This window comes from Microcoleus pseudofavosus SVA1_A4, assembly GCF_036700565.1.
Classification (GTDB): domain Bacteria; phylum Cyanobacteriota; class Cyanobacteriia; order Cyanobacteriales; family Microcoleaceae; genus Microcoleus.
Map to the genome: position 1 here is coordinate 1 of NZ_JAUBPE010000037.1, position 57,671 is coordinate 57,671.

Sequence of the window (57,671 nt, forward strand, 5' to 3'; positions counted from 1 at the left end):
TTACGTGAGAGTAGCGGGTGTGAATCCGCTAGGGAAGACGGCTTCCCGTACTAAACGACCATTTCAGGTCGCGCTTCAATATAGGGTTTGATAGTTGATTCGATTCGATCGCGATACTTTTCTAGTTTGGGAGATAGCGGCACATCAAGTTTGTAGTTCATAAACCGATCGCAACTTATTTTAAATTCAAAACAAAACTTTGCAAGGCGGGCATTTGCCCGCCCAACAAATCATTAAGCGCCGACAGATTCCTTCGCTGCGTACAGCACCTCAACGGTAATCTTATCAATCCCCCGATCGCGCGCGAACTTCTCAGTATTTCGCTTCACCTTACCCCGCACAAAACCGGGGATTTTGTTCAATTCAGCCTGTCCATCCTTCGTCCAACCCATATCAGAATCAGCCGAAATCCCCTTAGTAATCACTTCCTTGGTATCGTGGCCGCCGAAGATTTCCAGCAAGTGGTCTTCCATTCCCAAAGTGAAGGAATTGTACACCAAATCTACGCACTGATTCGTCCCTTCATAACCCAAAAATGGCTTGTAGCCGATCGGGAAATTTTGGACGTGAATCGGTGCAGCAATTACGCCGCAGGGAATATCCAACCGCTTACCGACGTGGCGTTCCATTTGTGTACCGAAAATTGCCGAAGGTTCTGCTTTGGCGATCGCATCCCCGATCGCCCCGTGATCCTCCGTCACCAGCACTTCATCACAATACCCTTTTACCTCTTCCCGGAACCAGTCAGCATCGTGTTTGCAGTAGGTTCCAGCCCACACAACGTGGATTCCCATCTCGCGAGCCAAAATCTTCGTCATCGCCGCTGCGTGCGTATTATCGCCAAATACGACGGCTTTTTTGCCGGTTAAGTTTTGGCAGTCGATCGACCGCGAAAACCAAGCAGCCTGCGACACAAACCGCGTTTGTTGGTCAATGAAATTTTCGTAATCAACATCCGCACCTTGAGCGTTCAAAACTTGCTGAATCTTGCGGATACAGCGCGCAGTTTCTACCACACCCATCGGCGTAATATCCACCATCGGCGTGCCGAATTCTTTTTGCAAATACTCTCCGGACATCATTCCCAATTCCCGATAAGGCACTAGGTTAAACCAAGCGCGCGGCAATCTTTTTAAGTTGTGAACCGAAGCACCTTCGGGAATAACTTCGTTGACTTCTATTCCCAAATCTGCCATCAAACGCTTCAACTCGGTGCAGTCGTGCTGGTTGTGGAAACCCAGCGTAGACATACCGATGATGTTGACAGATGGTTTTTCGCTTTTGGCTTCTACTAAATCGCCTTTTTTGCGGGCTTTGTTGATGTAAAATTGGACGATTTGATCCAAAGTGCGATCGGCAGCTTGCAGTTCGTTGACGCGGTAATGGTTGACATCCGCCAGCATTACATCGCCTTTCGCATCCAATTGAGCTCGGTTAACAAAGTTTTCCAAGTCTTCTTGCAGAATGCTGGAGGTGCAAGTCGGGGTGAGCACGATTAAATCTGGGTGTTCTTCTCTGTCTTTGCGGGTGATATTGTCCACCACCCGTTCCTGCGAGCCCCGCGCCAGTACGTGTCTGTCAACGACGCTGGTAGTTACCGGGGTGAAGTCCCGTTCCCTCTCCAGCATGGAACGCATGACGTTGAAGTAGTCGTCTCCAATCGGTGCGTGCATGATCGCATGGACGTTTTTGAAGGAAGTTGCAACGCGCAAAGTGCCGATGTGGGCTGGCCCTGCGTACATCCAATAAGCCAATTTCATAGGTATTTTTCCTGTGCTGGTTGAGGTTTGCCCGATCGGGCGATTACTGCTAAATTTTAAGGTTGTTTCTGATTTTCTCACCAGATGAATCCTTTAGAAATAGTAACTTTCTGAGGATTTACAGATTTGGCAAATGCTCAAACGCTTTTGCTGCTTGGGATTTGACTTGCAATTCCCACAACTTTACCTTTGTTTTATGGCAATAATTCTTAATTTATTGTCAAGTTTCGTTAAGAAATCTGCAAATTTTATCAACGTAGGATACCCCTGGCGCAACTTACACCTAGATTGCTGCCAGAATTTTCGCAAAAATATATGTATTGACTTTTTAGCCAACTTAGGATAAACTATTAATTAATCGACTATTTTCCCGGCATCAAAAGTTGCAAAGCGGGGGAGATATTGACGTAAAATCAATCCTTGACAAATCCCATGAAACTATCCAAAATAGACTTGAGCAACGTATTAGCAGTAGGTCACTCTAACGGCCAGCTAGGACTGTTAATCGATCGGGGATCGGAAGTAGAGTTTATCGAAATTGTCGCTCCCGAAGCTGCAATGCAAGGGCTGCAAATGGTTGATTGCATCGCGAATACAGATTCAACCGAACTCAGTGCTGGTATAGAATTAAAAGAAATTGCTTCAAGCCCAGAACCAATTGCGATGATGTCGGTAGATTCCGAAATGGCTAGATCGATCGGATACGACGAAGAGGAGCAAGTTTTGCAAATAGAATTTAGCAGCGGGTCAGTCTATCAATACAGCGATGTGGAACCCCAAATGTGGGAATCTCTGCAAGATGCTGATTCTACAGGCAAATTTTTTAACTCCGAGATTAAAGGTTATTATTCGAGCCGGCGCGTTGATGACTAGCGTGTAGTTAGGAGTCGCACCTTTGGGCGGTTTGATTGAGGTGTGAGGCCTTCATTCCAGCAATCTCCTAAAAGCTGAGATTGTTTTTTTTCTCAGCCGTGCGATCGAGCCTCACAGTAAATCCTTGCACAAATCCTGTATTTGTGCTTTTCTTTACGTAACTGCTGAGGTGACGAAAGCCCGAGGGCGCTTTTGTCACCTCAGCAGTTCTTTGCTGTCAAGGCGTGTCTTCCCACACATCCCAAAAGATATCTCTTGAGCGATAATGAAGAATAACATAGGATTTACGAAAAGAAACCCGGTTTATACGAAAAAATCTTGGGTTGGTCAACGACTAGCAACGAAGAAACCCGGTTTCTAGCCCGCCGCGCGTAAGTCCTGTAACATTGACCAAGCACACCTAATTTGAGAGAACCCAACTATGATGGCAATTCCCGGCGTTGCAGTTCTCGCTCTCATTTATGAAAGCAGCACTTCCCTAGTTTACCGCGGCCGCAACGAGCAGGACAACCAACCTGTTATTATCAAACTTATCAAAGAAGAATATCCGACTCCTGAAGAACTGAATAGATACAAGCGCGAATATGAGATTACTGCCAACTTAAACCTGCTGGACGGAGTTGTTAAAGTTTACAAGTTGCAGCAGGTGAGAAATAGTCTGGCAATGATATTAGAAGATTTTGGGGGCGAATCTTTAAAAATCTTTATCGCTACCCAAAAATTTACCACTTTAGGATTTTTGACTACTGCAATCAAAGTTGCTGAAACTTTGGGAGAAATTCACGGCAAAAATGTAATTCATAAAGATATAAACCCCTCTAATATAGTTTTTAATCCAGCAACAGGACAAGTTAAGCTCATAGATTTTAGCATCTCCAGTTCATCAAATTCGGAAAACGTTCCGAATAAAAATTCAAATTTTTTAGAAGGCACTTTAGCCTATATGTCGCCAGAACAAACCGGCAGAATGAACCGGGTAATCGACTACCGCACGGACTTTTATTCCCTCGGCGTCACCTTCTATGAAACCCTGGCAGGACAGCTCCCTTTTACCACTACCGATCCGATGGAGTTAGTTCACTGTCACATCGCCAAACAGCCAGTACCTCTGGCTGAAGTTGCCCCAGAAATTCCTCAAGCTGTTTCAGATATTGTGATGAAATTGTTAGCAAAAACCGCTGAGGAGCGCTATCAAAGCGCTTGGGGACTCAAAGCCGATTTGGAATCCTGTCTGTTTCAGTTGCAAACATCTGGGGTTATTTCCGAGTTTGCTCTCGGCAGCCAAGATATTTCCGACAAATTTCAAATCCCTCAAAAACTTTACGGCAGACAGCGAGAAGTTGACACTCTTTTAGCGGCATTTGAACGGGTAGCAGCAACAAATAATCGAGCCTACCGCATCGAACAGTCCCACATTTCTGTAATCAAAAAAGACAGTACATCGAAAAAAGAAAGTCCCCTGTCAGTGCTCGCGAGAGGACAGCATAAATCCCGCAGCGAGATGATGCTGATTGCTGGTTATTCCGGCATTGGCAAATCTGCAATGGTAAAGATATTAGACAAACCTATTAACCGCAGGCGCGGCTATTTTATTTGGGGAAAATTTGACCAGTACAAGCGGACTATTCCTTACTCTGCCGTTGTCAGCGCTTTTTCGGAATTGGTGCGGCAACTGTTAACTGAAAGCGAAGCTCAATTAGCCGTTTGGCGCGAAAAACTCCGCACTTCCTTCGGTCAAAACGGGCAAATTATTATCGATGTAATTCCCGAAGTTGAACTAATTGTCGGGGCTCAGTCTCCTGTAGCTGAATTGGGGCCGACGGAATCTCTGAACCGCTTTAATTTAGTCTTTCAAAATTTCATTCGCGTATTTTGCCAGCCCGAACATCCGCTGGTAATTTTTCTCGACGATTTGCAGTGGGCTGATTCTGCTACTCTCAAGCTGATCGAATTGATGATGACAGATGAAGCTACGCAATATCTGTTTTTAATTGGCGCTTATCGGGATAATGAAGTCAGTCCCACTCATCCTTTAATGATGACTGTCGAGACGCTGCGAAATCACGAAGCCATCGTTAATCAAATTGCTTTGTCGCCGCTGGGGGTGGACAACATAACTCATTTGATTGCCGAGACTTTGCACAGCGATCGAGAATCTGTCAAACCGTTAGCTGAACTGGTGGTCAACAAAACAGACGGCAATCCTTTTTTTGTAAATCAATTCTTGCAAACATTGTATCAGGAAAACCTGCTAGTTTTTCACCCGCCGCAGTCGGGGAGCAAGGGCGGCTGGCATTGGGATATGACTGAAATTGAGCAGTGCGCTATCACTGACAATGTAGTAGATTTGATGGTGCAAAAATTGAGAAAACTGCCGAGTTCAACGCAGCAGGTTTTGCGTTTGGTAGCTTGTTTGGGCAACGAATTTGACTTAAATACTCTTTCTCTAATTAATGAAAAAGAAGCGTCGGAAACTTTTTCTCACCTGTTGCCGGCGATTAAGTCGGGACTGATCCTGCCAACTTCGGAATTGGAAAGTAAGTCATTAGATTACGTGCTGTTTCCGCTATTAATTCTCAATTATAAATTTTTGCACGATCGCGTACAGCAAGCAGCTTACGCTCTGATCGACGACTCGCAAAAAAAGGCAGTTCACCTGAAAATAGGCAGGCAAATCCTAGAAAACACTCCGGCTCAATATCGAGCTGACAGAATCTTTGAATTAGTCGATCACTTGAATGTAGCTCGATCGCTAATTAAAGACGATCGAGAATTAATTGAACTGGCAACGCTGAATTTAGACGCGGCCCGCAGAGCCAAAGATGCCACTGCTTATGTTGCCGCCTTGCAGTATTTGACCGCAGGCATGGACGGTTTGACCGCCGATATTTGGGATTCCCACTACGATTTAGCCTTTGCCTTGCACATGGAGCGGGCAAATGTTGAGTATTTAAACGGTTTTTTTGAGAACTCAGAAGAATTTATCAACATAACTTTGGAAAAAGCGCGATCGCCCTTAGAAAAGGTAGAAATTTACAACCTGCTGATCGTGCAGTACACCCTCCGGGCGAAGTACGAGGAAGCCGTTAAAGCCGGAATCAAAGCTTTGAACTTGCTGGGAATTGACTTGCCGCTAGACGGGCTGCAAAAAGTCATATCGGAAGAATTTGCAGCAGCCACAAACTTTTTAGCAGGTAGAGAAATAGCTTCCCTGATTGATGCCCCCGAAATGACTGTACCCGAAAAAAAAGTTGCAGTCAAATTAATTACAAACTTGCTCACATCGGCGTACCTCAAAAATCCCGACTTGTGGAAAGTCAGCGTTTTAAAAGGAGTCAATCTTTCTCTACAATACGGTTTAGTACCCGAAGCCTCTCTTTGCTATGCTGGCTACGGTATGTTCTTAAACGCAGTTTCGGGAGATTACAAAGCTGCGTATCAATTCGGCTTGCTCTCGCTGAATCTCAGCGAAAAATCTGGCAATATCGGCTTGAAGTGCAGAGCTTGTTCATCCCTGGTCAGTATTTTTTATTACTGGTTCAACCACATCAAAGATTCCCACGCGATCAGCAATGAAGGATATCAAGCAGCTTTAGAATCAGGAGATTTAGAGTATGCGGGTTATATCCTGTCCAACCGCATAGCTAACTCATTTTTTCAAGGTAAAGAAATCTCGCAAATTCTGGCCGACACGAGCAGGTATTTACAGTTCAGCCAAAAAACCAAAAATCAGCTCGTAACCGATATATTATTAGGGGTAGACTTAATTCTACGCAACTTGAGCAAACTCACTCCTGAAAAGTTTGTATTTGAAAGCGAAGATATCAGCGAAGCTGAATACGTACACAACTGTCAAGCTCATCAAAATTTGTACTCGCTGTGCCTTTATCAGATTCGCAAATGCCAGGTAATGTACTTGTACGGCAACTTCAACGAAGCCCTGCAACTAGCTTTGGAAGTAGAAAAACAGCTATCTTTTATTACCGGAGCGATACCAGCTACCGAATGGAATTTTTTCTTTTCTCTAGTTTTAGCTGCCGTTTTTCCAAATGTTTCAGAAGACAAGCAAAAGCAATACTTGGAAAAGTTAGAGGCCAATCAAAAACAGATGAAAATTTGGTCAGACAACTGTGCCGAGAATTTTCTGCACAAGTACCTTTTAGTACAAGCAGAAATAGCCAGAATTTCCAAGAAAGACTCAGAAGCTGTAGAATTGTATGACCTCTCCATAACTTTCGCTCAAGACAATGAGTTTGTCCAAAATGAAGCGCTGGCTAACGAACTAGCCGCCAAGTTTTGGTTGAGTAAAGGCAAATATCAATATGCCAAAATCCACTTGCGCGAAGCTCACTCGTGCTACTTGCGCTGGGGTGCAGTCCGCAAAGTTGAAGATTTAGAAGAGAAGTATCCGCAGTTGCGGGAAATGACGCCGCTCAACGGAAGTTTTAACAACAATCCAACTACAACAACTATTCATACTTCTACTGGAAGCGATGCGAGAGTGCTGGATTTAGCAACTGTAATGAAAGCATCTCTGGCGATTTCCAGCGAAATTGTTCTCGACAAATTGCTGGCTTCTTTGATGAGGATATCCCTGGAAAACGCGGGTGCACAATCGGGATTTTTAATTTTGCTGAGAGATGGAAAACTGTTAATTTCAGCTAAAGCGTCAGTAGTTGCTGAAGATGTAGCGGTGCTGCAATTTACGCCTGTGGAAGAATGTCAAGATTTACCTGTTACCGTGATTAATTATGTGGAAAGGACTCGCTCGGACTTGGTGTTGAGCAATGCGGCGGCTGAAGGGCGATTTACTGCCGATCCTTACGTCGCAAAACACCAGCTCAAATCTCTTTTGTGTACGCCGATTATCAATCAAGGCAAACTAATTGGGATTCTTTATTTAGAAAATAATTTAACGCTCGGGGCGTTTACTGCCCACAGATTGGAAGTTTTAAGGCTGCTTTCTTCCCAAGTTGCTATTTCTTTGGACAATGCTCTGCTTTACAACTCGGTGGAGCAGAAAGTGCAAGAGCGGACGCAGGAATTAAATGAAAAGAACGAGCGTTTAGAACAAACTTTGCGCGAACTAAAACTAACTCAAGCTCAATTAATTCAAACGGAAAAAATGTCGAGTTTGGGGCAAATGGTGGCTGGTGTAGCTCACGAAATTAATAATCCTGTAAGCTTCATCTACGGAAATCTCAATCCGGCTAGCGAATACGTTAAAGACTTGCTGAAATTGATTGAACTGTATCAGCAGCACTATCCAGAACCTGCTGATGAAATCATAGAGGAAATAGAAACAATCGAACTGGAATTTTTGATCGAAGATTTGCAAAAGCTGCTGGATTCTATGAAAGTGGGAGCGGAAAGAATCCGGGATATTGTGCTAAGCTTGCGGAATTTCTCGCGCCTCGACGAAGCGCAAATGAAGTCGGTAGATATTCATGAAGGCATCGACAGTACGGTAATGCTTCTGCAACCGCGCTTGAGGAAAGAGGGCGGGCGTTTGGGGATTGAGGTGGTTAAAAAGTACGCTAAACTGCCGCTGATTACTTGTTATGCGTCGCAGTTAAATCAGGTATTTATGAATATTTTGACAAATGCGATCGATGCTCTCCTCATAGCAAGAGATTGCCCGGAAAACTCTCAGAACCAGCCTGCTATTACAATTTCTACGGAGGTGACAGACAGGAATTCTGCTAGAATTAGAATTGCTGACAACGGCCCTGGGATGAGCACTGAAGTGCTGCACAAGATATTCGATCCGTTTTTTACAACTAAGCCAGTGGGTTCGGGAACTGGTTTGGGATTGTCTATTTCGCACTCGATTGTGGTTAGTTCTCACGGTGGGAATTTGACTTGCGTTTCTGCACCGGGAGAGGGTTCAGAGTTTGTTATTGAAATTCCGATCGCCCCCAGGCAAGTTTTGTAAGGAAATAAAGAAAAATGGCGAATATAAGGCGAATATAGGGCGAATTATAGGGCGAATAGAATTCGCTTCTACACAAACCAAGTCCGCCTTCGCGGACTAAGAAAAGTGCACTTGGCGGTATAAATCTGCGATCGCAATTTCTACATTCACCGATTCAAGTTGCAAAGAATCGCCCAAACCATACTCCGACAGCACCCATTGCCCCTGTTGATTGCGTCGAAACAACTCTACTCCCGGCTGTTCAACTTGCACCAAGACATACTCTTGTAAGGTTAAAAATTGGCGGTATTTAGCAAATTTGGTGCCGCGATCCACTGCTTCTGTGGAAGGTGATAAAACTTCGACAATCAAGCATGGAAATTGCACCAATTGCGGATCGTTATCGCGATCGTCGCAAGTTACCACAACATCAGGATAAAAATACTTTCGCCCTGGTTCCACTTGCACTTTTACATCCGCCATGTACATCTCGCAAGGGCGATCGACAAGGGCATCATCCAGTAGTTTTGAGAAGTTGAAGGTAATTCGACTGTGATTGCGGGTTCCGCCGGTCATGGCGACTACTTCGCCATCCCAATACTCGTAGCGTTCTTCTTGGGTGGATTCCCAAGCCAGATATTCCTCTGCGGTCATCAATGTGCGATCGGGTAAGGCAACCATAATGCGATCGGGAATGAAGTCTGTTTTTATAATAGCTCGAAGATGGCGATCGCCCTTTAATTAAACTCAGTTTTGCTAAGATGTAATAAATAAGCTAAAAAGCAAGCAGGCAGCCATGACAGCCACCCTGATTCAAACCCCACAACCGGGAGTTGTGCTGAAAAATATTAGTTGGCAGACTTACGAATCTTTGGTAAACGAGTTAGCCCAACATCGGGGAATTCGTTTGACTTACGATCGAGGTACTTTAGAAATTATGACTCCATCAGATCCACATGAAGGTAACAAACAAATCTTAGGACGTTTTGTAGAAACAGTAACCGAAGAATTAAATGTAGAAATTCGCAGCTTGGGTTCGAGAACTTGCAAGCGAGAGGATTTGGCTTGCGGATTAGAACCGGATCAGTGCTACTATATCGAGAATGAGCGACTTATTCGAGCTGTAAATCAAATTGACTTAAATGAAGATCCGCCACCTGATTTAGTAATCGAGATTGACATTACTAACATTTCTATCAACCGCCTGGAATTGTATGCGAGTTTGGGCGTGCCAGAGGTTTGGCGTTATGACGGTTCGCGTTTAATATTCTATCAGTTAGAAGGTCAGGAATATGTAGAACTGGAGGTTTCTCCTCACTTTCCTTTTTTGTCGCCATCTGAGATTATGGGATTTTTGGAAATGCAAAAAGATGTGGAGGAAACGTCGATGATTCGAGGGTTTAGGCAGTGGGTGAGGAGTAAAATTCAGTCAGGGGAATGAAAGGGCAATCGCTTTTAATTATTGCAGGTAAATTAATAGATCGATCGCCCTAACTGCAAAATCACACCGCTAACTTTTGCTTGCGCTTGCGCCAAGTACCGATCGCACCAACTCCTAACAATGTCGCCAATATCGAAGAAGGTTCCGGTACTGCTTCAGTCTCTCCGATCAGAGCCATAGCGTCATTGTTGCATTCAAGAATTAAAGTAGCAACATAACTGTCAACCGGTACCAAAGATTTATCAAACTTAAACCCAATAGTTTGGCTGCCGCGCGCTGGAAGTGCACCGAAAGCTAACCCGGCAGCCGCCAACTCTGCATCGTTAACCATCGTAATGTCGCCAACTTTCTTACCTGATGCAATTACATTGGGAATGTGAGTTTCAGGTCGATAATAACTTGCTTCATTGGTGTAGGGACTGTAATAAGGATCGTTCCAGGCTAAATCGCCCATTTGAGCCTCCAACCCAGTCTTCTGATGCAACCCATTGGCGTGATTGTGGAGATTCCACCAACCGGCATTTTCTGTAACAACGCTGGTGGCATTCACGCCACTGTAAACACCTGTTCCGGGTATTTTTGAATCATTATTGGGAGCAAAGCGAATACCAAATAAGCTATTAGTTTCGTTGGCAGCTTTATAGTTTTCCTTACCAGAGAAATCAAAGAACAAATCCCCCCAACCAATATTGCTATTGCTAACTGGCATATCCTCAAGGTAAGGCCCAGTATTGATTCCCGTTAAAGGCATATTCGCACTAATAGCCACCCAAATAGTATTGGCCGCTAAATCGTCTTTGACAGCCATACCGTAGATTTCATATTCGCTGCCTCCAAGACTGTCGTAGCTGGGGTCAATCGCATAATTCCAACCCAAATTTAAAGTTCCAGCAACAGCCGTTTGTTTGGCAGTAGCTGCGAAGAAAATTGTTGCTGTAGCAGCACCGAAAAGAATTGCTTTTTTGAAGATATTCATGGTAAATGCCCTCTCAAGTATACAGATAACTATCAGCTCAACAGAGAATGGAAGCGGGAAAGTCTGGTCAACCAGATTAGAAAGAGCAATGGGCGAGCCCTTCTCAATCCCACGCAGTTAACCGCCAACTCGCCAATGCCCGATCGCAAGTGTTCACTTATCTATCAGAGCTCTGTCTGACTTTTTATGCAGAGCGCGAGTTTTTGTAATGAAATTTAACAAATGATCTTTAGTTTGTGCCAGCATAACCAGATTCCTTATTAATTGAGCTAAGAATGCGATCGCTCTTCGTTATTCCACAATTTGCTTCCCACATTTCTAATATCTCAGATATAAATTGGCTTTAAGTCTCAGTTTTACTCATCTTTTTAGCTCAGTTTGACTCACTAAATGGCTCACTGATTTTCTTACTGAACCAAACTGAGCTAAAATTTTGATGGGGAAACCGTTGGGGGTAATAGTTAGCATGGCTAATACGCTGAGGGCATCACAACAGGGGCTAGACCAGGTTGAGAAAGCTATACACGCAAAAAAGCGCTGGAAGAGAAACAGTATCACGTGGCAGCAGGCTGCCGATACTTCTGAAGCGACACTGAAGCGGTTTTGGAGGAAAATACCTATTAAACGACAGTCCTTTATCAGAATTTGTGAAGCTGTAGGTGTTAACTGGAAAGAAGTTGCTGAACCCAGCGAAATTCAGGAAATAGAGTTACCTGTGGTATCTGTTGCAAGCACAACACCTTCACTGGAAGACCAAATTAACGTATTACCACTACAACCAACTGACGGTTACAGCAAAAACCAGCGTGGGGTATGGATTCCCAATTTACGATGCCGAAAGGTGTGGGGAAGAGAGAGTTTCAGCGAAGAAGTGTTACACCGGCTAAACGACCCGCAAGAAGCACCTATCCTCTCTCTATGCGGTAGTGCGGGGTACGGCAAGACAGAAGTAGCCTGTAAAGTTGCTATGGCAGCAGTGCGTAACAATCTCTTTGCTGATGTGCTATGGGTCAAAGCAAGAGACACCGAATTTTTAGATGGTAAAATCAGCCAGTCAGAACGAGATGAGGCGCTTAGTTGGAATCAGTTACTTCAAGAGATTGCCCATCAACTAGATGGCTGTTCGGTAAAGCGAGTTCACCAGCGCATTAAAGAAGAAAAGAGGCTGATTGTGCTAGACAATGCTGAAACCGCACAACTTGAGGAGATATTACCCAAACTTAATGAAATGCTTAACCCTAGTCGAGTATTACTAACCAGTCGCTTCCAAACCAATGCTTCTTATGTTGGACTGATTAATATTCCGCCCTTGGAAGAGAACTGCTCTTACCAGTTGTTGCAAGATGAAGCTAAATACAAAAATGTACCTGCACTACAGCAAGCAAACACAGATCGACTTCAACAAGTCTATCATTTATCTTGCGGTGCTCCGCTTGCATTACATTTCATCGTTGGGCGTGTCTTGGACGATGGGACATTGGAGCCAGTGTTGTCGGCACTAGAACAAGCTAGCGGAGATGTTGAAAAAATTTACGAGTTTTCCCTAAAGACAGCTTGGCAGCGAATTAGCGATGTAACTAAGAACGTACTCCGTTACATGGGGGACTCTGATGCAGGTGTGACTTGGGAGGAATTGTCTGGTGCTAGACAGGTACAGGAATCAGACTGGAGCATAACGCGGCGCGAACTGAGGCGATGGTATTTGATTGAAGACGAAACAGATGCCAAAGGTAAACTGCGATATAACTTGCATCCTTGGGTAAGACGCAGCCTGCGAGGAGGATTGGTAGATAAGTGGCAACTGTCACTTCAGGAATGGCAACAGATCGCAAAATGGAAGTACGATATTGACTAATCCAGACAATTAAAGGGAAAGGTAATTATGGCTATAGATTTAACATTACAAGAAGAGAGAGCCAATCTGTTTAGTGATTTGAGCTGGTTCGCCCAGATGTGTTTATCACAAAATAGTGAAAGTGAGGATTCATTCAAATTACTATTTAAGGTGTGGGAAAAAGTCAGTGAAAAACTCTGGTTTGAATGTTACTGGAACGATTATTTTCGCTGTGGCAATATCGTTCTTAAAGCTGCTAGACAGATAAATGATGTCAAGGTTCAAGCACAGTTATTAGGTGAACTAGGCTACGCTTACATGGAAAGCGAAGATTTTGTCCAGGCTCAGCAATGTTTCCAGGAATCGCTACAGAAGTATCAATTGCTTAAAGAATTTTCAAAAGAATGTAAGTTGCTACGCTATTTGGGAAATTTAGCAAATCAGCAAAAGCAGTATGAAATGGCTTTAGAGCATTATCATCAAGCTGGGCAAATTTTGAAGACCAAACGCAGTCAAATACCTATTGACGTTCAATTGGCTCTTCATGAAGCAGAGTTACCAAATGTTATTGGATGCGTGTATCTTGAGTTAAGAGATTTTTCGGCGAGTTATCAGCAGTTTAATCTATCTCTAAAAAACTATCAAATTTTGCTAGAAGATTATCCTAATATGAGAATTCGATATCGCTACTATCAAGCCGATCCACTAATGAATTTGGGAAAATGGCACTTTCTAGAAGGAGATTATCAGAAAGCTAGACGTTACTATAAAGACTGCCTCCTACTCAGTAAAGAAATTAGTCGCAATGATACAAGGGCTACTGTACTATTAAGTTTAGCTGAGTTAGCAGAGGTAGAGGGCAACAAGGAAGAGGCTATAAAACTAGCAACTGAATCTGAGCGTGTTGCTGGTACTGAAATTACCTCTGTACGGGAGCGAGCTGCTATTTTCAAGGAAAAATTGCTGTCAAAGACAATCTTTTGACCCTGGAATACTGAGACTATACCGGATTTACTCTATTTCTCAATATATCAGAAATTAGATTTACCTACTTAACCAAAGCCTGCCGCTGAGCCTCCAACAATTCTTGAATCCCAGTTTCTGCCAAATCCAAAATTTGATTTAACTGACTCCGGCTGAAACTTCCTTCCTCCGCAGTTCCCTGAACTTCGATGATATTCAAATCTCCATTCATTACCACATTACAATCAATTTCCGCCGCTACATCTTCCACATAATTCAAATCTAAAAACGGCTCGCCTTCCAAAAGTCCCACAGACACGGCCGCCACTTGACGAATAATGGGCGATCGCTCTAACTCACCTTTTTGCACCAACTTGTTCAAAGCATCAGCCACAGCCACAAACCCGCCAGTAATTGAAGTCGTGCGAGTCCCCGCGTCCGCTTGCAAAACATCCGCATCCACAAGTATGGTGCGTTCTCCCAATAGTTGCATATCCAAGCACGATCGCAAACTGCGTCCAATCAACCGCTGAATCTCTTGAGTGCGTCCCGATAATTTCATAAATTCCCGCTCTTGACGCTGCGGTGTAGATCCCGGTAACATTCGGTACTCCGCAGTCAGCCAACCTTGTCCGGTATTCTCCAAAAATCTCGGAACTCCAGGCTTGATTGTAACGCTGCAAAGTACCTGAGTATCGCCACTTTTTGCGAGCACGGAACCGCTAGCAAATTTGGTAAACTCTCGATCGAAACTAATCGGACGAAGTTGATTTGGTTGTCGGCCGTCGGCACGTTTTATAGACATAAGTTATTTGTTATTTGTTATTTGTTATTTGTTATTTGTTATTTGTTATTCGTGATTCGTGATTCGTTATTTGTTATTGGTAACAATCAACTGCCAACTGCCAACTGCCAACTGACTACTGCCAACTGCCAACTACCAACTGCCAACTGACTACTGACTACTGACAATTTTTAGAATATCCTGCTGCACTTGTTCTGGAGATCGATCGCCGTTGACAGTTAACAGCTTCTTGCGATAGTCGTAATAATCCAAAATCGGGATAGTTTGCTCGTGGTATAAATCGAGCCGGCGCTGCAAAATTTCTGGACTATCGTCCGATCGATCCCGTTCGATCGATCGACTCAACAACACCTCAGTCGGAACTTTCAACCAAATCGCCCAATCTAGCTCTTGTGCCAAATCGTCTAATAAAAAATCCAACTCTTCAGCTTGAGGGGCCGTTCGCGGATAGCCCTCCAACACCCAGCCATTAAAGACATCCCACAGCAGCAATCGGCGACGAAAGAATTGAATTATAGTTGTGTCGGGAACTAATTCCCCTCTTTCGACATAAGACACCGCTAACTTGCCCAAATCAGTTTCATCTGCGATCGCCTCCCGCAGAATGTCCCCCACAGCCAGCAAAGGAATGCTCAAATTGCTGCACAGTTGCTGTGCCTGAGTTCCCTTTCCTGCTCCCGGCCCTCCCAAAATCACCAATCTCACTGTGTCTTGCTCCTAGCGCCGCGACATTCAAAGTTTACCTGTTCTTGAGATCGATCGGGCAAAATAGCTGCGATCGCCACTACAGCTAGCTTTAGACAATTTGTATATCTAGCGTTCGATCGGATGTGCGATCGGCCCAGTACACTATATATTGTTAAGCAGGCTCCATCCCTGTCAAGGTCGGAGCTGCACTCAAGACTTAGTTGCTGATTAAATATTGCCCTATGGTTGCTCAGTTACAAACCCCTAAACTCAATTTAACCCACAGCTTGCCCTACACTGTTGAAGGGCTGGTGCAAGTCTTTACAGGCCCCCACCGCTGCTTTTTTACCAGTGTCATGGCTCAGGCCCTCAGAATTGCAGGACAGGGAGCTCCGGTGCTGGCCGTGCAGTTCCTCAAAGGGGGAATCAATCAAGGACACCAGCATCCAATGCGGCTGGGGCAAAATTTAGATTGGGTGCGGTGCGATTTGCCACGCTGCATTGAGAATGCCGATTTAGATGAGCTGGAGACGCGAGCGATCGAACAATTGTGGCAGTACGTTCAAAATACGGTGCGCGAAGGCCGTTACGCCTTAGTTATTCTCGATGAATTGAGTTTAGCGGTGAATTTAGGCTTGATTCCCGAAGCAGAAGTGATGGCATTGATTGACAGCAAGCCACATCATTTGGATCTGATTTTTACCGGGCCATCCATGCCGCAAAGAATTTTGGATGTTGCCGACCAAATTACTGAAATTCGCCGGAGTCAAGGACAATGATTCAAGTTGCGATCGCCCGTTTGGCGGTCGCAATTTTTATGTAAATTTTCATGTAAAAAAAGAGGCGATCGCTTAACTCACGCGAGCGATCGCACGATTATCAATTTAGCAGCGAGATCACGCTGGAACTACCGGATCGAAAACAACAGTCAATCGGTCAGCCGGAACCATCCGCTTGAGAATTTGCAAGTGACCGTCTGCATCAGACCAACTGCGAAACTGACCCACAACCACCTTTTCCACATTCGGAAGCGAGCGAACTACAGTCCACGGCTTGAGACGTTTTTCTTGCAACATAGTAAATATATCTCCTTGGTAAATTGGAGCCAAAGCCAGTCAACAATGCAAGGACTGGGGCAAGGACTGGCTTTTGACTTTGTAAACTTGCCCTTCTCTAAAAACATAGCACAAAAAAATGGTTTGTGATTATATCTTATTTTCCGCTTTTTTTCTACCTAATTTATACCTAACATATGATTAAACTCAAAACTTGTTAACTCTTTAATTCGCAACTCAAAACTATTTAATGACTAACACTTCGACTTCGCTTGGGGTACAGCTTGACTAATAACTTCTCTCGAATGCCGAATGACGAATGCCGAATGACGAATGCTTACAAATCTCGCCGCGACAGCAGAAACCACACCCCGCCCAAACCCAAAACACCGCACAAAACCCCGCCTTCCCACCCAAAAACAGTCCCCCCCGGCAAATGTCCAGGCTTTGCCTTAGAAGTAAAATTCAGTTCAGAATAGTATACCCACTCATTGTTAACCCGCCACCCCACTCGATCGCCAAACTTCTCCCAAACAGTAGCATCATAAACACCAGCCTTTCCCCCCGACTTTACCCACAAACCCTTTTGCACAGAAAAGCCGAACCTGCGGTGACTGTGCCGAACCCAAAGTCGATCGATAGTCTCCAAATCCTTAGCAGGAAACTTCCTAATATCTTCCTCGCTCAAATAACCCCGTGAAACCTGCTGCATCACCTCCAGCATTTTCACAGAAGTTTCCTCATCAGCCCCCCGCCAATTTTTAGCAGCCAGCAGCCTTTCCAACCCAGAATAATCAATACCTTTTTCCGACTCTAAGTTCGCAGAAACTAGCGGATTCTCAGTCACAGGTTGAGTCGGTACAGAAAAACTAAGAACAGTTGCCTGCTGCCAGTTTTCCGTCGCTGGGACAACAACAATAGGAGGTTTGAGAACCTCCAAAACTTCCACAGCAGACTTGTAGCGGTCTTTGACATATTCCTGAATCAACTTATCCAAAATCTGACCTAAATCCTGGTCGATCTTTGTTCCTTTCGGCAACGCCTCCCTCCAAAGCCAGCGACCTTCAAGCGGGTCGTAAAGGTCATCGTGAATGTCCCCGTAGATATCCAAATAAGGCATAACAGAAGTCAGCAAGCGAATGCAAGTAACCCCCAAACTGTAAAGGTCGCTAGCAGGAACAGCCCTACCGTGACGCTGTTCTAGAGCCGCATAACCGGGAGTTCCCAACTTCGTTCCAGTTTTGGTCGGAGCCTCAGCCACTACCTGTTTGGAAACCCCAAAATCTATCAGCACCAACTTGCGATCGCGATTGCGGCGGATCACATTCTCAGGCTTAATATCCCGGTGAATAACATTGCGCTCGTGAACAAAATTCAGCAAAGGCAACAAATCTAACAGCAGTTCCCTAGTTTTAATTTCGCTATAAGCACCGTACTTTTCTAACTCATCCTTTAAATTATTGCCATCAATAAACTCTTGCACCAAATACAAGCGCCCATCTTCCTCAAAATAAGAAATCAACTGAGGAATTTGCGGGTGTTTCAGTTCGTAAAGCCGTCGGGCTTCTTGTTCAAACAGCCGGACGTACTTTTTAAAATGAGCGGGCTTCCGCTGAAACTCCTGCGGCGGCGACAACTGTTTGATCACGCACAATTCCTCAAATTTTCCATGATTGACAGCTCGGAAAGTCCTGCCAAATCCTCCGTCGCGCAGCGGCTCAGTTGCTGCATAAAGGTCTTTTAGGAGCAGCTTTGAACCACAATTAAGACAATACTTTGTGCCTGGTGGGTTCTGACGCTTGTCTCTTGGGCAATCGAGATTAAGGCAGTATGTCATATATTAAAAAAATGCGAACAAAATTATACTGAGGGTGTCATTTTATTCAAGAGTCCGATCGCGAGCTGGTTGTTGAGGCGAGACCCCGAACCTTACGGAGGTGGCAGCCACCCTCCCGTTCTGAGGAGGCGCTCTCGCGCTCTGAGCCCCTGAGCAAGTATAACGCTCAAGAGGGTTTGACCTCAAACTCGAAGCCCAAATCTAACCTTAAACTCACCGAAGGCGCAATACATTTGATTTAGGGGTCAAATAGCCAGCAGATAGAACAAAAATAGTAATTTATTACCTGCCAAGTTAGCTCTGCAACGCCAAAAAAAAACTTAGGATTCCGCCTGAGATATAATTTTATTGCCAGAGAGAAGCAGACTAACGGGAGCTGCGGCTGCCAAAAGCAGTGCGATCGACATTAATATTTTACCTGTATAATTTTTAACCGAACACTGCCAAATCAACAATCAAAAACTCCCAACTTTCGGCACGTTAAAATCAATACTAGCTTGCTCGATCGCAATCCGAGCGCGACCCGACAAGCAGCCTGTTTTCGCTGTTTCCTTTTTTCAGCTATTACCAGTTACATTTATTTCGATCTGTCTACTTAATTAAGAACTGCCAGTGACACCAAAACTACAGCCCTCTAAAACTCCAAACTCCGCCAAAAAATCACCCAAAGTACCCTGGTTCGAGCGGTTCATGGCACTGGTCGCCCTCGGAAATTTCAGCCTAGTATTATTTGACATAAGTTACGTATCTTGGCGAGATTTCTACTTTCGGCAACTGCCAATTATCACCCAAGTATACGACCCATTTAAAGGAATTCAACCCCACCGAGACACCCAGAAATATCTAAAAACCTTAGAAGAATTAAAAATTCAAGTAGTGCAAACAGGCTTGCCCTCTCCCCAAGTAGCAGCAAAATTGCAGGAAATAAACAATCTAACCGCGAAAATGATCGACGAAGATCCGTTTCGAGTCGCATCAAAAAGCGGTAGCCTAGAAAAAATTAAAGACCGAATGCGCGATCGCATCCCGAATCCGCAAGACTCCGCCAAACAATCATTCCAAACATTCTGGAGCCCTGACTATTTAAACAAACAAGGCTGGCAACAAGAAATCAATTGGTTTGACGCCAAAATCAAGCCGTTAATCGCCATTAACTATTACCGCACGATCGGAGAAAACGGCGAATTTACCGACAACTTCTGGCAAATCGACCTGCCATTTATTGCCATATTCGCGATCGAATTTCTAGCCCGCACCTACTTCATCAGCCGCCGCCACCGCAGCGTCACTTGGCGAGCAGCCATGCTCTGGCGGTGGTACGACATCTTCCTGTTCCTCCCATTCTGGCGGCTGTTGCGAGTATTACCCGTCACAATTCGCATCCACCAAGCCAAAATGCCGGATCTGCAACCCATACGCACCCAAATCAGCCGAGGTTTCGTCGCCAACTTCGCCCAAGAATTGACCGAAGTAGTTGTAATTCAACTCATCAACCAGATGCAACAATCAGTTACCACAGGCGAACTAGCTCGTCAACTATTTCAATCCCCAAAACAGCGATATTTAGACATTAATAATATCAACGAAATAGAAGCGATCGCCACCCATCTAGTCCAGATAACCGTTTACAAAGTCCTCCCCCAACTCCAACCAGACCTAGAAGCCCTCCTCCGGTACAATATAGAGATATTTCTCAAACAATCCCCCCTCTATCAAGGATGGAAGCAAGTACCCGGACTGGGAAACCTCCCCGCACAGCTAGCAGAGCAATTAGTTGCAGAACTCTCCAAATTAGTCACTCTCGGCCCCCAAGATGCCTACGAAGCCTTTAAAATCGCCAGCGAAGACCCCGTAGGTACCAAACTCTCAAGTCAGCTAGTCCAACATTTCGGGCAAGCTTTAGGAGCCGAACTCCAACAGCAGCAAACCTGGAAAGAAATACAACTGCTGCTGTGCGACTTTCTAGAAGAGTTCAAAATCAACTACATCCAGCGGTTGAGCGAAGAAGACTTCGAGAAAATTTTAGAGCAAGCTAAAGAATTGCAACGCATAGCCCCGCGTTAGATGGTGAAGTAACCTCAGTTCACTCAGAAACAGTTGCTTAACTTTGAATAATTGGTATTGCACCAGTGGATATTCCTCGATTGAAATTTCAATTTTACGGACGCTGTAACACTTTAATTCTCGAATCCCTTGTAATTCCGGCTAATAGTTTGCCATCAGGACTGACAACCAAATGACTCATTTGTTCTGGCTGTCCATCCAGAACTGCTTCTAGTTCGGCTGTTTGCAGATTCCATACTGTCAGTCCCTGCGGGGTAATACCAATTAGAAAATTACTGCTGAGGGTCATATTAAATATTCTAAATATCTCACGGGAAAAGCCTTTTTTTGCCTTAATTTTTCCTGTTCTTAAATCTGATACTTCCACATCGAAAGATCTTTTTCCTGTTTTTTTGATACAAACCAGTGTCTGTCCATCTAAACTGATGCGTGCTCTGTCTGAAGAAGGGCTAAAAAAATTTTGGAGGACTTGTTGCTGGTTTGTTGTTACATCCCACGCTACAAGTTTACTACTCGGTAAAGTAAAAAGTACAGTTTTGCCATCTGGACTAATGTCATCAAAATGGGTATAGGGCAATGTTGCTTTTTGCTTACCCGTTGCGATATCCCAGACTTTGATTTCACGATCTATACCGTCAGCGACACTAATAACAGTCTTTCCATCAGAGGCTATATGAACATGAAGAACACTGCCAGAGTGACCTCTGAGTATCTGAGGAGGTCGATCTGAGGTAATATCCCAGATGCGAACTATGCGATCGCCACTACCAGTGACAACAGTTTTACCATCAGGAGCGATCGCCAGAGCATTAATTGCACCTGAATCACTCCGTAGAGTTTTTTTCAACTTTCCTGTGTGCAGTTCCCAGACTTTAATTGTTTTATCTCGATCCCCACTGACTAGAGTTTGGCCGTCCGCACCAATCGCAATGGCAGAGGCCCTAGGATTCCCCTCTAGGGTACGAAGGAGTGAAAAATTGCAATAGGGAGACTCGACTGCATCATGGGAACAGTACATCCGTCTGTATTGAACAAAAGGGAAAACTTCCCAAGGATCATTTCCAAGAAGAATTACAGTGATGGCTACCGGAATCCATAAGGCTTTGCGTTTCCAGTTCCCGGACTTTAAAATTTTCATCATAAAATTCGGTAGAAACCCCGTCCTGCAAGGACGGCTTTAATTTAACTTTACTCCTTCTCTCCAAATTCTTCCCCTCTCTCTCCAGAAATCGCCGAACTCCGAAGGCGGTTTGTCACCGAGCGGGCGATCGAGCTAAACTGGGAATTGAGATAAACTGCGATCGAACTCAAAGCTTGCACCTCTGTCATGAACAGGCTGTCCGGCCTGTTCCACAAAGAGTGAATCTTCTTGTGGGGTGGGCCCCAGATCCCGCCCCTGAAAAACTTTTTGACAATAGTGCAAAATGTGATATCGGAGGAAATTCTCAAACTTCTTGGAAAAAATTGTTTTACCTAGGAGTGGGTCAAGCCCACTTTTTTTGTTGCATTAGTCACAGGAAAAGAGCTCTGGGCATCAGATTTGCAAGTTTAGGACTTATCCAAGCCAGTGTTCGAGTTCAGGAGTTTTAACTTAAGTATTCGATATGACTCATCCCCTAATCCCACAAATCATTGACTTAGCTACCCCCGTTGCGGAAACACTGGGATTGGAAGTAGTGGGAGCAGTGTTTCACACCAACCAAAATCCTCCCGTCTTGCGGGTAGACATCCGCAACCTCCAGCAAGACACCGGTTTAGCCGACTGCCAGCGGATGAGTACAGCCCTGGAAGCCGAGTTAGACACAGCCGAAATCATCCCCGATGCTTACGTGCTAGAGATTTCCAGTCCCGGCATATCCCGCTTGCTCAGCAGCGATCGAGAATTCATTACCTTTAAAGGTTTCCCCGTCACAGTCAAAGCCACCGAACCGGACTCGCGAATCAAAGAGTGGAAAGGACTACTGGTCGGCCGGGATGAAACAACGGTTTATCTCAATCAAAAAGGGCGACAGGTTAAAATTCCCCGCTCTCAAATTGCCAAAGTTGAACTAGACGAAGGAACAAAGGAAAGGTAAAGGGAAATTTTGAGATTTGAGATTTGAGATTTGAGATTTGAGTTTTGAGATTGCCTCGCAGTAAGCTAAAAACGCTTCGCTGCGAGTTAATTTTTAAGAATCAGATATGTAGCAGCGGGTTGAATGGGAACACAAAATAAATTGTGACAGCACCCAGCTTCCTTAATCTTATCCCGTAACTCATAAATCATCAACTATCGCTTTTTCTCAAAAACTACCAATTACCAATTACCGATTACCAGTTAAGTATTGTCAAAACAAAAAAGGAGTGTTTTATATGTCAATGGTTCCCCTGCCCGGACTAAAAGAAATGGTCGAAGGTATTAGCAAAGAGCGAAACTTACCCAAACACGCCGTCCAAGCAGCCTTGCGAGAAGCCCTACTCAAAGGATACGAACGCTACCGCCGCACCCAAAAACTAGATCACTTCAGCGAAGAATACTTCGACAACTTTGATGTAGAGCTCGATGCAGAACAAGAAGGTTTCCGCGTTTTAGCCAACAAAACTATTGTCGAAGAAGTCATCAATCCCGATCACGAAATCTCACTTTCCGAAGTGCAAGAAGTAGCCACCGAAGCTCAACCGGGCAGTATCGTGCTCGTAGATGTAACACCAAATCAAAAAGAATTTGGTCGCATGGCGGCCATCCAGACCAAACAAGTTCTCGCTCAAAAACTGCGCGACCAACAGCGCAAAATGATTCAAGAAGAGTTTAAAGATTTAGAAGAAACCGTTCTTCAAGCCAGAGTGCTCAGGTTTGAGAGGCAGTCGGTAATTTTAGCAGTCACCAGCAGTTTCGGTCAGCCCGAAGTAGATGCCGAACTCCCCAAACGCGAACAGTTGCCCAATGACAATTACCGCGCCAACGCTACATTCAAGGTTTATCTCAAAAAAGTAGGCGAAGGCTCAACTCGTGGGCCGCAGTTACTTGTTTCTAGAGCAGATGCAGGTTTGGTGGTTTACCTGTTTGCTAACGAAGTACCAGAAATAGAAGACGGAGTGGTGAGGATTGTCGCCGTAGCTAGGGAGGCAAATCCGCCCTCCCGGCACGTCGGTCCCCGGACTAAAATAGCAGTTGATACTCTCGATCGCGACGTAGACCCCGTAGGAGCCTGCATCGGAGCGCGGGGATCGCGGATTCAGGTAGTAGTCAACGAATTGCGCGGCGAAAAAATCGACGTGATCCGCTGGTCTCCAGACCCCGCAACTTATATTGCGAACGCTCTGAGTCCAGCTAGAGTAGATGAAGTGCGTTTGGTTGCCCCAGAAGGCAGGCGGGCTCATATTTTGGTGGCTGAAGACCAACTGAGTCTCGCCATTGGCAAAGAAGGTCAGAACGTCCGCCTCGCAGCCCGCCTGACTGGTTGGAAAATCGATATCAAAGATATTGCTAAGTACGATCGCGACGCCGAAGACACCAAATTGGCAGCAGAAGCAACCAGGCTCGAAGAACTAGCAGGCGACTACTACGAAGACGACGAAGCATCAGGCAAGGGCGGCGACGAGGAAACCGCAGAATATGAGGAAGAGGAGGCAGCCACTACTGAGGAAACCGAAGCCCCAGTCTAAAAACTGCGACATTCACTCTTATTTTTCCGATCGGGAGACAAGGAGGACTTGTCCCCTACTCCCCCTCTCCCCCTCTCCCCCTCTCACAAGAAATGAAACCGAACTACCGGTGCTGTGCAAGTTGTCGAAAAATAGCTCCTAAGGAAGCTTTTTGGCGAGTAGTCAGGCTCTATCCTTCTCATCAGGTACAATTAGATCGTGGCATGGGCCGTTCTGCTTACCTTTGTCGGGAAGCCGAATGCCTCAAAGCAGCTCAGAAAAAAAATCGACTTGGGCGATCGCTCAAAGCGCCTGTGTCTGACGAACTGTACCAAACACTTTGGCAGCGTTTAGCCACATCTGACTTTACATCTGACTGTGGCCGGGCCGGGCGAAAAACCGACAATAGTTCGGCCTCGACTGTATAAACCCTCGCGGGCAGCCCTACCGCTAATTACCGGTAGCGCCAGCTCTAAAACCCCAATCCGATCGGCCCACCAGTCTGGAAAGATTTGTGTCAGATTAGATAAGGGTAGGGTACTAGCAGAGGTATCCTCAAGGTGGAAAGGCAAACTTTGAAGCTTGAGAGAGTGGCTGTTGCCAAAATTCAGACTTCAGAGTTCCCGCGTTCCCAAAAAGACTTGAGAATTCTCCAACCGCAGACTTCAGCAAGTTGCATCTTTTAGATAAAATTGCTGAGCGAGTACCAAAACCCCGATTCCTGACACTGAATCAATCACAGCGAATGATGTCGTCATTAGAACAAAAAATCACAATGTAAAAACTGGTTGGCACAAAAGAGGGCAGAGTGGATGAACAACGGCAAAGTAAGAATTTACGAATTATCACGGGAACTAAATTTGGATAATAAAGACATCTTGGCAGTTTGCGAGCGGCTCAATATTTCAGTCAAGAGCCACAGCAGCACAATTACAGAATCAGAAGCAGAACGCATCCGCAAAACGGCGGAAAAATACGTAGCCAGCAGCCACTCTTCCCCCGGCAAGCCAGCTCCCCCCGAAAGAGCAGCAGCGCCATCTAGAGAATCTGGCCCTCACCCTAACGACCAACAAAAAAAGCAGCAAATTTTAGAAATACGCAGTCCAAAAGTACGGCAGGCTGGTGCCTCCTCCCAGCCTGCGGGCAACGAGGATCAAAAAAACCAGCCAGGGGCCACCGTGGCAACTCCTCCCAAATCGCCCGCCGCTCAACAACTCCAGCCTCCAGCTAAACCAAATATCAATCGACCTGTACTGTCAAAGCCAAATGTCGCTGTCTCGGCGGCTCCGTCAGAAACAGTGTCGGAAACAGTGTCGGAAACTGTAGGTGCGATCGCGGAAACAACCGCCCAGGCTCAGGCACCGGAGGCACCTCAACCTTTATTGGAAAAGGCTCCCGAACGCACCAAGCAACCGCCGATCGCCCCCCCCGGGCCGTCGGCAAAACTCACGTCGCCGCCAGTCAGAGGGGCGTCGGAGTCGGCTAGCCGTAGCCCACAAAATCTGGGAAACAAGCCGGTACTCAAACTTGCCAAAACTGAGCAAGAGCTATCAGAACAGACAGAAACTCTGGAAGCGCCGGCTAAACCGAGCCGCCCCAGCAGACCCGCACCGGGCTCTGCTACCGAATCTCGCGACGCGCAAAGACCGCGCCGAGAAGGCGCTGGTGGCCCAGTCAAAACTCAACTGGCCGATCGACCCCAGCCCGGTGGCCCGCGCCGCAGCCTTGCCCCGGCAACGTCAGCTACCGGGCTGCGCAGCCGCGGTGGTGACACCGGAGCCGCAGGGGATGACAGTGACGATAATGAAGAAGATAATACGCCGTTGCTGGGGATTACTCTCCTCGAAAGGCCCTCCCTCCCTCGTCCTGCCAAAAAGACTTCGGTCATTTGGGAAGAAGATGATGACGAAAACTCAGATGCTGCCAAAGCTGCCAAGGCTGTTAAGGCAAAACGTTCTCGCCTCAAACCAATAGATGAGGATGACGACGACTTAGAAAACGGCTTGGATATGCCAGCACCAGTCACGGTCAGCCTGTCCCTAGCCCGCCCAGCTAAGGCGAAGTCACAAGCAGCACCCAAGTCAACACCAACTCCGGGCGCACCCGGAAGCAGCGGAAAAAATAAGAGACCGGGCCCTTCTCACGATAAAAGTTCTTCTTCTGGTTCGACCGGGGGACGCGGCAACCGGGGCAAAACAGCCGAAGCTAAGGTAGAACGTCCAGAAAAGCTGCTGCTGAGCAGGCCGATGACCGTTCAAGAACTAGCAATTACTTTGGCAGTTCCCGAAACCGAAATTATTAAGCGGCTGTTCTCTAAAGGTATTGCGGTCAACATTACCGAAACCTTGGATATTTCAGCGGTGAGAATGGTAGCCGAAGAAATGGGCGTAGAGGTAGAAACCCCAGAAAAAGTCGCCCCAGCACTCAAAGTGATCGAGATGCTGGACGCAACAGATATGGAATACCTCCAGCGCCGTCCGCCAGTGGTAACGATTATGGGCCACGTGGATCACGGCAAAACTACCTTGCTCGACTCGATCCGCAAAACAAAGGTGGCTCAAGGAGAAGCTGGGGGTATTACCCAGCACATCGGCGCTTACCACGTGGATGTGGTACACGAAGGCAAGAGCCAGCAGGTGGTATTTTTGGATACGCCCGGTCACGAAGCCTTTACAGCGATGCGGGCTCGGGGAACGCGGGTTACGGACATCGCCATCTTGGTGGTGGCGGCGGACGACGGCGTGCGACCTCAGACAATTGAAGCTATCAGCCACGCGAAAGCGGCGAAAGTGCCAATTGTCGTGGCTATCAATAAAGTTGACAAGGAGGGCGCTCAGCCTGAACGCGTGAAGCAAGAGCTTACTGAGTACGGCTTGGTCGCAGATGACTGGGGCGGTGATGTCACGATGGTTCCAGTCAGCGCTATCCGAGGCGAAAACCTGGATACGCTTTTGGAAATGATTCTGACAGTCGCGGAAATGGAAGACCTCAACGCTAACCCGAACCGACCGGCTAAGGGTACGGTGATTGAAGCTCACCTCGACAAGGCAAGGGGGCCTGTGGCAACTCTGCTGGTGCAGAACGGCACTCTGCGAGTGGGCGATATTGTGGTCGCAGGCTCTGCTCTGGGCAAGGTGCGCGCAATGATCGACGATCGCGGCGATCGCGTAGACCAAGCAACTCCTTCCTTCGCGGTGGAAGTGCTGGGGCTGCGGGAAGTTCCTCGCGCCGGAGACGAGTTTGATGTCTTCGGAAACGAAAAAGAAGCAGCGGCGATCGCCTCTGGAAGAGCTACATTCCAACGAGATTCGCGCCTGCTCCAAGGCGGCCGGATCAGCCTCAGCGGCTTCTCTCAACAAGCTAAGGAAGGCGTTCTCAAGGAACTCAACTTGATCTTGAAGGCAGATGTTCAAGGCTCGCTCGAAGCAATTGTCGGCGCTCTGACTCAACTTCCTCAAAAAGAAGTTCAACTCAGGCTGCTGCTATCTGCTCCTGGGGAAATCACAGAAACGGATATTGACCTCGCCGCAGCCAGCAATGCTGTGATTATCGGGTTCAATACTACTCTCGCCACCGGCGCTCGCCAAGCGGCCGACCAAGCGGGTGTAGACGTGCGGGAATACAGCATCATCTACAACCTCTTGGATGATATTCAAGGGGCGATGGAAGGTCTGCTGGAACCCGAACTGGTGGAAGAACCTCTGGGAAGCGTGGAAGTGCGCGCTGTCTTCGCGATCGGTCGCGGGGCTGTGGCTGGATGTATGGTACTCTCTGGCAAAGTCATCCGTAACTGCAAGGTGCGGGTGCGCCGGGGCAACAATGTCGTTTACGAAGGTGTACTCGACTCCCTCAAACGGATGAAGGAAGATGCCAAGGAAGTCAATGCTGGCTTTGAATGCGGCATTTCCTTGAGCGGGTTTAGCGACTGGGCGGATGGCGATATTATTGAAGCCTACCGGATGGTTACTAAGCGCCGGACTCTATCTCAATAGTTTTGAGTTTTGAGTGTTGAGTTGGAAGAGAAGTTTTGAGTGAAAGGAACTAAATTGCCTCTAGCTCGCAACTATTCTCTTCACTCAATACTCCAAAATTCATCACTCTCAACTTTTGTTTTTCACTTAAAATTCAAAATTCACGCACTCAAATAAGACTTACGGAAAGAAACCGGGTTTATTCCCAACATCCTCGGTTTGACCGCTAGATATGTACTCCTCGCACTGGGTTTCAGGGTCAAGAGTGCGTCTGAGACTGTCAAAACTCAAAATTCAAAACTCATAACTCATAAATATTTAAAGTGCGTTCTTTTTGGTCAGATCCTTTCTTGTGGATTCACCTTTCTGGGGCGGCTGCACTGCCGATTTTCCTGGGACTGTGCTTGCTGGGACTCGCAGTGGGTTCTCCCCTGCTCCCTGTCTGGTTAGAAATGTTTTTAGTGGCTGTAGCAGGTATTGCTCCTGTGCTGTGGATGCAGTGGTTCCGCCCTTTTTACATTTTTAGTATTTTAGTTGTGGCGGTGAAACCGCAAAATTTAACTAATGCGCAGCAGCAGATTCTGACTCGGTTTAAAACTAAGTTAAATCAAGGACTCGCTCTTTTTGTCGCTGTTTTGCTGGGAGTAATTTTGTGGCAACTCTACCGATGGGCTCCCCTCGCAGCTTCGGTGGCTCCGTTTCCTCCTTCGTGGCGGTGGGCTGGATTGTTGTTGGCAGTTGCTGCTTTTTTAGCTAGCAATTTGTTTTTGCAGGTGTCTGCTAGTGTCATGGCGGTTTTGCTGACGCCGGAATCAGAATTGGCAGCGACAAAGCCTCATGTTTTAGAAAAAATTCGGCAGGATTTTACGATCGCCCCTTGGCAAGTCGATCGACTTTTGCCGGCTTTTGCGGGCGAGACAACTGCCGCGGTGGCTGCACCCGCAGAGTCAATGGGGCCAGCCTCCGGCATAGGGAATTCGTCAGCCGGCAGTATTGTCAACCCAAAACCTGCTGACACCAACGGCGTTATATCTCTACCCGAAGAGTCGAGCGAAAAAAAGTGAAATAAAAAATTAAGAGAGGGACAATTGTAGTTTAAGCTACTTTAATTTGTACAGATGTATGCTGTGAAAAAAATAGGTAAGGTCCCTCTTCGGATAGAGATTATTAATAGTCTTAATATTTAATTTTTAATCGCAGGTTGTGGATATTTTATGTTGGCTCTTTGGAGAGAAGAATCTATAATAGAGAGTGTCAAGGTCAGCTTTCAATCCTTACAGGGGATTAAAACAGAGGTATAACAATATGGCGAATTATCTACCGATCGCACAACAACCTCAAGCCGCAGAGCCGATCGAGCTGTGCGAAGATTCTGAAATCTGGGGCAGTCTCAAATCCGCGATCGGCGCAAGTTCAGGATTTCAACGCTGGCAGCTAGAACTCAATTTTGAGCGTCAGCAGCAAAATGCCACCATCGATCAGCAGGTTCGCTCCTATCTGCGGGAAACTTTAGAAACTTTGGCTTACTGAGAACCTTAAAACCAAATATTGTCACGGTTTGTGAATTTTACAGGCAAATTCGGCCGGCTTCCCCTCCAATATGCTAAGTGAGTGCCGAAAGTGAGTGCCGATCGCAACTTCGGACATCAAATTGCAGGGGACAGTATTTCTACTTATTAAATAGGGATTAATTCCCGCATCCTACCTGCAACACACTCTCAGAAAAATCTAGAGAAAATTAGCCTGAAACCCCAGACAAAGCGACTGCGGCCGCTATCTATTGACTTGGCTGTTGCCGAAATTCTTTATAAGAATGCTGAAGAAAAATAAAATTAACAGTGCTAGAGTGGCAGTATATCAAACCGTCCACATCAACTTGATTACAAACCTTTTGCACCGTAAGTCCTATTTATTTTTCATTTTGTGTTCATTTTATGCAGAATCTGCTCTTGGCGCCTAGCAGCAACTTGTGGCCAAGTCAACTCCAAAGCTCGCTGGCGGGCGGCGGCTCCCATTTTAGCCCGCAAATCAGGAGAATTAGATAGTTTTCGCAGTCCCTCCACCCAGGCGTCAGTATCGTAGGGAGGAAGAATTATGCCCTCTATGCCATCACGCACAACACCACCTCCTCCCATCGGTGAAGCGAGAATCGGCAAACCATGACCCATTGCCTCATAGATGACGAGTGGGCTACCTTCTTCAAGACTGGGAAAGGCAAAAAAATCAGCTTGGCGATAGGCAGAACTGTAGTCCAAAGCATAATCAAAGTGAACTACATCCGAACGTTTCAGCAAATGGCTGCAAGCTTGAGCGATCGCCGGTTCGAGCTTGCCAAAAATTGTCAGCGATCCCTTAATCCCAGCTAGCTCCCAAGCCTGCAAGAGCAGGTGAACCCCTTTGCGGACGCAGGCAGAACCTAAGAAAAGGACATTAACTTCCTCTGAGGGCGGTTTGTGGGATTGATAATGGGGGAAACGCTCTGGCGACCAACCTTCAGTGGTTAACAGCAGTTTTTCTTCAGGAACTCCGGCTTCTTGAAACGATTTTACTACTGCCGGACTGGGACAAAACAGAAAGTCAACTAGCTTGAGTTTTTGCTCTTCGATCTGAATTTTTTCTGTGGTAATTTCGTGTTGAGGTTGCAATTCCAAGCGAGAGTAAGCATCGTCAAGGATACTCTTAGCTTGCCTTTGACAACTATTAACTCGCTCCCAAAAAATCGGCTTACTCTGCTTGTTAACGCTCTTTACAGTATCTACTGAGATACCGGGCCACAAGTAGGCAACATCAAAATTTTTGATATCTTTGAGAAAACGCTTCTCTGCCTTGATTTTGGGCAGACTAGGGCTGCGGTAATACAATTGTGTCAGAAATGACGGAATTGCTTCAACTATATTGGAGCCGCGGCACGAGCGATCGCAACTCGGGACAACCATACGTGCCTTCAGCTCAGGACCTTGCCATTCTTTGCACACTGAAAAAAATACGTGGCTGATGGCTCGGTCATTGCAATGAATTGGGAATAAAGCACTCAGTTTTAACATAGCATTACTTTTCAATTAACTCAATTTTTTCTGCTTTCATCTAAACATTAGACCTCTTGAAAAATAACTAGGACGGGTTCTCGTGTCCATCCCACAAGAGTCATTTTTTCTTGTGGAGTGGGACTCCCGCTTGCTCCATAAAGTGAGAAAAAGGATTTTTGCAAGAGGCCTATTCACATAGGAGAGGAGTGCTCAGTTTGTAGAGCTGTCTTGTTTTATCTTGTTTTATTTAAAAGCCGATTTCGTAACCTGAAAAGGACTGTACTGTAAAACTATAACATTTAAGTAAAAGCACTGCAAAGGCCCTAAAAACTAACAGAGCGTTGTGGAGTTAAAAAACATCCTAGTTGCTTTTATTAAAAAACAGCTAGGATGTTTTAATGACAACCTATTTCAAGACTTTAGTTTGCTGTTGCCAAAACTGGACTTTTAGCTTGGCCGATCGCCAAACATTTTTTAACAGCAGCAATTACATCTTCCACATCTGCATCTGTTAATTTTGCCGAAATCGGCAAGCTAACTGTATGCCGCCCGATGTAAGCAGCATTTGGATAGTCTTCCGGCTGCCATCCAAACATTTCTTGATAGATAGGATGTTCCGGCATACTCATATAATGTACGCCGACACCGATATTTTCAGCATTGATAGCGTCGAGAAATTCGTCGCGGCTGATTCCAGTTTTGGCTTCATCTACCAGAATGGTGTAGAGGTGATAAGCGTGAATTGTATCCGGTTCGGGGTTGGCTGGCAAAGTAATCGGCAAATCCGCAAATGCTTCGTTGTAGCGCTGCCAAATCTGCTCCCGCCGCTGCCAATAAGGGGCGACTCGTTTCAATTGATGAATGCCGATCGCAGCTTGCAGATCCATCATATTGTATTTAAAACCGACTTCCACCACTTGGTAGTGCTTGTAACCCGAGTCGCTGAAGCGCTTCCAAGCATCTTTGCTCATACCGTGCAGCGCTAAAATGTTGAGCCTGTCGGTATCTTCTTGACTGGCGGCCAGAATCATTCCTCCTTCCCCGGTCGTAATGTTTTTGGTAACATAAAAGCTGAAGCATCCGAAGTCGCCAAATGTGCCTGCTTTCCGTCCCTTGTACTCTGTTTCGATCGCGTGAGCACAATCTTCAATTAACTTCAAGTTGTGACGGCTAACAATTTCGCAAAGCGCATCCATATCGCAGGGACGACCGGCGAAGTGAACCGGCAAAATTGCTTTAGTTTTTGAAGTGATTTTAGCTTCGACTTGAGCCGGGTCAATATTCATTGTCACCGGATCTACATCCGCCAGTACCGGTGTTGCCCCTGCATGGATGATGGCATTAACTGTAGCGCAAAAAGTCATCGGAGTAGTAATGACTTCATCCCCCGGTTCCAAGCAAGCAGCGAGGACGCTCAAGTGCAGTCCCGCCGTACAGGAATTGACTGCAATCGCGTACTGGGAACCCTTGTAAGCATTGAATTCGTCTTGAAACTTCCTGACTTTAGGGCCTGTACCCAACCAACCTGTTTTCATGGTTGCCACCAATTCTTGAATTTCAGCATCTTCGATCGCCGGAGCACCGAAAACCAAGAAACGGTCTTTTGAACGAATAGGATTGTTGTTCATGTTGCTAGTGTTACCCAGTAAATAGAGTCGAGCGAGTTAAAGTTTAGACCCCTGAAAAGTAGTAAGATTTGATTGGGATTTGAGGGACTGTTAATTAATGCAGTCTCTCACCGTTTTTTTCAACTTTTTTTAGTCAAGAGTTTTGGGGAATGCGTTGGGTCATGGCATTTGTTATAGCACTAGCTTACTAATGACCAGCCGTTTTTCCGCAAGCGCCTGACTCTGACGGCGTTTTTCTATCTTAAGATAGATAATCTGCAATGTCCACCCGATCGTATTTCAGTTTATGGGGGATACACAAGCTCTTGCCCACATTGTTCGATAAAAATACTTCGATAACCAAAAATACGGATATTTTATTGAGAGTGGTTGTAAATCCTCGAACATCTATCCCGAGACTTATTTTACAGCTTAATTAAAATCCGGCAAATTTTGCACAAATAAAATGTGACTCTGCTGTAATTTATGCAGGTTCAGCAGCATTCTGCGACCGATCGCACGAATCAACCCTCCTCGACAAAATCCGCTACAATCTAGGCAAGCGAATCTTGTTCAAAATGTCTTGCAGCCGTTCTGAGACGCCGCCCAATTGTTCTGACAAAGCTACAAGTTTGCCGTAAGCTTCAACTAAGCGATCGCCCTCAACGTAAACTTCTGGAGTCGGATAATTCTTCATCGCCTCCAACAGCGTAATCTCGTTATCATTAGTTGCAGACAGCACCAAGGCCTCGCGCAAAGCTTCTCGATTTGCATTCCCAGAAGGAGTGCGAATTACCTGACCCACTTCATCGAGAATTATTTCCCCAACCTTACTGTTGAGCGTTTGATCCAAAAACTTTTGACTGACTTTTACCGGTCTCGTCAGACTGCTGCGAACCGCTTCCGGGTCTTTTTTTGCCTTTCCCAGCAGCATTTCTAAACCGGGCGACATTTTCCCAGTTTCTGCAAAAATTTCTAATTCGCTGACTGGTAAAGTCATGCGGATCGCACTGTATTTGAGCACTACCTTTTCGGCAGCCGCCGCAGCACTGCTGTAAAATACAATTCCCGCACCTGCTGCTAAAAATAACGTCCACCGCTCTTTGAAAAATGACTTGCTCATAGTAAAATCTCCCAACATCTTTTTCTAATTTGAATGTGACACATCTACCAATTTCCCGCTCCTAGAAAAATGCCGAACGCCAGCTCTTCTATCAGTGAAGGCTGGCGCTGGGCTTAAATTTATTTTATATATTTAGGGTCTTTATGAAAGCTGACCCCAATTGAACGAATTACAAGGGGTTTATGATTAGGGCCTTTAAATTTGCTGACCCCACTTGAACCTACTGTATTATTACAGGGATCGATCGCAAACCAGGATTTCATAATAATTTCTTTATATTTATAACTTTTCCTTGCCTCAGATTGATTTTTGTCTCAATTTGTAAATTTTTGTTACTTCGACTTCGGGGCTCGGCCCTCGGCGCGCTGTTCCCAGCGAAACAGGAACACCATCAGAGCCACAACTCCGACTTGGAGGGCAAAATTGGGAAAAGCAGAACCAATTTCCCGCCCCGAGGCAATTTTAGCGAGGAAAACCACGCCGCCGATAAAGCCGGAAGCGCCGCAAGCTACGTAAACAAACTGTCGCAGAGGCCGGTAGGGAGCGGCAATTTCTGCGGTTAAACGCTCGTATTGTTGGCGGCTGAGGTTGCGGGGGTTTTTTGGGATGTTTGTGCGATCGTCCGAATTTGGGGCTGGCATAGATTTAGGAAATAGGTAAATTAGGATGGAGCCACAAAAACCCAGTTTCTACCAAAAATCCTCTGGCTGAGGTGGCCAATACGGTCTAAAAACCAGGTTTTTGGTACTGTGGGCGCAAGTCGAGTGAATATTAGACTAGAACAAATATCTCACAACTGCCGAAATAAATCATCGCTGAATCCAAACCACAACTGTCTGCAAACAGCCGACAAAAACGCCCAAAATCCCTCCTAAATTTACAATTCCCTGCAACTCGCTTTGGACAATTCCCTGAATTGCTAACTCCAACTCTTCAGGAGAAGTGCCTTTTACTCGATCGACAATCACCTGGTCGATATTCAAAATCGGGATAGCCTGAGCTACAATATTTTCTAAATCCCGCTCTAGATAGCGCTCTAAAACCAAAGCCAGTTCTTTGCTGACAATTTCCAGAGAAGCGCTCATCACCGCTGAAGTTTGCAATCGATTGAGAATCAACCGCGAAATATTTTCCCAATCAATAGATTTGCTCAACCCCTCAAGTACCTCTGTACCCCGCTGTTGAACGTAGCTGCGAACGCTGTCGCGCATAGTTTTTCGCAACTGTCTCACAGTCGAAACCGGTAAATTTTGCATCGACAAATTTTGCAGCCATTCCTGAAGTCGCCCGCGAATTCCCAAAGAAACAGTTAACTCTGCTAACCGCTGATTTGTCGCTTGTCTATCATCCAGACAAAAAGTCCGCAGCCGAGTTAAAGTGTTGCGCAAACCAAACAAATTTGCTACTACCCAATAAGTGCCGCTGGTTTTTTCTCGAAAGCCTTCATCAATAATCGAAATATTGCGATCGGTCAAAAAGTCAATCAAAGCCTGCCGCAGCACTTCCGGCGGTATTACTACCTGCAACAGCCAATCAGCCAACTGGCCCGCCTGAGCTTCAGTTAACTGAATCTCCAGCAAAACTTGGTCAAAAATTTGATTGAGTTGAGCTTCTAAAAAATCTTCCCGGCGCGCCAAAACTTTGAGAATTCGCGGCACGGATTCCCCCAGCAAATCTCGCAGAATGTTAGCGAGAATTTTAGCCGTTTTTTGCTCTGCGTCTGCCTTTACCTGATCCAGCGCCAACTGCAACAGCCAGAGAATCACCGACTGCATCCGTTCAGTTTGCAGGAGGCGGCGCGCTAAGTTTTGCAGTTCCTGCGGCGTCAGCAGCGAACCCATAATTGTGTCGGAAATTCGCTTTGCCAAGCGCTCTTGGTTGCGGGGGATCAAGCCTGGAGTGAAAGGCAACTGCCGCCCTTTGATATAAAGAGCTCGATAGGGGCGGAACAGCATTTTGATAGCTATATCATTAGTGAAATAGCCAATAATTCCTCCCACTACAGGTGGGGCCAACAACAGCCAAATGTCAGACGGATTCATCAATAATTGGGAATTGGGAATTGTTGATTGTTGACTGTTAACTGTTAACTGTTGACTGTTGACAACTGACAACTGACAACTGACAACAGTCAACTGACTAATACCAATACTCCCATCATAGCTCCGGCAATGGGATAGTGGGTGGCGGTGGCAAATCCGGCTTGGCGGGCGATCGCCACTTGCTCCTGGCCGATCGGGAATTTTTCTAAACTAGGATTAATGTAGGCATATTCTTGAGTCATGCCAAATTGCTGAGCAATGGGCACTACGAGAGTGTCTAGATAAAACTGCTGAAAGCTCCGCATTAGGGAATTGCTGGGGCGGTGGAGGTCGAGAATAGCGGCTTTTGCACCGGGTTTGAGTACGCGGTGCAATTCCTGAAGACTGCGGGGGATGTCCGTCACGTTGCGCAGGCCGTAACCCATTGTGGCGCAGTCGAAGTAATTGTCGGCAAAAGGCAAGTCTAGGGCGTCAGCTTCTACCCAGGTAATGGGACTAGAAGGGGTGAGAAAAGGTCGATCGCGCCTGGCCGCAACGGCCAATTGTTCGGCAGAAAAATCTACTCCAAATACGCAACCGGTAGGCCCTGCTTGTTTTGCCAGCAGCAAAGCTAGATCCCCGCTGCCGCAGCACAAGTCTAAACAAGTATTTCCGGCACCCGCACTGCTCCATTTCACCGCCATTTGCTTCCAAATCCGGTGCTGCCCAAAGCTCAACCAGTCATTCATTTGGTTGTAAACTGGTGCAATTCGATTAAATATAGTTTTAATTTCTTGGGCGTTATTAGTCATTAGTTATTAGTCATTAGTTATTAGTTTTTAGTTTTTGGTGAGTGGTGATGGGTGATTGGTTATAAAAAAAACAATTAATCCGTTCCTTCATGTCATGCTGTCGCCAGTCATTAATGCTTTTTTATTTATTAGCTATCGGTTATATTTGGTCTTGAATCATTGGTTTGCTATCATTTTCGACTCAAGACAGAGAGCCGACTGATGACTGATGAATGATGACTGATGACTGATGACTAATGATTAATGACTGATGACTGATGACTACTGAGCCTGAAAACTCGTCAATACCAAAGCAACTTCTTGAGCCGCGAGGTGAACTGTTGTGAGTTCGTCGGGGCGCAGGGAACAAGGTTGCTTCCACTGAATGGAAATCAGGGCGATCGATCGACCTTGGTGAATCACCGGAACGCTTAGGTGAGCTTGAATGCCGGATTTTTGATAGTGCGGCAGGCTAGCCAAGGCGGAGTCGCTGGCAATATTCACAGCACCCTGAATAGTTCCAGAGGTTATTGCTTCTCGAACCAGAGGGTCATCTGCCAGCCAATTTTCCACGGGTGGGCCGCTGGTGTGACTGCCTTGGGATGGCATTAAAACAGTTTCTTCCACCAGTTGCAAAATGCAAGCGTCCGCCAAAAAATTATCGCTCACAGCAGTAGCAATCGGCTCTAAACTTGCTTCCAAACTCGGATAATCCACAGCCGTTTGCATGATTGTTGCTAACAGTTGTATTTGATTTTGGGCGCGGTGCAATTCCTCAGTCCGCTGCTTGAGAACTTCATAAGTCTCGGCCGCTTTTTGCACCACCATTTTCAATTCGTTGGGGTCCCAAGGCTTGGTGATATACTTGTAAACCTGTCCCGAGTTAATCGCATCCACCAAGTCTTCAATGTCCGTAAAACCAGTCAAAATAATTCTGACCGTATTCGGAAACTGGGGCACGGTTTTGCTCAGAAACTCCGTTCCCTTCATTTCTGGCATCCGCTGGTCGGAAATGATGACGGCGACCTCGCCCTCGATGCCGAGGACTTCCAAGGCGCGAATTCCGCTCTCAGCTTTGAGCACGTTAAAATCTCGTCGGAAAGTGCGGTAGAGTAAATCCAGATTGTCTGGTTCGTCGTCTACTACCAGCATTTTGGGTTTTTTCGGTCGGTGTAGGGTCATGAGCTGGCGTTTAATTTGTTCTAGCTCTGGAATGGCATTATACATAACAATAGGATAAACTCCCCTTTATAAATTTAGGCGAGCAACTATTCTGTAACAATAGTCTAATAACTCACTTACTATCAATCTATAGCTCTGCCGCGACACGAGCCTTGCTGGTATCCAATCACACATAACTTAGCGCTGATTTTTAATCCAATTATGACTGATACACCGCAAGATTCATCCGCTCCTACATCTGAACCCTCCGCCAATGCTGTGGATGTCGAAAAGTTAATTCGATCGCTCCGCCGCAAAGAAGGCACTTGGGTAGAGTGGGGACAGGCCTGCACTGCACTGCAAAAAGCTGGCTACAACTCTCAAAGGATTTTTGAAGAAACTGGTTTTGAGCCAATTCAGCAAAATCAGGTCAGCGTCGCTGCCCAAGTTTACACCAGCATGGTCAACGCTGGGGCTTCGGAAGAAGTTCGATCGCACTTTTTGCGAAAAGGTAGTGATATTTTATACGAATTTCGGATTCTCTCTCAAGTAGAGCGGGCCGGCGCGGCGGCTTTGATGCTAGCCCACAATTTGGATGTTGACGATGCTCGCCAAGTGGCTAAAGCTATCAAGGAGTTTTCGCACTTCGGGAGTCTCCCGCAGGGGTTCACAGACACTCCAGGGGATGCTGTAGCTTACCAGTGCTGGCAATTGGCGAGACAGAAAAGCGATTTGCAAGAGCGATCGCGCTTAATTGCTCGCGGTTTAAAATTAGCTAGCAGCCAAACCGCTAGGGCGCAAATCGAGCAGTTGCTCGTCGATTTTACCGTAGTTTCGAGGCGTGCGGCGCCCCGCTTGCCCGTCTACCGGCTCGATTCTGAGGAACAATTGCCCCGGATTGTCCCGGTTGTGGGCAAATTGCCCCTGTCTACGTCAGATTTGCTGGCAGTGCCTTTGCCGGAGGAAATCTGGCCGTTCCGAATGGTAAAATTTTCGGGAGCAGGAGCTTGGGTGGCTATTCCCGGATGGCAGGTAATTTTGAACGCTGAAGATCCGGTGGCTGTTTTGGAAATGAGCGATCGATTGCCGGTACCGCTGCAAGGAAAAGTTGAAGAAGTTTTGATTATTGCCGATCGAGCGCAAAGACAGTGGGATGCTGACAGTTATTTCCTCGCCGATAACGGGGGAAATTTAGAATTGTTTTGGTTTGAAACATCCCCGGATATTTCGATTTTGGGGCGAGTTGTTTTGGTGATGCGCCCGAAAAAGATTGTGGATGAAGACTATACCAAAGATGGATGGCAAATAGATGATTAGTCAGTTGTCAGTTGTCAGTTGTCAGTCAGTTGTCAGTTGACTGTTGTCAGTTGTCAGTCATCAGTCATTAGTTAATAATTATTAGTTAGTTAGTCATGATTGTCAATCATATCAATTCCGGTAGCATCGGAATTAATATTACGTACAATCAGGACACGGCAGTGCCGTGTCCCTACAATTAATCGGGGTAGGGACACGGCACTGCCGTGTGCTCCGTTTATATCATTCCGATGAAGAGCGGATTTGATATCAGTCTTTTAGGGGCAGGCTCTCTGGCCCACTCACAAAAAAATTCACTTTTGTGAAACAGACGGGCAAGCCTGTTCTTAAAACCAATTGCTAATTCGCAGCGGGCGGTTTCGGTTCTTGAATTTTCGGAACAGAATGCTGTTTCTTAAACCGATTAAAGCCGTAAACCGCCGCCGCAATTAACAGAAAATAAGGACTGTAAGCCAACAGCCAAATACCCAAACCAAACAAACCGAGCGTCAATTCACCCACAGAATGAGTCGCTTTCCCCCAAGTTTCCTGCACCCGCAAACCTAGACCAGGTTCGGGAGTTTGTTGAGCCGAGACTGCCGCTTCTAGAGTTAAGCTAATAGTCGAATAGGCTACTTGATTTCGCAAACTTTTTAACTGAGCGTCAATGCGTTCGATCGACTCCCGAATATTGCTCAACTCTTGAGCAGCTTTGAGCACGTCGCCGACAGAACCCGATCTCTCCATAATTTTTAACACCATTTCCTCCGATTTGCGGAGGTTCCGCAGTCTAGCCTCGCTGTCAACTAATTGATCGGTAACATCCTCAGCGGTAAGCCCTCGGTTCTCTACAGTTCCGAGTTTTGCCAAAGCATCTAAAGTAGTTTCTAACCGTTCTTGAGGCACGCGAATCTCCACAGACGCCGTTTGGCGGACACTCGAATCCGGCGGCTTTTGATTTTGGAAACCCAAGATATCGCCTTGCTGTTTTTCGACAATATTAGTAACAGATTTAGTGGTGGCGTCAATAGATTTGACAACTACACTGAGTTCGGCTTTTTTAATCAGTTGGGGACGGGTTGCTGGAGTTTCTGCTGCTTTTTTTGATGCACCAGGAGTTTTTGACCTTTGTTGGGCTGGCTCGGGTGCGGGTGCCGATTGTGGAGCCGATGCGGCAACTTTGTTTTCACGGCTGCTGGATGAAGCTGCGCCGCCTGGAGCGCTGCCGGTCGGTGGAGATCCGCAGCTCGGCAAAGCAATGGCTGAAGATAAAGTTAAGAATGCCACAACAGCAAAGCGAGTTGTGCTGTTGTTGGCTGGGTTTGGGTTTGGCTTGTGCGGCGGGGAATTGGTTTTAAGGTGAGTTTTCATTGAGGGTTTGTCCTGTAAAAAATGCTTGGGTATTGAATTTTATGCTGGTTTCAATTTAAGCTCGAATAGATAGCATTAGTTTAGCCGATACCGAAATGGAAACGGTAGAGGTTGAATACTTTGGGATTTTTAACCGCAGATAAACGCAGATGTAATAATGACTGATGAATTTGATACTGATTTTATGCGATCGACAACCGATATCGATCGCCCGGAGGCCGCCTCAGCGCTTTCAAACTCAGCGGCTGCTGCCGTTTTGCGAGAACAAGCTTGCCTTAAAATTCGCGAAAGCTTGCGTGCGGGGCAGCAGGACATGGCGGACTGGAAAGGCGGCCCCCTTGCTGTTTCGGCGGTTCCGGGGGCCGGGAAGTCTACGGGAATGGCTGCTGCGTCGGCAATTGCGATCGCCCGCAACCTGCTTCACAACCGCCGCCAGTTAATTGTCGTGACATTTACGCGATCGGCTGCTGCTAACATTAAAGCTAAAATTCGCGAAAGACTGCAACAATTGTCTTTATATCAAGGCGGTTTTGCCGTGCACACTTTGCACGGTTTAGCTTTAAACATTGCGATGCGCCATCCCGATTTGTCTGGTTTAAATTTAGAAAATTCAACTTTAGTTACTCCGACTCAAAGCCACCGATTAATTCGCACCTGTGTAGAACTTTGGATTGCGGAAAATCCCCGCCGATATCAAGTTTTGTTGGAAGGACAGCAATTCGACGGAGAGGAAACGGAGAGGCTGCGGCGACAATCGGTTTTGCGGACGGAAATTTTGCCGCAGTTAGCTAAAACCGTGATTCACGAGGCGAAATCTTCAGGTTTATTTCCCGAACAGTTGTTAGAAATGAGCGCTCTTAATACTGGGGACGGTTATGAGATTTTAGCGGTAGCTGGGGGTTTGTATCAAAAATATCAGGCTTTGTTGAGGAGTCGGGAATTCATCGATTACGACGAGATGATTTTAGCAGCTTTGCGGGTGTTGGACAATCCGGCAGCCCGGGCGATCGAGCAAAAACAAGTATTTGCCGTTTTTGAGGACGAAGCCCAAGATTCTACACCTTTGCAGACTAGGCTTTTGGAAACATTGGCGATCGATCCAGACCGTCCTGACTTACCTCCCAATTTTATCAGAGTTGGCGATCCAAATCAAGCTATTAATTCTACTTTCACTCCCGCAGATCCGATTTACTTTAACAAATTTTGTGACGACTGCGCCGTAGAGAAGAAGTTAGCAACAATGGACGGCGCAGGGCGCAGCACCCAGGTGATTATCGATGCAGCCAACTTTATGTTGCAATGGGTCAATCGCTCCGAATTGGCTGGAACAGAACAGCCTTTTCGCGACCAAACTATTAAATTAGTTAAAAGCGACGACCCGCAAAAAGATGCAAATCCCGCCCCCATCGGGATTGGTTTAGAATTGCATACTCCCCGCGATGTTTACCATACAGTTGAGTTAATTGGCAAGCGAGTAATTGAATTGGTCGAGCAGTTTTTACCTGCGGATTTTGAATGGGCAAGCAATGACAAAGAGCGGGAATCTGGCGGTGAAGCGAGCAATGGGGAAAATAGCATCAAATTGCCATTAGAAAAACTCAAATCTATGGCTATTTTGGTGCGGGAAAACAAACAAGGCAAGTTTATCAAAGAAGTGCTGGAGAATCCGAAAAAACACGGATTAAGCTTTGATTTGCGGAAATACGGGATTAAAATTGAGGATGTCGGAGAGCGCGACCGGCATTCTCAAGTACCTTTGGAAATCTTAACACTGCTGCAATTTCTCGATCGCCCGCACTCTCCAGATTACCTGAAAGCAGCATTAAAGATTTTGAGCGATCGGCAACTCATCCCCAAACAAGACTACAATGCTTTTACTACCAGCCCCGAGCAATTCCTTTACCCCGGCCCGCTAGACCCGAAACAGTCAGACCCAGTTCGCAAATGCCGCTATTTTTGCTGCGGTTTGCTGCAAGCTCGCTTGGAACTGCCGCCCTACCAAATCATATCATTCTTAGCCTTAGCGCTGCAATACGACCAAACAGAACTAGCCACCGCCGACAAATTAGCAGAACGGGTAGCAATCCAAACAGCCGGCAACAATTCAATGCACAATATTTTGGACGTACTGAGCGAAATTGTCAGTTCAGAAAGATTTGAACCTGTAGATGCAGACGACAAAATAGAAGAACGCTATACCAGCAAAGGTCAACTAACAATTATTACCATGCACAAAGCCAAAGGCTTAGATTGGGATTGCGTATTTTTGCCGTTTCTTCACGAACAAACCATCCCCGGAAGTTTGCGAGTTTTGCCGCAAGCCAGATTTTTAGGAGATTTCACATTAGCAGAGGTAGCGAGAGCACAAATTAGAGCAAGTTTGCACGAAAAATATCCTTTACCAAATCTAGGCGAAGCGTGGGAACAAGCAGGTTATTTGAAAACAGCAGAAGAGTTTCGACTGCTGTATGTGGCGATGACGCGAGCAAAAAGCTTGCTGTGGATGGCGGCGGAGAAAAAAGGGCCTTTTACTTGGAACAAACCCCAGAATTTGCAGGAGCAAAAACCTTGTCCGGTAATGCCTGTTTTGAAGCAGCAGTTTCCCGAAAATGTAATCCATTATAATATGATACAATAAAGTAGTGTACCAGAAACTATAAGGGGGATACTATGGCACGGGCTGTAGATGTGGCGAAATACATCTTAACTAAAGCTGGTGAAATGACTGCCATGAAGCTTCAGAAGCTTGTGTATTACACTCAAGCATGGTCTCTTGTTTGGGATGAAAACCCGTTGTTCGAGGACGATATCCAAGCTTGGGCTAATGGACCTGTAGTTCCAGTTCTCTATGACTATCATCGAGGCCAATTTAAGGTAGACAAAAATACCTTTTCTGACGGAGACATTGATGCCCTCACTCCCAACCAGAAGGACTCTATCGACAAAGTTCTTGATGCCCTGCAAGAAAAGAGCGCGCAGTGGCTGAGTGAATTAACCCATATGGAAGCCCCATGGAAGGATGCTAGAGGCGATCTGAAGCCTACAGAAAAATGCGATAAGGTAATTCTCTTGGCTGCAATGCACGAATACTATTCCAGTTTATGACAGACAAGCTTTCAAAAGCTCAGAAGAGAATGTTACGTCAAGAAAAAAAGGCCCAGGCGCAAAAGGAGAAAGCGGTAAAACTTTTGTCTGGTGTCGAAAACTTGGCAACTAAGACTGTGAAAATAGCACCTATACCAGAGCTTGATTGGAAAATTGTAAAAGTTCAAGAACAACCAGACAGAACCAAATCTGTATACATTCCTAGCGAAGAAAAGTTTTCATTTGATTGTAATTTGACATGGTGTACAACCATATCTGATTTAGAGGGAGAGTGGTCATGGAAAGAGCAAAGACGCTGGACTGAAGAAGAATGGAATACTCAAATACTTTTAAATTTCAGCTTGCTAGAAAAATCCACTTGGTCTGAAATTTTATTTGAGCACAAGACTCCTGCAAAAGGCGAGAAAAGTGTACCTAAACATCATCCTCAAGAGCTAACTACTTTAGTTAAAGAAGCTCAGACTAGGTGGATTGAAATAGGTTTAGAGGAGTACGATACGGCTTTTCGTTTTAGATTTACTGGTACTATTAGAGCCTGGGGCATAAAATTGCAAGGCCATTTTTATTTGATTTGGTGGGAAAGATATCACAACATATATCCAGTGTGAAGTCAAATACTTCACCTATGATTCGTAAAGTATCATAGAGAAGTCCAAAAAAGTAGCGCGATCGGGAGTCAAAGTATGCAAGCGATTCTTTTAAGCCGTGAAATCGCATAAAAATGCGATCGCTCAACTTAAAATCAATAGAGCGACATCTACCTTAAAACTCCCTATGACCAACTCAGAAATTCGCACCAAAAATATCACAATTCCCAACGGAGATTTGCAAATCGCCGCATACCTAGCCCAACCGGCAGCAGCAGGGGAATTTCCCGCAGTCATCGTCATTCAAGAAATCTTTGGCGTCAACTCGCACATCCGCGAAGTTACTGAAAGAATAGCAAAAGAAGGATATGTGGCGATCGCCCCAGCCATTTACCAGCGTCAAGCCCCAGGCTTTGAAACGGGCTACACACCCGAAGACATCAAAATCGGCAGAGAATACAAGGAACAAACCACCGCATCCCAACTTCTGGGCGACATCCAAGCCGCCATCGATTACCTCAAAACTTTACCCTCTGTCAAACAGCAAGGTTTTGGCTGCATCGGTTTCTGCTTTGGAGGGCACGTCGCCTACCTCGCCGCTACTTTGCCCGAAATCAAGGCTACAGCGTCGTTCTACGGCGCTGGTGTCGCCACTCTAACCCCCGGCGGCGGAACCCCGACGATCGCCCGCACAGCAGACATTAAAGGCACTCTCTACGCCTTTTTCGGCACTCAAGACCCCAGCATTCCGTTAGAACAAGTTGACCAAATCGCCGCCGAATTGCAAAAACACAGTATTTCTCACCAAATTTTCCGCTACAATGCCGATCATGGCTTCTTCTGCGACCACCGCGGCAGTTACGACGCTACGGCAGCAGCCGACTCGTGGACGCAGGTGAAGCAGCTATTTCATCAGCAACTTCAACCAGCTTAAAGAGTGGGAGATGGGGAGATGGGGAGATGGGAAGATGGGGAGAGTGGGAAAATTTTTCTACTGACAACTGACAACTAAATTACTGACAACTGACAACTAAACTGACATGAATTCCAAATCTACAGGTTCTCAAAGCGCAAAAGCATCCTTTTCAATGGATGATTTTGCTAAAGCCCTCGAACAGCACAATTACGAGTTCCAGAAGGGACAAGTAGTGCGCGGCAAAGTGTTCGAGTACGACTCAAATGGCGCGTATGTTGATATCGGCGGCAAGTCTTCGGCTTTTTTGCCGATCGAAGAGGCTGCTTTGAGAACGGTAACTGATTTGTCGGAAGTGGTTCCGCTGGAAGAGGAACGAGAATTTTTGATTATCCGCGAACAAGATGCAGACGGCCAAGTTACCTTGTCTTTGCGGCAATTACAAATTCAGCAAGCTTGGGAAGATTTAATTGAATTGCAGGAAACCGGTAAAGTTCTTCAGGTGCGGGTTTCTGGGGCGAATAAGGGCGGGGTGACGGTAGATGTTCAGGGAATGCGCGGTTTTATTCCCCGATCGCACTTAGTGGAACGCGATAACATGGAATCGCTGATCGGTCAATCTTTGAGCGTGAATTTTTTGGAGGTCGATCGCGAGCGAGAAAAACTCGTACTTTCCCAGCGGATGGCCACTCAATCGAATGCTTTCACTCAGTTGCAAATCGGTCAGTTGGTGGAAGGAAAAGTCAGCAGCATCAAGCCTTTTGGCGTGTTTGTGGACTTGGAAGGAGTTAGCGGTTTGCTGCACATCAAGCAAGTCAGCCAAAAATATATTGATAACCTTGGAAAGGTCTTTGCTGCCGGTCAACCCCTGAAAGCGCTGGTGATTGACCTCGATCAAAGTCGCGGCAGGATTTCGCTTTCTACTCGGGTACTGGAAAATTATCCAGGGGAAATGGTGGATAAAATGGCGGATGTGATGGATACCGCAGAAGAGCGATCGGAACGTGCTCGAAAAACTCTTTCTTAAGTCTTGACAATTTTACTCGTTTACTCGTTTTTAGGCTCAACCTGGGAACGAGTAAATGAGGGGGAAATTGGGGAAATGTGCGATCGGGCTTCATGTCTCTATCCAGAAATGGACTCCCCGATTTGTACCGCTTAACAGCGGATGATTTTAAGCAGATTTTAAGCCAATTTTAAACAGATTCCTCCTTGTTTCTGAGTAGGCAAAATAGTCAGTATTAGAAAAATTTAAAATAGAAAGGACAAGTAATGAAAATTCGTGAGGTACTCAAGCGATTAGAAGCAGATGGATGGTATGAAGCAAGAATGCGAGGAAGTCATCGAGTCCTGAAACACCCTCAAAAATCCGGTATCGTAGTTGTACCGGGTAGTTTTTCCGATGAAGTCGCCATTGGAACTCTCAAAAGTATTTGGAAACAAGCACAACTGGAGGACGAATAATGAAAGAATATATTGTAATTTTTGAATGGGCTGGCACTAACTATTCAGCTTATGTTCCAGATTTGCCTGGTTGTATTTCTACAGGTAAGACACTTGAAGAAACAGAAAACAATATTAAAGAAGCAATTGAGCTTTATATTGACACCCTCCGAGAGGATGGTCAACTCATCCCAGAACCATCGCTTAAGGCTAAGGCAATTTCTGTTGCGGCTTAATTCCCGTAAACAGGACTTACGCGCCAACTCTATTTGTAGGGTGAGCATTGCGCACCCTACTAACTCTTGTTGTCACCCCGTGAAGGACTAAAGTCCTTACTACAAAATGGTTTTTTCGCCCGTTTTCCATTAAATAGGCCTGGCCGCAGTCGAAATTGTTTCAGTCTCCACCTTTGCTTCCACCGGCCAAGAATTTTCCATCTCTACTATTTGTTTCGGCTGATAAACTGCCAAGTCGAACCAGAAAGTCGTACCCACATTAACTTCGCTAACTAAATTAATTTTAGTGTGGTGCTTGTCAATAATGTTTCTGACAATAGAAAGACCCAATCCCGTTCCTTCTAGAGTGTGAACTCGGTTTTCTACCCGGAAAAAGCGCTCGAAAATTGCTTGTTGGTCTTCTGGATCTATGCCAATGCCAGTATCAGAAATTTCGATCCGCACTACCGGAAAATGTCTGGCATCCGGTGAAAAGTTGTGGTTCCCTGATGCGCCGTCTTTGTGGGTAGCCGCCTCCGACTCTAACAAATACGCTCGAATTGCCACCTTGCCGCCGGATTGCGTAAATTTTAAGGCATTTCCTACTAAATTTGCAAATACTTGCAGCAGCAAATCGTAATGACCTAAAGCAGGTGGCAAATACGGGTCAACTTGTTGCTCTAATTCGATGCCTTTATCCTTAGCATTCAACTGATAAGTCCGCAGGGTTTGTTCCACAGCTTGCGGGAGGTCAACAGCATCCAAGTGATAAACTCGGCAGGATTCCAGCCGCGACAAGTCTAACACGTCGTTAACTAAACGGGTTAGCCGATCGGTTTCTCGATTGGCAATTTCTAGGAATTCCCTGCGCTCGCTTTCTTGAAGGTCTTCTCCGTACTCATAGAGAGTTTCAATAAAAGATTTGATATTAAACAAAGGTGTTCTCAGTTCGTGAGAAACATTGCTGATAAAATTGCTTTTAGCCTCATTTAGTTCTACTTCGCGAGTGATGTCCTGCACAGTCATCGCAATGCCTTTGAGACTCTCGCGGTATTGCCCCGAACCTTGATGCTTGGAGGTTTGCTCGTAGAAAGTACACTCTACCGCGATCGGGCGTTGCGGCTCGGTACAGGTATTTTCTTCGTGGCGGACGCAGCTTTTGCACAGCGGTTCAGTACCGGGCGCTTTGTGCAGAATGACAGTAGTTAAAACAATCCGAATTGTACGGTTGACTGGTTCCCCGATCGAGATGCGAAATTCCCCGCCTTCGCGATCGCCCGCCGCTATTTGGTGCAGGGGTCTGGCCAAATCCTGCTGCACTTCCGAAGGCAAAATGTTCAGAACATTGACTCCGATCGCATTTCTGCCTTCCCATCCAAAAATCCGCCGGCCCGTCGGATTGACTAAAATTACCTGCAAATTCGCGTCCAGCAACAGCGCCCCGTCAGCAATAGTTGAAACCAAAGTTTCTAACTTCGCTTTTTCCGCTGTCAGCTCTTCAATATTTTGTTCTTCATAACTTTCTAGTTTCTCGGCCATCTCGTTAAAACTGCCGATCAACTCGCCCAATTCTCCCCCTAAAGGCAGGTCAACTCGCTGCTTAAAATTCCCGCTGGCGATGTTTTTGACCCCGAAGACTAATTGTTTGATCGGCTGAGTAATTGTCAGGGCGTTAAATACAGCGCCCAAAATTACCATCACCCAAATGGTGACAAATACTGCTAAAGTGACATCCCTAGTCAGATTTGAAGAGATAACTGCTGCGGGATTTGGGTTAATGCCGATCGCCAGCACCCCCAAATATTTATCTTCATGAATTAGCGGCACAAATACGTCAGTAACTTCTCCGTCTGGCGTCAAGTGCTGTCGCACCAAAGGCAAAGAAGTTAAATTTCTCGCCTCAATGTCGGCGATAAAATTATCCGGGAGTTTAATTTGGCGGCGCAGCGTCAGGGAAGTTTGTACCTCGGATTCCGAGAAAGGTATCCCCAGAAAAATATCCCCTAATTCGTCTGCGTACAGCATATAGCGGACGCTGGAGGTGCTGCTGTAAAATTGGCGGGAAAAGCGGGCGACTTCGGAGCGATCGTTTTTCGCAATCAGCGGCGCCACATTTGCCGATAACAGCAGCCCGAGGTCGCGGCCGTAGCGAGTATCGTTAAGTCTGGCGTCTTGCTGGATAGTATTCACGGCCCAGAATGTCAGGCCGCTCATAATTAACGAAACTACGAGGGTAGCACCGGCCATCAGGCGGGTCTGGAGGGTAAAATCCGACCACCAGCGGGCAATAATTTCTCCGATTTTGTTTAGTATGGCCAGCATTTTACCAGTTCAATATTAAAAGCAGGGTTGATTAACTTGGCCCCTTCTCAGATTTTTTACTGCGACTTGTGTACTGCCGCGGCAGAGATGCCAAACTTCATTGTTACACTTCTACATGAAGATTGCTTGGCTTTCGGATGGCGGGCGATTTCGCAATTCCTAATTTTTGTCTGTCAGTGCTCGACGGCCGATGTCCCGGCGGCAGTAGACTCCTTCAAATTGGATACAATCTACTGCTGCATAAGCTTTGGAGATAGCTTGTTCCAAAGTTTCTCCCGCCGCAGTCACGCCCAAAACTCGGCCGCCATCGGTGACTAACTGCTGCTTCAACTGAGTCCCAGCGTGAAACACCTCTGCCCCTTTGGCTTCAGCTTCCTCGATGCCTGTAATAACTTTGCCTTTTTGGTAACTTCCAGGATAGCCCCCAGAAGCTAAAACTACGCAAACAGAAGCACCAGACTTCCAGCGAATGTTGGAATATTCACCGAGACGCTGCTGACAGCAGGCCAGCAGCAAATCTTCCAGAGGAGTTTCCAGCAGCGACAAAACCGCTTGAGTTTCGGGGTCTCCAAAGCGGCAGTTGAATTCTAAGACTGTGGGGTCTCCTTCTGGCGTAATCATTAAACCTGCGTAGAGGACGCCCCGGTAATCGATCTTATGTTTTTGCAGCGCTGCGAGGGTGGGTTCGAGAATTTCTGCTTGAATCCTTTCCATGAGTTCCGGGGTGACAATTGGCGCTGGGGCGTAGGCTCCCATACCGCCGGTGTTGGCTCCCTTGTCGCCTTCGCCGATCGCCTTGTGGTCTTGGGCCGGCAGCAGCGGTTCTACTGTAATGCCGTCGGTGAGGGCGAGAATCGAGACTTCTTGACCTGTCAAGAATTCTTCGACGACAACTCGGATGTTGTCAGTGCCGAATTCGCCTCGGAAAATAGTATTGATGGCGCTGTGAGCCATTTTGACGGTGGTGGCAACGGTGACTCCTTTGCCTGATGCGAGTCCGTCTGCTTTGATGACTATGGGGATTCCTTGTTCCACAACGTATGCTTTGGCTGCTTCTGCGTTTGTAAATACGGCAGCTTTGGGTGTTGGGATGCCTGCTTCGAGCATCAATTCTTTGGCCCAGGATTTGCTCGATTCAATTTGGGCGCCGGCTTTGGTGGGGCCGAAAATCATCAGTTTTTTCTGTTGGAAGTAGTCAACGATGCCTAGGGATAGGGGCAGTTCGGGGCCGACGATGACGAGTCCGATGTTGTTGACCATCACAAAGCGTTCGATGCCTTGGAAGTCGTCGATGTTGAGCGACAGATTTTGACAGCCTTTGGTGGTAGCTGTGCCGCCGTTGCCCGGTACGCAGAATACTTGTTTAATCCGCGTAGATTCTAGCAGTTTTTTTGCGATCGCGTGTTCGCGACCTCCGTTCCCCACAACCAAAACTTTCACAGCATCCTCACCTATAACTTTTGTTCCCTGAATGTCTGATTTTCAGTGTTTGTACCTGTCTATCTGCTTTTTGCAGTGCTGTCAATTATGCCATGCTTGGCGCTACGGAATTGCTAGATATGGCACTTTTCTCTTTGGCTGCGGCTCGATCGCTGTTTCAGGGCGGCTGAGCTCGTGCAATAATTAAAGACTTTCGCCGCCCAATTTTTCTAAATTTTGCCTCGATTTAATCAGGCAATTAAAACTATTTTCTGGCTTTTAACTGTTCAATTATTGTAATTCATCCGGGTACAAATAGCGATAAAATAGGCAGGTTGACACAATGAATTTTACTCACATGAAATCAAATCAAACCGCTGCGAGTTCCTCTGCAAAATTTAAGCGGGTGGGCGTTGTCGGCGGCGGCCAGCTAGCTGCGATGATGGGGGATGCTGCTAAGGCGCTGGGGATTGAATTGGTAGTGCAAACTCCTGATGCTGCTGACCCGGCAGTTTCGGTTGCGGATGGTGCTGTTTTGGCGGCTGTTGATGATGTTTCGGCTACGGCTCAGTTGGCGGATGACTGCGATGTTATTACGTTTGAAAATGAGTTTGTGGATTTGGATGGTTTGCGATCGCTAGAACAGCAAGGTGTGTTATTTCAGCCGAGTTTGTCGTCGCTTTCTCCTTTGTTGGATAAGTACGTGCAGCGCTGTTATTTACAAGGTTTGGGTTTGCCAACTCCGAGGTTTTGGGCGTGGGATTGCAGCCAGGATTTGCACCTCGATTTTCCGTTTGTCGTCAAAGTTCGCCGCCACGGTTATGACGGCCAAGGTACTTTTATTGTCAAGGATCGGGAGAGTTTTGAGTCAATTCGCGCGGATCTCAAAGGTCAATCTTTGCTGGTGGAAGAGTTTGTGCCGTTCGATCGCGAGTTGGCTGCGATCGCGGCTCGATCGGCATCGGGCGAAATTGCGATTTATCCGATCGTCGAAACTCAACAGGAAAATCAGGTTTGTCGGTTGGCGATCGCACCTGCCCAGATTAGTTTAGAGGTGAAAGCCGAAGCTTGTGCGATCGTCCGCACTCTCCTCAACAGCTTAGAATCTGTCGGCGTATTCGGCATTGAATTATTTTTAACCGCCGACAATAAACTGTTAGTCAATGAAATTGCGCCCCGCACTCACAACTCGGGACATTTTACAATCGATGCCTGCGAAACTTCACAATTTGAACAGCATTTGCGCGCAGTTTGTCAACTGCCTTTAGGCAATTGCGATTTGAACTCTGCTGGTGCTGTCATGGTAAATTTGCTCGGCTACGAATCGGCTGAGTCCGATTATTTAGAAAAACGGAAACAACTGGCACAAATTAGCGGCGCTTTTGTGCATTGGTATGGTAAGAAAGTATCGCGTCCCGGCCGTAAACTGGGTCATGTTACTGTTTTGCTGGGTGAGGAAGCGGTGGCTCAGGGGCGGATCGCCCGTGCACAGGCGATCGCTCAAACCATTGAATCTATCTGGAATGCAAATTAGATCGATCGAAGCTTGCCAAAATCTAGTTAGTTGTTGTATATTAAATAAAGGTTCTACTGCGACGTTGGTGACTGCCAATAATGTTTTTTTGATCTATAACTCTTAACTCTCGGGAATCAAGATGTTTGGACAGCAGTAAACTGGGCTTGTACCCAGAAACTTTAAGTCCGAGCCAACGGTACCCACCTGGTAAAATACCAGGTCAAAAGCTGAGGTAAGACGGCGTTGCGGGGAGCCATTATAATTTCGATTGAGATAGGCGCTGTGAAATACGGCTAGCCTATTTTTTTTGATATAAACGCCTTTACTCATACTACATCTTCAAGTTTTGCCTAAACTCCTCTACGGTTGGCGTTGGTTTAATTCGATGAATCATACTATGGCAATTTGAGCATAGCACAGTAAAATCATTAAGCGGATCTAGTTGAATCTTTGCCGCGCTCAATTTGGAAATTGGAACATTATGATGAGCTTCTATGTATCCTCTGCCTATTTCTCCGTATCGAGACTCAAAATCAAAACCGCAAGCTTTGCACTCATATCCTTGCAACTCCTTAACTTTTCTAGATAACGTCTGATTTCGTTCGGTTACTCGATGAAGTCTATATTTTGTCGGATCTTCAAACCATTCTCTTTCTGCTTCATTGTTCTTAGCCTCCTTCTTCAACGAAACCTCCTGGAACAAATCCGAATCTGCCTCCTCCTTCAAAGAAACCTCCTCAAACAGGGAGAAGTAAATTTCAAGCATTTTCATAACATCGCCTACCAACTCCTTGTCGTCAGGAAGTGATTCCCTTGAATAAAACTTCGATGCTATGTTTCCTGCTTCATACGCAAGTCCAAGCCTTCTAGAAGTAGTTGCCTTTGGAATCGAATCAAGCTTAAGATCGAGAGGAGCTGAAAATTCCCTGAGCTTGTCAGAACCAAGCTTATCTTTAAATAGTTTTGCTTGACCCCTTAAAATTTCTCTCGACACCCCAAGTCCGAACTGATCTCATTTATCTGCTATTCCTTGATTGAGAGAAAGATAAACGCCCGAGAAGTCAGCGCGAAATAAATAAACACAGTAAAACCCCGACATGACACTCTCAGTCACAAGCTTGTTAAATATTGCTATCCAAGGAACTTTAGCCCAAGAGCCATTACCTGCTGAAGCTTTTACGCTATATATTTCTGGTAATTCTAACGAAGCACTTATTGATTTCGGCACTACGTTTCTGACATAACTAGCAAATGAATGTCCCTTGAAGTTGTCGTTACTGACCAATGGATATTCAAACATGATTTTTTCAAGGGATTCTCTAAGCGCCATAACCAATAATTAATGTTGCATCTTCAATTTAATTATGGTGCCTCATCAGCAGCTTTCAAATATTAACCCTGCGGATAACCCAGGGGTATAACCCTTAACTATACCGCCACTGCGGTCTCACATTCGTTTGCCAGGTGTCAACTGCCACCAACAACTGCAAGATTAGCCGATCGCCCATCCTGACATATCGCCCCAAATCTTCCTTGCAGAAACTACCACAAACGTGATACCGTTGAAGCTTGTGTCCAAATAACACCAGTCCATGCCAAAACTCAAAACTCGCAAAGCAGCCGCAAAGCGCTTTAGAGCGACCGGCACAGGTAAAATTGTGCGCCGCAAAGCTTACAAAAGCCACTTGCTGTCCCACAAAAGTTCAGCCCGCAAAAGCCGCTTATCTAAATTGGTCGTCATCGATGAGACCAACGACGCTAACGTGCGGTTAATGCTTCCATACTTGTAAAGTTTAACGGAAATTAAAGATGACACGGGTAAAACGCGGTAATGTCGCCAGAGCGCGCCGCAAAAAAATTCTCAAATTAGCCAAGGGATTCCGAGGCGCACAGTCCAAACAGTTCCGCACCGCTAACCAGCGGGTGATGCAGGCCCTGCGTAACGGTTATCGCGATCGCAAAAAACGCAAACGCGATTTCCGCCGCCTGTGGATTGCTCGGATCAATGCTGCATCGCGCCAGCACGGCACGAGCTACAGCAGACTGATCGGCAACATGAAGAAAGCCAACATCGAAATCAACCGCAAAATGCTGGCACAAATGGCGATAATTGACCCGGCAACATTCGGTAAAGTCGTGGAAATGGCTAATCGAGCAGGCTCGTGAAAGCTCGATCGGTTTAATGAATGCAGAAAGCAGAAGTAAGAAAGATTTAACAATCTGCCAGAGAAGGAAAACTCCTGATAAATCTAGGAGGTTGAGACCAATTTTCCTTCTTTGTTCTTACTTCTGGATTCTTGCTTTTTCAGAAATCGCGATCGAATCGGTCGATCGCCCTGGACGTGTTTTTTAGACAATTGCAGAGGCAAATCTCTGAGATTGCTAGCGCATTAAAATAAATAAAACCTTCCACAGACCTACCTAATTTTAAAAAACATGGATAGTAATTTGCTGATTGTTTACTTGTCAGTGCTGCTCGCTATACTCGGCAGCACTTCCTGGTTTATTGTGCGCCAGATTCTCAAAACTCGGAAGCTGGAAATGTCTCTCGAACGCTTAGAAAATAAGCTGACGATAGAAAAAGGAACAGCACAGGAATACTACGAATTAGGAAGTATCTATGTAGATAAGAAGCTTTACTCCCAGGCGATCGTACTGTTTCAAAAAGCCTTGAAAGCCAAAGACTTAGAAGGCGAAGAAAATCAAGCCGTTATTTACAACGCCCTCGGTTTTGCACACTTCGGCCAAGAACAGTACGACATCGCGATCCGGCAGTACAAAGAAGCCCTGAAGTTGCAGCCCGAATACGTGACATCTCTAAACAATCTGGGTCACGCCTACGAGCGCAAGAAATTAACAGCTCAAGCCTTAGAAATGTACGAACAAGCTCTCGCCTGCGATCCAGACAATGCCACTGCCAAACAGCGAGTAGAGTCCCTGCGGAAGCGTTTGGTAATCTATAATTGAGCACCTGTGTTACAAGCAATACAGAGCCCGCCAACCTGGTTTCATTCAGAAACCAGGTTTTTTCTTCCCACAGTCAAAGATACTAAACTATCGATCGCCTTAATGCGTTAGTTTTTAAGAACAGGAATTCCGAGTCAGGCTCGATCGCACACCATCCCAGCCGTTTAAACTACTGTCAAGATAAAAGCACCTGCAACGTCGGTCAGTCCTAAACAATTAAAGGAGGAGAACGTAGTGACATCAATTCTCGTTGTCGAAGATTCGTGGTTGACTCGCAGGGTAATCTGCAAAATCCTGCGAGCAGAAGGATACGAGAGTTGGGAAGCATCGAGCGGCCCGGAAGCTCTAGAACTGCTGGGAACTAAAACCCCAAACTGTATGCTCTTAGATCTGCTGATGCCGGAAATGGAAGGTCGGGAAGTCCTGCAAGCCATGCGCGATCGAGGGATTAAAGTTCCTGTAATCGTCATTACCGCAGACATCCAATCCACCACTTACGAAGAGTGCATGGAACTCGGAGCCCTAGCAGTCATTCACAAAATGCCCAACTCAGACGAACTGATAGGATGGATTAAAAAAGCTCTCAGTGCGAGCGAGGAGAGCGCCCCATGATATTATTGACCGCTCGACAGCTCGATGCTTTGCAGGAACTCGTCAACATTGGGATCGGTCAAGCGGCAGGGGTCTTGAACGACATGATCGACTCCCCCATTCGCTTGCAAATCCCCTACCTCCAAATCCTCTCTCCCACCGATGTGCAAGAAGAGTTACAGAGCCACCTCAACGGCGAGCAAATCGCCGCCGTCCAGCTCAAATTCACAGGTTCCTTTGCAGGCATTGCTCAGCTAGTCTTTCCCACCAATAGCGCAGCGCTGCTGGTGACGATGCTGACTGGGGAAGAAATCGGATCTCACGACCTGGATTCAGTCAAAATTGGTACGCTGAGTGAAGTGGGGAATATTGTAATCAACGGGGTTATGGGTGCAATCAGCAACGTACTTCAGCAGCGCCTGAACTACTCAATTCCCAATTACATGGAAGGGACGATCGCTACTTTGCTGACATCTGGCGGTTTAGCTACTGATACAGTTGTTTTATTAGCCCAGACCCGTTTCATTATTGAAAGGCTTCACATTGAAGGAGATATCATCCTCATTTTCAATGTCAGTTCCTTTGACACCTTGTTGGCTGCTATCAATCAACTTGCCGGGGGTCTATGATCGAGGAGAGCAAAACTATTGAACAAAAGTTTGGAGTTCTCGACAGCGTACCAGTCGGCGCCTGCTTGCTGCGAGATGATTTTGTGGTGCTGTTTTGGAACACTTGTCTCGAAGAGTGGACAAAAATTCCCCGCAGCCAAATATTGGGAACAAAGATCACAACCCATTTTCCTCACCTGAGTCAGTTAAAGTATGCAACTCGCTTCAAGCAAATTTTTGCAGGAGGCCCGCCAACCATTTTTTCTTCTCAAATTCACAAGCACCTGATTCCGGCAACTTGCCAAGACGGCCAGCAGCGAATTCAGCAAACTAATGTGACTGCTGTGCCGGCCCTGGAGGCTGGCGTTGCAGAACAGGAGATTAGAGACTGGGTTCTCCAGACTCTTGAGTTGGAACCAGACGGTACTGTCGGAGTCCCAGAACCAACAAGTGCTTTTTTATCTAGGGAATCTCGACCCTCCGTTTCGTCATCAATATGGCCGGGGGTCAATTGCCCATCGTTCTACGCGCTGCTGGTGATTCAGGACGTGACCGACCTCACGCACCGCATCCAAGCTTACCGGACACTGCGGGATCAAGCTTTAGAGGAAGTGAAAGTGCGCCAGCGGGTAGAGGAGGAATTGCGATCGAGCCAGCATTTCATCCAGCAGATTGCTGACGCTGCGCCTTATTTGCTATATATCTACGACTTGACCGAACAGCGCAACGTCTACGTCAACGGTCAAGCTTCTAAGCTGCTGGGCTACACTCCCCAAGAAATTTTACAGATGAAAATGGCTTTGTTTTCCAGTTTGGTGTACCCAGATGATTTGGAGAGGGTGCGAGCGCACCTGCAAAAATTTCCATTGGCCGAGGACGGCAGCATTTTGGAGGTGGAGTACCGACTGAAACACCGATCGGGCCAATGGCGCTGGTTTCGCTTCCGCGACCAAGTTTTTGCCCGCACGCCCTCTGGCGTGCCCAAACAAATTTTTGGTACTGCTCAAGATATTACAGAGTACAAGCGGGCACAAGAGGCTCTGTGGCAGCAGAACGAACGGGAACTGTTAATGGCGACGATTACTCAGCACATCCGTCAGTCTCTGGATTTAGGCGAAGTGCTCAGCACGACTGTCACGGAAGTGCGACAGTTTCTTCAGGCCGATCGAGTGATGATCGTCCGCTTCAACTTCTGTAAGGGCTGTCTCTGCGCTGCACACGCGACGGGGGCGGTGACGGTGGAATCTGTAGCTCCCAACTGCCGGCCGATGCTGGGAGAAACCCTGGAAAATTTCTGTTTTGACGAGTTCTATCTCGAAGCTTACCAACATCGGGCGATCCGACCGATCGCCGATGTCTCGGCCGCCGATTTGCCACAATATCAAATAGACTTGCTCGCACAATTTGAGGTGAGAGCTTATTTGGTGGTACCGCTAGTGCAAGGAGACCAGTTGTGGGGGCTGCTGATGGCCCACCAGTGCAGTCCGCGGCAGTGGATGCAGTTGGAAGTACAGTTGCTGTCTTCTTTGGCAACACAGTTGGCGATCGCCATCAAGCAAGCAGAACTCTACCAGCAGTTGCAAGCAGCCAACCTCAAGTTAGAGCGCTTGGCAACTTTAGACGAACTCACGCAGCTAGCAAACCGCCGCCGGTTCGATCAGTATTTAGAAATGGAGTGGTGCAGACAAGCGCGGGAACAAACGCCTCTGTCCCTGATTCTGTGCGATATTGATTCTTTTAAAAGTTACAACGATACCTACGGGCATCCAGGGGGAGACGAATGTT

At 46.4% G+C, this 57,671-nt stretch carries 48 protein-coding genes, 1 other RNA gene and 1 pseudogene (1 of these 50 running past the window's edge); 29 read left to right on the plus strand and 21 right to left on the minus strand.

The features are described 5' to 3' along the window. Window positions 1-233 precede the first annotated feature (233 nt). Window positions 234-1,760 (minus strand): ferredoxin:protochlorophyllide reductase (ATP-dependent) subunit B, encoded by a 1,527-nt coding sequence (bchB, locus tag QUA02_RS17195; RefSeq protein ID WP_333029398.1) that lies wholly within the window; start codon window positions 1,758-1,760, stop codon window positions 234-236. A gap of 432 nt (window positions 1,761-2,192) precedes the next feature. On the opposite strand from bchB, the gene QUA02_RS17200 reads away from it, so the two are divergent. Together QUA02_RS17200 and QUA02_RS17205 are read left to right on the plus strand one after the other, a co-directional pair. Beyond that, the gene (locus tag QUA02_RS17200) at window positions 2,193-2,633 is read left to right on the plus strand and encodes a KTSC domain-containing protein (RefSeq protein WP_333029399.1); all 441 of its coding nucleotides are present in this window, start codon (window positions 2,193-2,195) and stop codon (window positions 2,631-2,633) included. A gap of 421 nt (window positions 2,634-3,054) precedes the next feature. Further along, complete coding sequence (locus tag QUA02_RS17205; RefSeq protein ID WP_333029400.1) at window positions 3,055-8,568, plus strand: trifunctional serine/threonine-protein kinase/ATP-binding protein/sensor histidine kinase; 5,514 nt, start codon at window positions 3,055-3,057, stop codon at window positions 8,566-8,568. A gap of 96 nt (window positions 8,569-8,664) precedes the next feature. Here the strand turns inward: QUA02_RS17205 and QUA02_RS17210 are convergent, their stop codons facing one another. Further along, window positions 8,665-9,228 carry a Uma2 family endonuclease gene (locus QUA02_RS17210; protein WP_333029401.1) on the minus strand — a complete coding sequence of 188 codons (564 nt, stop codon included), beginning with the start codon at window positions 9,226-9,228 and terminating at the stop codon, window positions 8,665-8,667. 115 nt (window positions 9,229-9,343) lie between these two features. Between QUA02_RS17210 and QUA02_RS17215 the strand changes: the two genes are divergently transcribed. Next, entirely contained in the window at window positions 9,344-9,988 is a 645-nt protein-coding gene (locus QUA02_RS17215; RefSeq protein WP_333029402.1) for a Uma2 family endonuclease, read from the plus strand. 61 nt (window positions 9,989-10,049) lie between these two features. On the opposite strand, the gene QUA02_RS17220 is transcribed toward QUA02_RS17215, so the two are convergent. After that, the gene (locus tag QUA02_RS17220) at window positions 10,050-10,964 is read right to left on the minus strand and encodes a PEP-CTERM sorting domain-containing protein (RefSeq protein WP_333029403.1); all 915 of its coding nucleotides are present in this window, start codon (window positions 10,962-10,964) and stop codon (window positions 10,050-10,052) included. Window positions 10,965-11,400: 436 nt separating this feature from the next. Between QUA02_RS17220 and QUA02_RS17225 the strand changes: the two genes are divergently transcribed. Together QUA02_RS17225 and QUA02_RS17230 are read left to right on the plus strand one after the other, a co-directional pair. After that, window positions 11,401-12,819 (plus strand): NB-ARC domain-containing protein, encoded by a 1,419-nt coding sequence (locus QUA02_RS17225; protein ID WP_333029445.1) that lies wholly within the window; start codon window positions 11,401-11,403, stop codon window positions 12,817-12,819. Between the two features lie 27 nt (window positions 12,820-12,846). Further along, window positions 12,847-13,782, plus strand: a complete 936-nt coding sequence (locus QUA02_RS17230) for a tetratricopeptide repeat protein (protein WP_333029404.1) — start codon at window positions 12,847-12,849, stop codon at window positions 13,780-13,782. Window positions 13,783-13,846: 64 nt separating this feature from the next. Here QUA02_RS17230 and rph read toward each other — a convergent pair whose 3' ends face one another. Further along, entirely contained in the window at window positions 13,847-14,566 is a 720-nt protein-coding gene (rph, locus tag QUA02_RS17235; RefSeq protein ID WP_333029405.1) for a ribonuclease PH, read from the minus strand. A 150-nt stretch (window positions 14,567-14,716) separates the two neighbouring features. Further along, complete coding sequence (locus QUA02_RS17240) at window positions 14,717-15,271, minus strand: adenylate kinase family protein (RefSeq protein WP_333029406.1); 555 nt, start codon at window positions 15,269-15,271, stop codon at window positions 14,717-14,719. Between the two features lie 224 nt (window positions 15,272-15,495). Here QUA02_RS17240 and QUA02_RS17245 point away from each other — a divergent pair, with 224 nt between their 5' ends. Beyond that, window positions 15,496-16,032, plus strand: coding sequence for a P-loop NTPase family protein (locus tag QUA02_RS17245; protein WP_333029407.1), 537 nt, complete (start codon window positions 15,496-15,498; stop codon window positions 16,030-16,032). A gap of 117 nt (window positions 16,033-16,149) precedes the next feature. Here the strand turns inward: QUA02_RS17245 and QUA02_RS17250 are convergent, their stop codons facing one another. Then, on the minus strand, window positions 16,150-16,329 hold the full coding sequence (locus QUA02_RS17250) for a hypothetical protein (RefSeq protein ID WP_293148649.1): 180 nt from the start codon (window positions 16,327-16,329) through the stop codon (window positions 16,150-16,152). 316 nt (window positions 16,330-16,645) lie between these two features. Next, window positions 16,646-18,145: a GUN4 domain-containing protein gene (locus QUA02_RS17255; protein ID WP_333029408.1), complete on the minus strand. Its 1,500-nt coding sequence runs from the start codon at window positions 18,143-18,145 to the stop codon at window positions 16,646-16,648. A 612-nt stretch (window positions 18,146-18,757) separates the two neighbouring features. On the opposite strand from QUA02_RS17255, the gene QUA02_RS17260 reads away from it, so the two are divergent. Continuing rightward, the gene (locus QUA02_RS17260; protein ID WP_333029409.1) at window positions 18,758-20,209 is read left to right on the plus strand and encodes a hypothetical protein; all 1,452 of its coding nucleotides are present in this window, start codon (window positions 18,758-18,760) and stop codon (window positions 20,207-20,209) included. Between the two features lie 94 nt (window positions 20,210-20,303). On the opposite strand, the gene QUA02_RS17265 is transcribed toward QUA02_RS17260, so the two are convergent. Together QUA02_RS17265 and QUA02_RS17270 are read right to left on the minus strand one after the other, a co-directional pair. Beyond that, window positions 20,304-21,350 (minus strand): WD40 repeat domain-containing protein, encoded by a 1,047-nt coding sequence (locus tag QUA02_RS17265; RefSeq protein WP_333029410.1) that lies wholly within the window; start codon window positions 21,348-21,350, stop codon window positions 20,304-20,306. Window positions 21,351-21,397: 47 nt separating this feature from the next. Continuing rightward, entirely contained in the window at window positions 21,398-21,538 is a 141-nt protein-coding gene (locus QUA02_RS17270; protein WP_333029411.1) for a hypothetical protein, read from the minus strand. A 275-nt stretch (window positions 21,539-21,813) separates the two neighbouring features. Between QUA02_RS17270 and rimP the strand changes: the two genes are divergently transcribed. From rimP to QUA02_RS17300, 6 genes are all read left to right on the plus strand, one after another. Next, on the plus strand, window positions 21,814-22,284 hold the full coding sequence (rimP, locus tag QUA02_RS17275) for a ribosome maturation factor RimP (RefSeq protein WP_333029412.1): 471 nt from the start codon (window positions 21,814-21,816) through the stop codon (window positions 22,282-22,284). Between the two features lie 277 nt (window positions 22,285-22,561). Beyond that, window positions 22,562-23,854: a transcription termination factor NusA gene (nusA, locus tag QUA02_RS17280; protein ID WP_333029413.1), complete on the plus strand. Its 1,293-nt coding sequence runs from the start codon at window positions 22,562-22,564 to the stop codon at window positions 23,852-23,854. 92 nt (window positions 23,855-23,946) lie between these two features. After that, entirely contained in the window at window positions 23,947-24,261 is a 315-nt protein-coding gene (locus QUA02_RS17285; RefSeq protein ID WP_333029414.1) for a YlxR family protein, read from the plus strand. Window positions 24,262-24,645: 384 nt separating this feature from the next. Further along, window positions 24,646-27,825, plus strand: a complete 3,180-nt coding sequence (gene infB, locus QUA02_RS17290; protein ID WP_333029415.1) for a translation initiation factor IF-2 — start codon at window positions 24,646-24,648, stop codon at window positions 27,823-27,825. A 302-nt stretch (window positions 27,826-28,127) separates the two neighbouring features. Next, window positions 28,128-28,868 carry a low-complexity tail membrane protein gene (locus QUA02_RS17295; protein WP_333029416.1) on the plus strand — a complete coding sequence of 247 codons (741 nt, stop codon included), beginning with the start codon at window positions 28,128-28,130 and terminating at the stop codon, window positions 28,866-28,868. A 241-nt stretch (window positions 28,869-29,109) separates the two neighbouring features. Further along, window positions 29,110-29,334 (plus strand): hypothetical protein, encoded by a 225-nt coding sequence (locus tag QUA02_RS17300; protein ID WP_333029417.1) that lies wholly within the window; start codon window positions 29,110-29,112, stop codon window positions 29,332-29,334. A 386-nt stretch (window positions 29,335-29,720) separates the two neighbouring features. Here the strand turns inward: QUA02_RS17300 and QUA02_RS17305 are convergent, their stop codons facing one another. The 7 genes from QUA02_RS17305 to QUA02_RS17335 form a co-directional block, all read right to left on the minus strand. Continuing rightward, window positions 29,721-30,740, minus strand: a complete 1,020-nt coding sequence (locus QUA02_RS17305) for a glycosyltransferase family 4 protein (protein WP_333029418.1) — start codon at window positions 30,738-30,740, stop codon at window positions 29,721-29,723. A 509-nt stretch (window positions 30,741-31,249) separates the two neighbouring features. Then, window positions 31,250-32,458, minus strand: a complete 1,209-nt coding sequence (locus QUA02_RS17310) for a DegT/DnrJ/EryC1/StrS family aminotransferase (RefSeq protein WP_333029419.1) — start codon at window positions 32,456-32,458, stop codon at window positions 31,250-31,252. A 526-nt stretch (window positions 32,459-32,984) separates the two neighbouring features. After that, entirely contained in the window at window positions 32,985-33,560 is a 576-nt protein-coding gene (locus QUA02_RS17315) for an alpha/beta hydrolase (RefSeq protein WP_333029420.1), read from the minus strand. Between the two features lie 332 nt (window positions 33,561-33,892). Beyond that, window positions 33,893-34,201: a DUF3493 domain-containing protein gene (locus tag QUA02_RS17320; protein ID WP_333029421.1), complete on the minus strand. Its 309-nt coding sequence runs from the start codon at window positions 34,199-34,201 to the stop codon at window positions 33,893-33,895. A 168-nt stretch (window positions 34,202-34,369) separates the two neighbouring features. After that, window positions 34,370-35,602, minus strand: a complete 1,233-nt coding sequence (locus QUA02_RS17325; RefSeq protein WP_333029446.1) for a DUF445 domain-containing protein — start codon at window positions 35,600-35,602, stop codon at window positions 34,370-34,372. Between the two features lie 89 nt (window positions 35,603-35,691). After that, window positions 35,692-36,393 (minus strand): bifunctional demethylmenaquinone methyltransferase/2-methoxy-6-polyprenyl-1,4-benzoquinol methylase UbiE, encoded by a 702-nt coding sequence (ubiE, locus tag QUA02_RS17330; protein WP_333029422.1) that lies wholly within the window; start codon window positions 36,391-36,393, stop codon window positions 35,692-35,694. A 261-nt stretch (window positions 36,394-36,654) separates the two neighbouring features. Then, complete coding sequence (locus QUA02_RS17335; protein WP_333029423.1) at window positions 36,655-37,599, minus strand: response regulator; 945 nt, start codon at window positions 37,597-37,599, stop codon at window positions 36,655-36,657. Window positions 37,600-37,755: 156 nt separating this feature from the next. On the opposite strand from QUA02_RS17335, the gene QUA02_RS17340 reads away from it, so the two are divergent. Further along, complete coding sequence (locus tag QUA02_RS17340) at window positions 37,756-38,850, plus strand: RuBisCO accumulation factor 1 (protein WP_333029424.1); 1,095 nt, start codon at window positions 37,756-37,758, stop codon at window positions 38,848-38,850. A 339-nt stretch (window positions 38,851-39,189) separates the two neighbouring features. On the opposite strand, the gene QUA02_RS17345 is transcribed toward QUA02_RS17340, so the two are convergent. Further along, a complete protein-coding gene (locus tag QUA02_RS17345; protein ID WP_333029425.1) occupies window positions 39,190-40,200 on the minus strand; it encodes a DUF4349 domain-containing protein in 1,011 nt (336 codons plus the stop codon). Window positions 40,201-40,357: 157 nt separating this feature from the next. Between QUA02_RS17345 and QUA02_RS17350 the strand changes: the two genes are divergently transcribed. The 7 genes from QUA02_RS17350 to QUA02_RS17380 all read left to right on the plus strand — a co-directional run bounded on the left by QUA02_RS17350 (window position 40,358) and on the right by QUA02_RS17380 (window position 46,484). After that, entirely contained in the window at window positions 40,358-42,838 is a 2,481-nt protein-coding gene (locus tag QUA02_RS17350; protein ID WP_333029426.1) for an ATP-dependent helicase, read from the plus strand. Between the two features lie 32 nt (window positions 42,839-42,870). Then, a complete protein-coding gene (locus tag QUA02_RS17355) occupies window positions 42,871-43,305 on the plus strand; it encodes a Panacea domain-containing protein (protein ID WP_332983702.1) in 435 nt (144 codons plus the stop codon). Continuing rightward, window positions 43,302-43,913 (plus strand): hypothetical protein, encoded by a 612-nt coding sequence (locus QUA02_RS17360; RefSeq protein WP_333029427.1) that lies wholly within the window; start codon window positions 43,302-43,304, stop codon window positions 43,911-43,913. The genes QUA02_RS17355 and QUA02_RS17360 overlap by 4 nt, the downstream gene beginning before the upstream one ends. 166 nt (window positions 43,914-44,079) lie before the next feature. Beyond that, window positions 44,080-44,826: a dienelactone hydrolase family protein gene (locus tag QUA02_RS17365; RefSeq protein ID WP_333029447.1), complete on the plus strand. Its 747-nt coding sequence runs from the start codon at window positions 44,080-44,082 to the stop codon at window positions 44,824-44,826. A 106-nt stretch (window positions 44,827-44,932) separates the two neighbouring features. Continuing rightward, window positions 44,933-45,832, plus strand: a complete 900-nt coding sequence (locus tag QUA02_RS17370; RefSeq protein ID WP_333029428.1) for a S1 RNA-binding domain-containing protein — start codon at window positions 44,933-44,935, stop codon at window positions 45,830-45,832. Between the two features lie 245 nt (window positions 45,833-46,077). Continuing rightward, window positions 46,078-46,269 (plus strand): type II toxin-antitoxin system HicA family toxin, encoded by a 192-nt coding sequence (locus QUA02_RS17375; RefSeq protein ID WP_333029429.1) that lies wholly within the window; start codon window positions 46,078-46,080, stop codon window positions 46,267-46,269. After that, window positions 46,269-46,484: a type II toxin-antitoxin system HicB family antitoxin gene (locus QUA02_RS17380; RefSeq protein ID WP_236506900.1), complete on the plus strand. Its 216-nt coding sequence runs from the start codon at window positions 46,269-46,271 to the stop codon at window positions 46,482-46,484. The genes QUA02_RS17375 and QUA02_RS17380 overlap by 1 nt, the downstream gene beginning before the upstream one ends. A 129-nt stretch (window positions 46,485-46,613) precedes the next feature. Here QUA02_RS17380 and QUA02_RS17385 read toward each other — a convergent pair whose 3' ends face one another. Together QUA02_RS17385 and purD are read right to left on the minus strand one after the other, a co-directional pair. Further along, window positions 46,614-48,785, minus strand: a complete 2,172-nt coding sequence (locus QUA02_RS17385; protein WP_333029430.1) for an ATP-binding protein — start codon at window positions 48,783-48,785, stop codon at window positions 46,614-46,616. A gap of 159 nt (window positions 48,786-48,944) precedes the next feature. Next, entirely contained in the window at window positions 48,945-50,225 is a 1,281-nt protein-coding gene (gene purD / locus QUA02_RS17390; protein ID WP_333029431.1) for a phosphoribosylamine--glycine ligase, read from the minus strand. Between the two features lie 337 nt (window positions 50,226-50,562). Here purD and QUA02_RS17395 point away from each other — a divergent pair, with 337 nt between their 5' ends. Together QUA02_RS17395 and ssrS are read left to right on the plus strand one after the other, a co-directional pair. Then, window positions 50,563-51,738, plus strand: a complete 1,176-nt coding sequence (locus QUA02_RS17395) for a 5-(carboxyamino)imidazole ribonucleotide synthase (RefSeq protein WP_445305182.1) — start codon at window positions 50,563-50,565, stop codon at window positions 51,736-51,738. Between the two features lie 50 nt (window positions 51,739-51,788). Next, window positions 51,789-51,976, plus strand: a non-coding RNA gene (ssrS, locus tag QUA02_RS17400) — 6S RNA. 75 nt (window positions 51,977-52,051) lie between these two features. Here ssrS and QUA02_RS17405 read toward each other — a convergent pair. Then, window positions 52,052-52,492, minus strand: a complete 441-nt coding sequence (locus QUA02_RS17405) for an HNH endonuclease (protein WP_333029448.1) — start codon at window positions 52,490-52,492, stop codon at window positions 52,052-52,054. After that, window positions 52,475-53,050, minus strand: a pseudogene (locus QUA02_RS17410) (DUF3578 domain-containing protein); the annotation flags it as partial. The gene QUA02_RS17405 and the pseudogene QUA02_RS17410, both read right to left, overlap by 18 nt. Before the next feature lie 262 nt (window positions 53,051-53,312). On the opposite strand from QUA02_RS17410, the gene rpmI reads away from it, so the two are divergent. The 6 genes from rpmI to QUA02_RS17440 all read left to right on the plus strand — a co-directional run. Next, window positions 53,313-53,510, plus strand: a complete 198-nt coding sequence (gene rpmI, locus QUA02_RS17415) for a 50S ribosomal protein L35 (protein ID WP_096830688.1) — start codon at window positions 53,313-53,315, stop codon at window positions 53,508-53,510. A 19-nt stretch (window positions 53,511-53,529) separates the two neighbouring features. Beyond that, a complete protein-coding gene (gene rplT / locus QUA02_RS17420; RefSeq protein WP_293148587.1) occupies window positions 53,530-53,886 on the plus strand; it encodes a 50S ribosomal protein L20 in 357 nt (118 codons plus the stop codon). A 270-nt stretch (window positions 53,887-54,156) separates the two neighbouring features. Then, window positions 54,157-54,687 (plus strand): tetratricopeptide repeat protein, encoded by a 531-nt coding sequence (locus tag QUA02_RS17425; RefSeq protein WP_333029433.1) that lies wholly within the window; start codon window positions 54,157-54,159, stop codon window positions 54,685-54,687. Between the two features lie 234 nt (window positions 54,688-54,921). Next, on the plus strand, window positions 54,922-55,299 hold the full coding sequence (locus tag QUA02_RS17430) for a response regulator (RefSeq protein ID WP_333029434.1): 378 nt from the start codon (window positions 54,922-54,924) through the stop codon (window positions 55,297-55,299). Further along, window positions 55,296-55,907 carry a chemotaxis protein CheC gene (locus QUA02_RS17435; RefSeq protein WP_333029435.1) on the plus strand — a complete coding sequence of 204 codons (612 nt, stop codon included), beginning with the start codon at window positions 55,296-55,298 and terminating at the stop codon, window positions 55,905-55,907. The genes QUA02_RS17430 and QUA02_RS17435 overlap by 4 nt, the downstream gene beginning before the upstream one ends. Continuing rightward, on the plus strand, window positions 55,904-57,671 hold the 5' portion of the coding sequence (locus QUA02_RS17440) for a sensor domain-containing diguanylate cyclase (RefSeq protein ID WP_333029436.1). 425 nt of this gene lie beyond the right edge of the window; only the first 1,768 of its 2,193 coding nucleotides appear in the window; the start codon lies at window positions 55,904-55,906; the stop codon falls past the right edge of the window. The genes QUA02_RS17435 and QUA02_RS17440 overlap by 4 nt, the downstream gene beginning before the upstream one ends.

Coding starts and splice junctions, on each gene's coding strand:
- QUA02_RS17305 (WP_333029418.1), bottom strand. CDS start 30,740: ATGGTTGTCCCGAGTTGCGATCGCTCGTGCCGCGGCTCCAATATAGTT.
- QUA02_RS17325 (WP_333029446.1), bottom strand. CDS start 35,602: ATGAATCCGTCTGACATTTGGCTGTTGTTGGCCCCACCTGTAGTGGGA.
- QUA02_RS17300 (WP_333029417.1), top strand. CDS start 29,110: ATGGCGAATTATCTACCGATCGCACAACAACCTCAAGCCGCAGAGCCG.
- QUA02_RS17215 (WP_333029402.1), top strand. CDS start 9,344: ATGACAGCCACCCTGATTCAAACCCCACAACCGGGAGTTGTGCTGAAA.
- QUA02_RS17220 (WP_333029403.1), bottom strand. CDS start 10,964: ATGAATATCTTCAAAAAAGCAATTCTTTTCGGTGCTGCTACAGCAACA.
- QUA02_RS17385 (WP_333029430.1), bottom strand. CDS start 48,785: ATGCTGGCCATACTAAACAAAATCGGAGAAATTATTGCCCGCTGGTGG.
- QUA02_RS17250 (WP_293148649.1), bottom strand. CDS start 16,329: ATGTTGCAAGAAAAACGTCTCAAGCCGTGGACTGTAGTTCGCTCGCTT.
- QUA02_RS17340 (WP_333029424.1), top strand. CDS start 37,756: ATGACTGATACACCGCAAGATTCATCCGCTCCTACATCTGAACCCTCC.
- QUA02_RS17425 (WP_333029433.1), top strand. CDS start 54,157: ATGGATAGTAATTTGCTGATTGTTTACTTGTCAGTGCTGCTCGCTATA.
- QUA02_RS17345 (WP_333029425.1), bottom strand. CDS start 40,200: ATGAAAACTCACCTTAAAACCAATTCCCCGCCGCACAAGCCAAACCCA.
- QUA02_RS17435 (WP_333029435.1), top strand. CDS start 55,296: ATGATATTATTGACCGCTCGACAGCTCGATGCTTTGCAGGAACTCGTC.
- QUA02_RS17270 (WP_333029411.1), bottom strand. CDS start 21,538: ATGACAGAGGTGCAAGCTTTGAGTTCGATCGCAGTTTATCTCAATTCC.
- infB (WP_333029415.1), top strand. CDS start 24,646: ATGAACAACGGCAAAGTAAGAATTTACGAATTATCACGGGAACTAAAT.
- QUA02_RS17230 (WP_333029404.1), top strand. CDS start 12,847: ATGGCTATAGATTTAACATTACAAGAAGAGAGAGCCAATCTGTTTAGT.
- QUA02_RS17320 (WP_333029421.1), bottom strand. CDS start 34,201: ATGCCAGCCCCAAATTCGGACGATCGCACAAACATCCCAAAAAACCCC.
- bchB (WP_333029398.1), bottom strand. CDS start 1,760: ATGAAATTGGCTTATTGGATGTACGCAGGGCCAGCCCACATCGGCACT.
- QUA02_RS17225 (WP_333029445.1), top strand. CDS start 11,401: ATGGGGAAACCGTTGGGGGTAATAGTTAGCATGGCTAATACGCTGAGG.
- QUA02_RS17360 (WP_333029427.1), top strand. CDS start 43,302: ATGACAGACAAGCTTTCAAAAGCTCAGAAGAGAATGTTACGTCAAGAA.
- QUA02_RS17375 (WP_333029429.1), top strand. CDS start 46,078: ATGAAAATTCGTGAGGTACTCAAGCGATTAGAAGCAGATGGATGGTAT.
- nusA (WP_333029413.1), top strand. CDS start 22,562: ATGTCAATGGTTCCCCTGCCCGGACTAAAAGAAATGGTCGAAGGTATT.
- QUA02_RS17285 (WP_333029414.1), top strand. CDS start 23,947: ATGAAACCGAACTACCGGTGCTGTGCAAGTTGTCGAAAAATAGCTCCT.
- ubiE (WP_333029422.1), bottom strand. CDS start 36,393: ATGACTAATAACGCCCAAGAAATTAAAACTATATTTAATCGAATTGCA.
- QUA02_RS17205 (WP_333029400.1), top strand. CDS start 3,055: ATGATGGCAATTCCCGGCGTTGCAGTTCTCGCTCTCATTTATGAAAGC.
- QUA02_RS17210 (WP_333029401.1), bottom strand. CDS start 9,228: ATGGTTGCCTTACCCGATCGCACATTGATGACCGCAGAGGAATATCTG.
- QUA02_RS17315 (WP_333029420.1), bottom strand. CDS start 33,560: ATGAGCAAGTCATTTTTCAAAGAGCGGTGGACGTTATTTTTAGCAGCA.
- QUA02_RS17335 (WP_333029423.1), bottom strand. CDS start 37,599: ATGTATAATGCCATTCCAGAGCTAGAACAAATTAAACGCCAGCTCATG.
- QUA02_RS17355 (WP_332983702.1), top strand. CDS start 42,871: ATGGCACGGGCTGTAGATGTGGCGAAATACATCTTAACTAAAGCTGGT.
- QUA02_RS17245 (WP_333029407.1), top strand. CDS start 15,496: ATGGTTGCTCAGTTACAAACCCCTAAACTCAATTTAACCCACAGCTTG.
- rpmI (WP_096830688.1), top strand. CDS start 53,313: ATGCCAAAACTCAAAACTCGCAAAGCAGCCGCAAAGCGCTTTAGAGCG.
- QUA02_RS17310 (WP_333029419.1), bottom strand. CDS start 32,458: ATGAACAACAATCCTATTCGTTCAAAAGACCGTTTCTTGGTTTTCGGT.
- QUA02_RS17350 (WP_333029426.1), top strand. CDS start 40,358: ATGACTGATGAATTTGATACTGATTTTATGCGATCGACAACCGATATC.
- QUA02_RS17395 (WP_445305182.1), top strand. CDS start 50,563: ATGAAATCAAATCAAACCGCTGCGAGTTCCTCTGCAAAATTTAAGCGG.
- QUA02_RS17380 (WP_236506900.1), top strand. CDS start 46,269: ATGAAAGAATATATTGTAATTTTTGAATGGGCTGGCACTAACTATTCA.
- QUA02_RS17405 (WP_333029448.1), bottom strand. CDS start 52,492: ATGAAAATGCTTGAAATTTACTTCTCCCTGTTTGAGGAGGTTTCTTTG.
- rplT (WP_293148587.1), top strand. CDS start 53,530: ATGACACGGGTAAAACGCGGTAATGTCGCCAGAGCGCGCCGCAAAAAA.
- QUA02_RS17265 (WP_333029410.1), bottom strand. CDS start 21,350: ATGATGAAAATTTTAAAGTCCGGGAACTGGAAACGCAAAGCCTTATGG.
- rph (WP_333029405.1), bottom strand. CDS start 14,566: ATGTCTATAAAACGTGCCGACGGCCGACAACCAAATCAACTTCGTCCG.
- QUA02_RS17370 (WP_333029428.1), top strand. CDS start 44,933: ATGAATTCCAAATCTACAGGTTCTCAAAGCGCAAAAGCATCCTTTTCA.
- rimP (WP_333029412.1), top strand. CDS start 21,814: ATGACTCATCCCCTAATCCCACAAATCATTGACTTAGCTACCCCCGTT.
- QUA02_RS17255 (WP_333029408.1), bottom strand. CDS start 18,145: ATGACATACTGCCTTAATCTCGATTGCCCAAGAGACAAGCGTCAGAAC.
- QUA02_RS17365 (WP_333029447.1), top strand. CDS start 44,080: ATGACCAACTCAGAAATTCGCACCAAAAATATCACAATTCCCAACGGA.
- QUA02_RS17200 (WP_333029399.1), top strand. CDS start 2,193: ATGAAACTATCCAAAATAGACTTGAGCAACGTATTAGCAGTAGGTCAC.